At 66.3% G+C, this 55,879-nt stretch carries 55 protein-coding genes (1 of these 55 cut by a window edge); 38 read left to right on the top strand and 17 right to left on the bottom strand.

The window, feature by feature from the left end:
* The 3 genes from Q5064_RS04135 to Q5064_RS04125 all read left to right on the top strand — a co-directional run.
* On the top strand, nt 1–1,168 hold the final stretch of the coding sequence (locus Q5064_RS04135; RefSeq protein WP_302962511.1) for an acetyl-CoA carboxylase carboxyltransferase subunit alpha. Its footprint begins 1,436 nt before the window's first position; the window shows 1,168 of its 2,604 coding nt (coding positions 1,437–2,604); its start codon lies off the left edge, out of view; its stop codon occupies nt 1,166–1,168.
* 99 nt (nt 1,169–1,267) lie between these two features.
* Nucleotides 1,268–2,122 carry an NAD(P)-dependent oxidoreductase gene (locus Q5064_RS04130; RefSeq protein ID WP_302962510.1) on the top strand — a complete coding sequence of 285 codons (855 nt, stop codon included), beginning with the start codon at nt 1,268–1,270 and terminating at the stop codon, nt 2,120–2,122.
* A gap of 6 nt (nt 2,123–2,128) precedes the next feature.
* A complete protein-coding gene (locus Q5064_RS04125; protein WP_302962508.1) occupies nt 2,129–3,505 on the top strand; it encodes a dicarboxylate/amino acid:cation symporter in 1,377 nt (458 codons plus the stop codon).
* Nucleotides 3,506–3,635: 130 nt separating this feature from the next.
* On the opposite strand, the gene Q5064_RS04120 is transcribed toward Q5064_RS04125, so the two are convergent.
* From Q5064_RS04120 to Q5064_RS04110, 3 genes are read right to left on the bottom strand one after another with little or no spacing between them, the layout of a single operon-like run.
* The gene (locus tag Q5064_RS04120; protein WP_302962506.1) at nt 3,636–4,625 is read right to left on the bottom strand and encodes a diaminopimelate dehydrogenase; all 990 of its coding nucleotides are present in this window, start codon (nt 4,623–4,625) and stop codon (nt 3,636–3,638) included.
* Nucleotides 4,622–6,880, bottom strand: a complete 2,259-nt coding sequence (locus Q5064_RS04115) for an ATP-binding protein (RefSeq protein WP_302962504.1) — start codon at nt 6,878–6,880, stop codon at nt 4,622–4,624. The genes Q5064_RS04120 and Q5064_RS04115 overlap by 4 nt, the downstream gene beginning before the upstream one ends.
* Nucleotides 6,870–7,592 (bottom strand): response regulator transcription factor, encoded by a 723-nt coding sequence (locus Q5064_RS04110; protein WP_302962502.1) that lies wholly within the window; start codon nt 7,590–7,592, stop codon nt 6,870–6,872. The genes Q5064_RS04115 and Q5064_RS04110 overlap by 11 nt, the downstream gene beginning before the upstream one ends.
* A 163-nt stretch (nt 7,593–7,755) precedes the next feature.
* Between Q5064_RS04110 and Q5064_RS04105 the strand changes: the two genes are divergently transcribed.
* From Q5064_RS04105 to Q5064_RS04080, 6 genes are all read left to right on the top strand, one after another.
* The gene (locus Q5064_RS04105) at nt 7,756–8,646 is read left to right on the top strand and encodes a C39 family peptidase (protein WP_302962500.1); all 891 of its coding nucleotides are present in this window, start codon (nt 7,756–7,758) and stop codon (nt 8,644–8,646) included.
* Between the two features lie 135 nt (nt 8,647–8,781).
* Nucleotides 8,782–9,534 carry an ABC transporter ATP-binding protein gene (locus Q5064_RS04100; protein WP_302962498.1) on the top strand — a complete coding sequence of 251 codons (753 nt, stop codon included), beginning with the start codon at nt 8,782–8,784 and terminating at the stop codon, nt 9,532–9,534.
* Nucleotides 9,528–10,361 carry a hypothetical protein gene (locus Q5064_RS04095; RefSeq protein ID WP_302962496.1) on the top strand — a complete coding sequence of 278 codons (834 nt, stop codon included), beginning with the start codon at nt 9,528–9,530 and terminating at the stop codon, nt 10,359–10,361. The genes Q5064_RS04100 and Q5064_RS04095 overlap by 7 nt, the downstream gene beginning before the upstream one ends.
* A gap of 229 nt (nt 10,362–10,590) precedes the next feature.
* Nucleotides 10,591–11,307 (top strand): DUF5067 domain-containing protein, encoded by a 717-nt coding sequence (locus tag Q5064_RS04090; protein WP_302962494.1) that lies wholly within the window; start codon nt 10,591–10,593, stop codon nt 11,305–11,307.
* Nucleotides 11,308–11,409: 102 nt separating this feature from the next.
* Entirely contained in the window at nt 11,410–11,829 is a 420-nt protein-coding gene (locus Q5064_RS04085) for a helix-turn-helix transcriptional regulator (protein ID WP_302962492.1), read from the top strand.
* Between the two features lie 73 nt (nt 11,830–11,902).
* Nucleotides 11,903–13,225 (top strand): serine/threonine-protein kinase, encoded by a 1,323-nt coding sequence (locus tag Q5064_RS04080; protein ID WP_302962491.1) that lies wholly within the window; start codon nt 11,903–11,905, stop codon nt 13,223–13,225.
* Here Q5064_RS04080 and Q5064_RS04075 read toward each other — a convergent pair.
* From Q5064_RS04075 to Q5064_RS04065, 3 genes are read right to left on the bottom strand one after another with little or no spacing between them, the layout of a single operon-like run.
* A complete protein-coding gene (locus tag Q5064_RS04075; RefSeq protein ID WP_302962489.1) occupies nt 13,222–14,130 on the bottom strand; it encodes an RNA methyltransferase in 909 nt (302 codons plus the stop codon). The two genes, Q5064_RS04080 and Q5064_RS04075, sit on opposite strands and share 4 nt — an antisense overlap.
* A 1-nt stretch (nt 14,131) precedes the next feature.
* Nucleotides 14,132–15,280, bottom strand: coding sequence for a hypothetical protein (locus Q5064_RS04070; protein ID WP_302962487.1), 1,149 nt, complete (start codon nt 15,278–15,280; stop codon nt 14,132–14,134).
* A 36-nt stretch (nt 15,281–15,316) separates the two neighbouring features.
* Nucleotides 15,317–16,027: a helix-turn-helix transcriptional regulator gene (locus Q5064_RS04065; protein ID WP_302962485.1), complete on the bottom strand. Its 711-nt coding sequence runs from the start codon at nt 16,025–16,027 to the stop codon at nt 15,317–15,319.
* A 413-nt stretch (nt 16,028–16,440) separates the two neighbouring features.
* Between Q5064_RS04065 and Q5064_RS04060 the strand changes: the two genes are divergently transcribed.
* The 21 genes from Q5064_RS04060 (at nt 16,441) to Q5064_RS03965 (ending at nt 34,917) form a co-directional block, all read left to right on the top strand.
* Nucleotides 16,441–17,388: an undecaprenyl-diphosphate phosphatase gene (locus Q5064_RS04060; RefSeq protein WP_302962545.1), complete on the top strand. Its 948-nt coding sequence runs from the start codon at nt 16,441–16,443 to the stop codon at nt 17,386–17,388.
* A gap of 114 nt (nt 17,389–17,502) precedes the next feature.
* Entirely contained in the window at nt 17,503–18,486 is a 984-nt protein-coding gene (nrfD, locus tag Q5064_RS04055) for an NrfD/PsrC family molybdoenzyme membrane anchor subunit (protein ID WP_302962484.1), read from the top strand.
* A 23-nt stretch (nt 18,487–18,509) separates the two neighbouring features.
* Complete coding sequence (locus tag Q5064_RS04050) at nt 18,510–18,971, top strand: GntR family transcriptional regulator (RefSeq protein ID WP_302962482.1); 462 nt, start codon at nt 18,510–18,512, stop codon at nt 18,969–18,971.
* 138 nt (nt 18,972–19,109) lie between these two features.
* Nucleotides 19,110–20,042, top strand: a complete 933-nt coding sequence (locus Q5064_RS04045; protein WP_302962481.1) for a slipin family protein — start codon at nt 19,110–19,112, stop codon at nt 20,040–20,042.
* Nucleotides 20,043–20,167: 125 nt separating this feature from the next.
* Nucleotides 20,168–20,446: a helix-turn-helix transcriptional regulator gene (locus tag Q5064_RS04040; RefSeq protein WP_302962480.1), complete on the top strand. Its 279-nt coding sequence runs from the start codon at nt 20,168–20,170 to the stop codon at nt 20,444–20,446.
* Nucleotides 20,443–21,732: a HipA domain-containing protein gene (locus tag Q5064_RS04035; RefSeq protein ID WP_302962478.1), complete on the top strand. Its 1,290-nt coding sequence runs from the start codon at nt 20,443–20,445 to the stop codon at nt 21,730–21,732. The genes Q5064_RS04040 and Q5064_RS04035 overlap by 4 nt, the downstream gene beginning before the upstream one ends.
* Before the next feature lie 178 nt (nt 21,733–21,910).
* A complete protein-coding gene (locus Q5064_RS04030) occupies nt 21,911–22,231 on the top strand; it encodes a hypothetical protein (protein WP_302962476.1) in 321 nt (106 codons plus the stop codon).
* On the top strand, nt 22,224–22,493 hold the full coding sequence (locus Q5064_RS11365; protein ID WP_368389094.1) for a type II toxin-antitoxin system RelE/ParE family toxin: 270 nt from the start codon (nt 22,224–22,226) through the stop codon (nt 22,491–22,493). Before Q5064_RS04030 ends, Q5064_RS11365 begins: the two co-directional genes overlap by 8 nt.
* 210 nt (nt 22,494–22,703) lie before the next feature.
* Nucleotides 22,704–25,136, top strand: a complete 2,433-nt coding sequence (locus tag Q5064_RS04025; RefSeq protein ID WP_302962474.1) for a molybdopterin-dependent oxidoreductase — start codon at nt 22,704–22,706, stop codon at nt 25,134–25,136.
* A 9-nt stretch (nt 25,137–25,145) separates the two neighbouring features.
* Entirely contained in the window at nt 25,146–25,763 is a 618-nt protein-coding gene (locus Q5064_RS04020; protein WP_302962472.1) for a 4Fe-4S dicluster domain-containing protein, read from the top strand.
* 12 nt (nt 25,764–25,775) lie between these two features.
* Nucleotides 25,776–26,975, top strand: a complete 1,200-nt coding sequence (gene nrfD / locus Q5064_RS04015) for an NrfD/PsrC family molybdoenzyme membrane anchor subunit (RefSeq protein WP_302962470.1) — start codon at nt 25,776–25,778, stop codon at nt 26,973–26,975.
* Between the two features lie 60 nt (nt 26,976–27,035).
* A complete protein-coding gene (locus Q5064_RS04010) occupies nt 27,036–27,740 on the top strand; it encodes a molecular chaperone (RefSeq protein ID WP_302962468.1) in 705 nt (234 codons plus the stop codon).
* Between the two features lie 117 nt (nt 27,741–27,857).
* Nucleotides 27,858–28,508, top strand: coding sequence for a nucleotidyltransferase domain-containing protein (locus Q5064_RS04005; RefSeq protein WP_302962467.1), 651 nt, complete (start codon nt 27,858–27,860; stop codon nt 28,506–28,508).
* Nucleotides 28,489–28,890, top strand: a complete 402-nt coding sequence (locus tag Q5064_RS04000) for a DUF86 domain-containing protein (RefSeq protein WP_302962466.1) — start codon at nt 28,489–28,491, stop codon at nt 28,888–28,890. The genes Q5064_RS04005 and Q5064_RS04000 overlap by 20 nt, the downstream gene beginning before the upstream one ends.
* Nucleotides 28,891–29,168: 278 nt before the next feature.
* Nucleotides 29,169–29,735: an HdeD family acid-resistance protein gene (locus Q5064_RS03995; RefSeq protein ID WP_302962464.1), complete on the top strand. Its 567-nt coding sequence runs from the start codon at nt 29,169–29,171 to the stop codon at nt 29,733–29,735.
* Between the two features lie 410 nt (nt 29,736–30,145).
* Complete coding sequence (locus Q5064_RS03990; RefSeq protein WP_296009895.1) at nt 30,146–30,427, top strand: chorismate mutase; 282 nt, start codon at nt 30,146–30,148, stop codon at nt 30,425–30,427.
* Entirely contained in the window at nt 30,424–31,227 is an 804-nt protein-coding gene (gene aroF / locus Q5064_RS03985; RefSeq protein ID WP_302962462.1) for a 3-deoxy-7-phosphoheptulonate synthase, read from the top strand. Before Q5064_RS03990 ends, aroF begins: the two co-directional genes overlap by 4 nt.
* Before the next feature lie 578 nt (nt 31,228–31,805).
* Nucleotides 31,806–32,420, top strand: a complete 615-nt coding sequence (locus Q5064_RS03980; RefSeq protein WP_302962460.1) for a hypothetical protein — start codon at nt 31,806–31,808, stop codon at nt 32,418–32,420.
* A gap of 24 nt (nt 32,421–32,444) precedes the next feature.
* Entirely contained in the window at nt 32,445–33,284 is an 840-nt protein-coding gene (locus Q5064_RS03975) for an energy-coupling factor ABC transporter ATP-binding protein (protein WP_302962459.1), read from the top strand.
* Complete coding sequence (locus Q5064_RS03970) at nt 33,281–34,135, top strand: energy-coupling factor ABC transporter ATP-binding protein (RefSeq protein WP_302962457.1); 855 nt, start codon at nt 33,281–33,283, stop codon at nt 34,133–34,135. The genes Q5064_RS03975 and Q5064_RS03970 overlap by 4 nt, the downstream gene beginning before the upstream one ends.
* A complete protein-coding gene (locus tag Q5064_RS03965; RefSeq protein WP_302962455.1) occupies nt 34,135–34,917 on the top strand; it encodes an energy-coupling factor transporter transmembrane protein EcfT in 783 nt (260 codons plus the stop codon). Before Q5064_RS03970 ends, Q5064_RS03965 begins: the two co-directional genes overlap by 1 nt.
* Nucleotides 34,918–34,942: 25 nt before the next feature.
* Here the strand turns inward: Q5064_RS03965 and Q5064_RS03960 are convergent, their stop codons facing one another.
* The 4 genes from Q5064_RS03960 to Q5064_RS03945 form a co-directional block, all read right to left on the bottom strand.
* Nucleotides 34,943–35,266, bottom strand: a complete 324-nt coding sequence (locus tag Q5064_RS03960; protein WP_302962454.1) for a hypothetical protein — start codon at nt 35,264–35,266, stop codon at nt 34,943–34,945.
* On the bottom strand, nt 35,263–36,639 hold the full coding sequence (locus Q5064_RS03955) for an alcohol acetyltransferase (protein WP_302962452.1): 1,377 nt from the start codon (nt 36,637–36,639) through the stop codon (nt 35,263–35,265). Before Q5064_RS03955 ends, Q5064_RS03960 begins: the two co-directional genes overlap by 4 nt.
* On the bottom strand, nt 36,612–37,628 hold the full coding sequence (locus Q5064_RS03950; RefSeq protein WP_302962450.1) for an alpha/beta hydrolase: 1,017 nt from the start codon (nt 37,626–37,628) through the stop codon (nt 36,612–36,614). The genes Q5064_RS03955 and Q5064_RS03950 overlap by 28 nt, the downstream gene beginning before the upstream one ends.
* 270 nt (nt 37,629–37,898) lie before the next feature.
* Complete coding sequence (locus Q5064_RS03945; protein WP_302962448.1) at nt 37,899–39,470, bottom strand: C69 family dipeptidase; 1,572 nt, start codon at nt 39,468–39,470, stop codon at nt 37,899–37,901.
* Nucleotides 39,471–40,191: 721 nt separating this feature from the next.
* Here Q5064_RS03945 and Q5064_RS03940 point away from each other — a divergent pair.
* Both Q5064_RS03940 and Q5064_RS03935 read left to right on the top strand, forming a co-directional pair.
* Nucleotides 40,192–41,730 carry an AAA family ATPase gene (locus tag Q5064_RS03940; RefSeq protein WP_302962447.1) on the top strand — a complete coding sequence of 513 codons (1,539 nt, stop codon included), beginning with the start codon at nt 40,192–40,194 and terminating at the stop codon, nt 41,728–41,730.
* Between the two features lie 3 nt (nt 41,731–41,733).
* Complete coding sequence (locus Q5064_RS03935) at nt 41,734–42,291, top strand: ATP-binding domain-containing protein (RefSeq protein ID WP_302962446.1); 558 nt, start codon at nt 41,734–41,736, stop codon at nt 42,289–42,291.
* Nucleotides 42,292–42,323: 32 nt separating this feature from the next.
* Here Q5064_RS03935 and Q5064_RS03930 read toward each other — a convergent pair whose 3' ends face one another.
* A complete protein-coding gene (locus Q5064_RS03930) occupies nt 42,324–42,626 on the bottom strand; it encodes a helix-turn-helix transcriptional regulator (protein ID WP_302962444.1) in 303 nt (100 codons plus the stop codon).
* On the bottom strand, nt 42,613–42,906 hold the full coding sequence (locus Q5064_RS03925) for a type II toxin-antitoxin system RelE/ParE family toxin (RefSeq protein ID WP_302962544.1): 294 nt from the start codon (nt 42,904–42,906) through the stop codon (nt 42,613–42,615). Before Q5064_RS03925 ends, Q5064_RS03930 begins: the two co-directional genes overlap by 14 nt.
* 212 nt (nt 42,907–43,118) lie before the next feature.
* Here Q5064_RS03925 and Q5064_RS03920 point away from each other — a divergent pair, with 212 nt between their 5' ends.
* Complete coding sequence (locus Q5064_RS03920; RefSeq protein WP_302962442.1) at nt 43,119–43,409, top strand: helix-turn-helix domain-containing protein; 291 nt, start codon at nt 43,119–43,121, stop codon at nt 43,407–43,409.
* A 107-nt stretch (nt 43,410–43,516) separates the two neighbouring features.
* Here Q5064_RS03920 and Q5064_RS03915 read toward each other — a convergent pair whose 3' ends face one another.
* The 4 genes from Q5064_RS03915 to Q5064_RS03900 form a co-directional block, all read right to left on the bottom strand.
* Nucleotides 43,517–43,948, bottom strand: coding sequence for a hypothetical protein (locus Q5064_RS03915; RefSeq protein WP_302962440.1), 432 nt, complete (start codon nt 43,946–43,948; stop codon nt 43,517–43,519).
* Nucleotides 43,949–44,021: 73 nt separating this feature from the next.
* Complete coding sequence (locus Q5064_RS03910; protein ID WP_302962438.1) at nt 44,022–44,459, bottom strand: LytTR family DNA-binding domain-containing protein; 438 nt, start codon at nt 44,457–44,459, stop codon at nt 44,022–44,024.
* Between the two features lie 85 nt (nt 44,460–44,544).
* On the bottom strand, nt 44,545–46,011 hold the full coding sequence (locus tag Q5064_RS03905) for an MFS transporter (RefSeq protein ID WP_302962437.1): 1,467 nt from the start codon (nt 46,009–46,011) through the stop codon (nt 44,545–44,547).
* Nucleotides 46,012–46,097: 86 nt separating this feature from the next.
* Entirely contained in the window at nt 46,098–46,913 is an 816-nt protein-coding gene (locus Q5064_RS03900) for a MerR family transcriptional regulator (RefSeq protein ID WP_302962436.1), read from the bottom strand.
* Between the two features lie 293 nt (nt 46,914–47,206).
* On the opposite strand from Q5064_RS03900, the gene Q5064_RS03895 reads away from it, so the two are divergent.
* From Q5064_RS03895 to Q5064_RS03875, 5 genes are all read left to right on the top strand, one after another.
* A complete protein-coding gene (locus Q5064_RS03895; RefSeq protein ID WP_302962434.1) occupies nt 47,207–47,470 on the top strand; it encodes a hypothetical protein in 264 nt (87 codons plus the stop codon).
* Nucleotides 47,470–47,775, top strand: coding sequence for a hypothetical protein (locus tag Q5064_RS03890; protein WP_302962432.1), 306 nt, complete (start codon nt 47,470–47,472; stop codon nt 47,773–47,775). The genes Q5064_RS03895 and Q5064_RS03890 overlap by 1 nt, the downstream gene beginning before the upstream one ends.
* A 29-nt stretch (nt 47,776–47,804) precedes the next feature.
* Nucleotides 47,805–48,002, top strand: a complete 198-nt coding sequence (locus Q5064_RS03885; protein ID WP_302962431.1) for a hypothetical protein — start codon at nt 47,805–47,807, stop codon at nt 48,000–48,002.
* Nucleotides 47,999–53,221 carry a DEAD/DEAH box helicase gene (locus Q5064_RS03880; protein WP_302962429.1) on the top strand — a complete coding sequence of 1,741 codons (5,223 nt, stop codon included), beginning with the start codon at nt 47,999–48,001 and terminating at the stop codon, nt 53,219–53,221. The genes Q5064_RS03885 and Q5064_RS03880 overlap by 4 nt, the downstream gene beginning before the upstream one ends.
* A 583-nt stretch (nt 53,222–53,804) precedes the next feature.
* Nucleotides 53,805–55,406, top strand: a complete 1,602-nt coding sequence (locus Q5064_RS03875; protein ID WP_302962428.1) for a LuxR C-terminal-related transcriptional regulator — start codon at nt 53,805–53,807, stop codon at nt 55,404–55,406.
* A gap of 2 nt (nt 55,407–55,408) precedes the next feature.
* Here the strand turns inward: Q5064_RS03875 and Q5064_RS03870 are convergent.
* Nucleotides 55,409–55,879, bottom strand: a 471-nt coding sequence (locus tag Q5064_RS03870; protein ID WP_302962426.1) for a thioesterase family protein, incomplete at its 5' end; no start/stop codon positions are given.

The following is a 55,879-nucleotide window of genomic DNA, read 5'->3' as shown; positions in this document are numbered from 1 at the left end:
CGCTCTGGAGCACGGGCTCATCGACGCTATCGTGGAGCGCTCGCAGATGCGCGCGGTGCTCGCCCAGCTTCTGGCCCTGCACGCGCCGAGCGGCGCCGAGCGGGTCGTCACCTACCACAGCGTGATGGATGCCCTCAAGGTGGGCGCGGGCGCCTACGGCACCGTGTCGGTGGCGCCCGAGGCCCGCATGGCCGGCGAGCGCCTGCGCGCCGAGGAGGCCGCGAGCGGGTTTTTCCGCAACCTGGCCGAGTCGGTGCCGGTGGTGGGCGGCCTGCTGCGGGGCGGCGAGACCGACCCCGAGGCCGCCGAGGAGGCCGACCGCCGCGAGCTGGACCGCCATGCCCGCCGCGAGGCGCGCCGGGCGGGCATCGAGGGCGAGGCCGCAGCCGGCAGCGCCTGGGAGAGCGTGCAGATCGCCCGCAACGTGCACCGTCCCACGGCGCGCCGCTACATCGACGGCATCGTGGAGGGCTTCATCGAGCTGCACGGCGACCGCGCCTTCGCCGACGACGGGGCCATTCTGGCCGGCGTGGGCTGGATCTCGGGGCACCCGGTGACGGTCATCGCCCAGGAGAAGGGCGTGAATTTGGCCGATCGCGTGGCCCGCAACTTCGGCTGCCCCCAGCCCGAGGGCTACCGCAAGTCGCTGCGCCTCATGCGCGAGGCCGAGAAGTTCGGGCGGCCCATTCTGTGCCTGGTGGACACCCAGGGCGCCTTCTGCGGCACCGAGGCCGAGGAGCGCGGCCAGGGCAACGCCATCGCCGACAACCTGGTGGCCATGGCCGGCCTTCGGGTGCCGGTGGTGAGCGTGCTTCTGGGCGAGGGCGGGTCCGGCGGGGCCTTGGCCCTCGCCGTGAGCAACCGCGTGGCCATGCAGGAGCACGCGGTGTACTCGGTGCTCTCGCCGGAGGGCTTCGCCTCCATTCTGTGGAAGGACGGCAAGCGCGCGCCCGAGGCCGCCGAGGTGATGAAGATGAACGCCCGCGCGGTCTTCGAGGGCGGCATCATCGATGCGGTCATCTCGGAGGGGGAGGGCCCGGCCCACGAGAACCCCGAGGAAGCCGTGGAGGCCGTGCGCGACTACGTGCGCGAGGCCTACAAGGAACTGGCCGACCTGACCCCCGACGAGCTCATCGCCCAGCGCCAGGAGCGCTTTGCGAAGTTCTAGGCCGGTTACCTCCCAGAAACGTATTTGCGGGCCGCTCCCTCGGGGGCGGCCCGCTGTTCTATGCTGGCTTTTCGGCACCGTTCGTCGATGGGAGCAGCTATGCATATGGGACCGCGCAAGGTTATCTGGATCGCCGGCGCCTCGGGGCGGGTGGGGCAGGCCGTGGAGCGCCTGCTCGACCACGGCGACTACCTCATCACCACCACCGACACCGAGCTGGACGTGACCGACCACGAGGCGGTGCTCCAGTACGTGTCCGTCAACCGGCCCAACATCGTCATCAACTGCGCCGCCATGGCCGACGAGGCCGCCTGCGAGCAAGATCCCGTGCAGGCCTACCGCGTGAACGCCATGGGCGCGCGCAACCTGGCGGCCGCCGCCTGGTCGGTCGGCGCTTCCATCGTGCAGCTGACCTGCGACGACGTGTTCGCCGACCAGGGCAGCGAGCGCAACGAGTTCGATGCGACGCTGCCGCGCGAGAGCGTATGCGCCAAGTCGAAGATCGCCGGTGAGAACTTCGTGCGCGAGCTGAACCCCAAACACGTCATCGTGCGCTCCGACTGGATCTACGGCGCCGAGCCCGGCTATTGGCTCGATTCGCTGCTCATGGCCGCCCGCACGAACACGCCCTTCCCCGTGACCACCGACCAGCTCGCCTCGCCCACCTCGGTGACGACGCTCGCCGCCTGCATCGTGGCGCTCATCGAGAGCGAGGAATACGGGCTGTTCCACGCCGCCGATACAGGCGTGACGAGCCGCTACGACTTCGCCCGCGAGGTGCTGCGCCTGACGGGCCTTCCCGAGGGCTGCCTCGTGCCCGAGAGCGACCCGGCGGCCGCGCGCACCGTGCGCCTTGCGAACCTCATGCTCACCATGACGGGCATCTTCGCCATGCCCGCCTGGCAGGACGATGTGCGCGATTACCTGGCCGCCCACGACCTTCTGGCAAGGTAGCGCGCCATGGAGTTCACCAACCACCTGCAACCGGCCGAGGAACCCGACGAGCTCGGGAAGGGCCCGCGCCGCCGGCCGCGCCTCGGGCTTACGAGCCAGATCCTTCTGGCGCTTGTGCTAGGGCTTTTGTGCGGCGTGGCGCTGCACTACGTGGTGCCCGCCGGCGCCGTGCGCGACGATATCCTGGTAGGCGGCGTGTTCTACCTCGTGGGCCAGGGCTTCATCCGGCTCATGCAGATGCTCGTGGTGCCGCTCGTGTTCTGCTCCATCGTGTGCGGCGCGGCGGCCATCGACACGAAGACCTTGGGTTCGGTGGGCGTGAAGACGCTGCTTCTGTACCTGCTCACCACGGCGGTGGCCATCACGCTGGCTTTGGCCGTGGGCAACCTCATCAACCCCGGGGAAGGGGTGGACATGTCGGCCCTCGGCACGCCCGCCCCCGACGCGGCCCCGCTCGACGAGGCGGCCGAGACGAACACCGCCGACACCCTGCTCGGCATCATCCCGAGCAACCCCGTGGCCGCGCTCGCCTCGGGAGATATGCTGCCGCTCATCTTCTTCGCCCTGTTCGTGGGCATCGTGCTCGCGCGCCTCGGGCGGCGCGTGGAGACGGTGCACAGCTTCTTCGTGCAGTTCAACGACATCATGATGGAGATGACCTCGCTCGTGATGAAGGTGGCGCCCCTCGGCGTGTTCTGCCTGCTCGCGCGCACCTTCGCCAACGTGGGCTTCGAGGCCTTCGTGCCCATGCTGAAGTATATGGGCGGGGTGGTTTTGGCCCTCGCGCTGCAGCTGGGCGTGACCTACATGGTGCTCCTTTGGGTGTTCGCCCGCATGAGCCCGCTCATGTTCCTGCGGAAGTTCTTCTCGGTGGCCGCCTTCGGCTTCTCCACGGCCACCTCGAACGCCACCATCCCCTTGAACATCGAGACCCTGGAGAAGAAGATGGGCGTGGACCGGCGCATCTCGTCGTTCACTATTCCGCTCGGCGCCACCATCAACATGGACGGCACCGCCATCATGCAGGGGGTGGCCGTGGTGTTCACCGCCCAGCTGTTCGGCGTGCCCTTGGGGCCGGCGGAGTACGCCACTGTCATCGCCACGGCTACGTTGGCCTCCATCGGCACCGCCGGGGTGCCCTCGGTGGGGCTCATCACGCTGTCCATGGTGTTCAACGCCGTGGGGCTGCCGCTGGAGGGCGTGGCGCTCATCATGGGCATCGACCGCATCCTGGACATGTGCCGCACGGCGGTGAACATCACGGGCGATGCCGTGGTCACTTCCATCGTGGCGGCCCAGGCGGGGCGCGTGGACCGTGCGGTGTTCCGCGACCCCGATGCCGGCAGCGAAGTGGACGACGTGCGCCTTTCCGTGCGCCAGTAGGCGTCGCGCGAAAGAGAAAGCGGGCCGCCTGGAGAGGTGACCCGCTAAGGAGCGTTGGGTTGGTGTCGAAATGGTGCTGGCGCGGGCGCGCGTCCGCGGAGTGCGGGCTGCGTGCCGATCGTGCCGCGGCCTACAGCATCGTCGCGCGCAGCTCCTCGGGCGCGAGGGGCGAGAGCAGCGCCGGGGCGATGTCGAAGATGGTGCGGCAGCCGGTCTCGTCGGCGGCGGCCATGCGGGCGCAGGCGCGGGCGCAGGCCACGAGCACGCTGCCGGTGAACTCGGGGTTGGAATCGAGCTTCAGGGAGTACTCGATCACGTGAGTGTTCTCGCCGTTTTCGCCGGTGGTGCCGGTGCGGATAACCGAGCCGCCGTGGGGGATGCCGGCGTGATCGCGGTCGAGCTCCTCCTGGGTGATGAAGGTGACCGTGGTGTCGTAGTCAGCGAAGTAGTTCGGCATGGTCACGATGGCCTCTTCGATGGCGGCGGTGTCGGCGCCGTCGGCGGCCACGACGAAGCACTCGCGGGTGTGCTTCTGGCGCGTGGTCAGCTCGGGGTTCGCGCCGGAACGCACGGCCTCGAGCGCCGCGGGCACGGGCACGGTGTACTGGCGCGCGTCCACCACGCCGGGGATGCGGCGGATGGCGTCGGAGTGGCCCTGGGACACGCCGCGGCCCCAGAAGGTGTAGTCGGCGCCGTTGGGCATGATGGCGTTCGCGTACACGCGCGACACCGAGAACATGCCCGGATCCCAGCCGACGGAGATGACGGCCACATGCCCCGTCTCGCGGGCGGCCGCGTCCACGGCGGCGAAGTGCTCGGGGATGTTCGCGTGGGTGTCGAAGGAGTCCACCACGTTGTACAGGCGCGCGGCGGCCGGGGTCTGCTCGGGCAGGTCGGTGGCGCTGCCGCCGGCGAGCACGAGCACGTCGATGTCGTCGGTGTGATCAGCCAGCTCGTCGGCGCTCCACACGGCCACGTTCTCGCCGTAGGGGTGCACGTCGGCCGGGTTGCGGCGCGTGAACACGCCGACCAGCTCGGTATCGGGGTTGGCGGCGCAGGCGAGCTCAACGCCGCGTCCGAGGTTGCCGTAGCCGAGGATGCCAATGCGAATGGGGTTCAAGGTTGCCTCCTTGCGTGTCTGCTTCTGGAACGGGGCCTATTATCGTTCATGCGCGAAGCGGTAGGCGCGGAGGGGCCCGCGGTGTAACGAGGTTTTAACGGAGCCGTCCCGCTTCGCCTCGGCACGGCCCGCTCGCCGGAGGTGCGGGCGGGGACGGAAGCGCGCTCGGATGCGGCACGGCTTCCCCTGCCGGCCTGTGCGGCGGAGGTGCGCGGGGAGGCGGTGCGGCCGGCCCGGCGGCCGGTCTCGGGCGCGGCGTTCAGGGGCGGCCGGGAGAGCGCCCCGGTGGCTCCGGAGCCGGTGAGGACGTCGGGCGCGCCCGCCTCGCCGCGGGTGGGGATGCGCAGGGTGAACACGGTGATGCCGTGCTCGCTCGCCGCCTCGATGTCGCCCTGGTGGGCCACGACGATCTCGCGGGCGATGGCCAGGCCGAGCCCCGCCCCGCCCGAGCGCGTGGTGCGGGCCCCGTCGGCGCGGTAGAACTTCTCGAAGATGGACTCCAGGTGGGCCTCGGATATCTCGCGGCCGCGGTTGGCCACGGTGATGGTGGTGAAGTGCGCGTCCTGGCGGGCGGCCAGCGCGATGGTGGAGTTCGCGTCGGCGTAGGCCACGGCGTTGCGCAGCACGTTGCCGAGCGCGCGGGCCAGTTTGTCGGGATCCACGAAGAAGGTGTCGGCGCCGGCCACGTCGATGGAGATGCGGATGTTGCGGGCCGTGGCCTCGGGGAAGAAGGCCTCGGCCACCTGCTGGCAGAACAGGCGCACGCCCACCGTCTCGCGCTCGATGGGGATGGCCGACAGGTTGTAGCGGGTGATCTCGAAGAACTCGTTGATGAGCTGCTCCAAGCGCTCGGCTTTGGTATAGGCGATGTCGGCGTACTTGCGCAGGGTGTCCCGCGGCAGGTCGGTGGTCTCGCGCAGCAGGTCGAGGTATCCCAGCACCGAGGTGAGCGGCGTGCGGATGTCGTGGGCCAGATAGGCCACGAGCTCGTTCTTGCGCTGCTCGGCGGCATGGGCGGCCCGCTCGTCGGCGAGCGACTGGGAGCGGATGACCGTCAGCTCGTTGCGGGCGATGGACAAATCGGGCGGCAGCTCGATGGGGGCCTCCTTGTCGGCGAGCAGGGTGCCCACGGCCCCCGACAGCTCGTCGAAGTAGCGCAGCGATTTGTTCAACGACCGGAAGATGATGAAGAGCCACCCCGCCACGAAGGAGACGGCGACGAGCGGCAGCTTGAACGACTTCACGAAGGTGTAGAACGACACGTCGCGCATGGAGTAGGCGCCGTTTTCGGCCTGGGTGATCTGCCAGACGGGATGCTCGTCGTTGATGCCGAGCATCTTGGCCTCCTCGGCGGGCGTGAGCGGCAGCCATGCGTCGAAGGCCTGCTCCTGGGATTGGCGGTAGGCGTTCTCCAGGATGACGTTCAGATCGGCCTGGCCGTAGCCCATGACGGCGGCCGCCACGAGGATCTTCGTGGCCGTCTGCTCGGTGGTGTCCGGCGGCATGAGCGCGGAGGGCACTGACAGGTGCAGCCCCAGCTCCTGCAGGGAGGCCGACACGCGCAGGGCGGCCCTTGCCTGGGCGGCGCTGGCCTGGGTCGGATCGATGTCCTCGCTGGCGAGGATGGTCTCGTAGCTGACGAGCGGCACGGGCGTATCGCCGATGGGGGAGTCGGCGGTAAAGTCGGCCTCGTTCCCGCCGGTGCCTTCCTCAGCGGTGCCGGCATCGCCGTAGCCCTCGACGTGCACGGCAAGCTCGTCGTTCCCGTCGGCGGGCACTTCGCCGGCCGCCGCGCCGTTGGCGCTCGCGTCGGCCACGTCTTCTACCAGGCCGAGCTCCTCGGCCTTCTTGCGGGCGATCTCGTCGGCCGCCTCGGCGGTCTCGGGGTTGGCGGCCAGGGAGGCGTACTCGGCGATGGCATCTTGCAGCTCGTTCAGCTCGTCTCGGATATTGGCGGCGCTGCCCGCCTCGGTGGAGTAGCCGGCATCGGCGCTCTCGGCCACCCAGATGTCGAACAGGTCGGGGTTCTGCAGGAAGCCCTGGTCGGCCATGATCTGCTGGAACTGCTCGGAGGAGGGCAGGGCGCGCCAGGAGGAGGTGGAGTCGGCCACGTAGTTGGCCACCGCGGGCACGACGAAGGCCTGGGCGGCCGCGCAGAAGAGGGCGAATCCGCCGGTGAACAGGACGAGGTTTCGGATGAGGCCGCCGAGCACGCGGCGGCGCAGCACGCGCGCCTGCTCGCTCTTAAGCGCCATGGGCGTCGGTGCCGGGGCCGCCGCGCAGCTTGTAGCCCACGCCCCAGGCCGTCTCGATGAAGGCGCAGGAGGCGTCGATGTCGGCGAGCTTCTTGCGCAGGCGGCGAATGTGCACCATGACGGTGTTCGCGGCCGCGTCGTCGAAGCGCTCGTGCCAGGCGCCCTCGAACAGGTCGGCCGCGGACACGGGGGAGCCGGCCGACTGGGCGAGCAGGGCCAGGATGGCGAACTCCTTGGGGGTGAGGTGCAGAGGCTCGCCGTGCAGGGTGGCCAGGTGCGTGCGCAGATCCACCTCGATGGCCCCTACCGTGATGAGGGTCGAGTCGGCCGGCGCGGCCGCCGCGGCCCGGCGGCGCAGGCGCGCCTTCACGCGGGCCACGAGCTCGCGGGGGCGGAAGGGCTTGGTCACGTAGTCCTCGGCGCCCAGGGTGAACCCGACCACCTGGTCGGCCTCCTCGTCCTTCGCCGAGAGGAAGATGACGGGAATGTCGCGCATCTGGCGGGCGCGCACGCACAGCTCGAAGCCGTCGATGCCGGGCATCATGATGTCCACGATGGCCAGATCGAACGGGGTGCGGGCGAGCATGTCGAGGGCGGCTTGGCCGCTGTAACAGGCCAGGGCGTCCATGCCCTCGGCCACCAGCAGGTTCACGACCAGATCGGCGATGGCCTGCTCGTCGTCGACCACCAATATGTGCGCTCGTTTCTCCATGGGTCCCATGGTACACGATTCGCCCGCGCCGCGCAGCCCGAGAAGGGGCGGTGGGGCGGCCCTTCAGGAAAAGTTAAGGTCCCGGAACGAAACGTCAGCTTTTGCTATGGGACACGTAAGCGGCCCGGTCGGTAAGGTGGGATCACGATACGAAGGAGACGCCATGAACGCCACTATCTACCCAGCCGATGGCCCCTGTTCCGCCGCCCCCTCCGAGGGGACGTGCGCTTCCAACCCCTACCGCCGCGATGCTTGGAGCCAGCCGTCCGCGTCGCGCCGGGTCGCCCGCTCCGTGCCGAGCCGCCGGACGGCGACCTCGCCGGGTCGCGCATCCGCCCCGGCGCGCTCCGCGGGGCGCATCGGCGGCATGCGGGCCGTGCGCCTCGTGGCGGCCACGGGCTTCGCGGTGTTCGCGCTCATCGCCGCCTTCCAGCTGGCGGGCATGTACGCCGAGGGCCTGGGAGCAGCACCGGTGGTGGCGGCCACCGGAGCCGCCGTGCCCGCGCCGACGGCCGCGGGCGACGGCGCCGAGGCGGTGAGCACGCCGCGCGACCAGTGGCGCGCTGGGGAGATTCCCTTCCTCTACCAGATAGACCCCCACTACAGCGCCGCTCCCTACGCCGGGGCCGATGTGGAGGAGTCGGGCTGCGGGCCGACGAGTCTGGCCATGGTGTACATCGCCCTGACGGGCAAGACCGACCTTGATCCGGCCGCCATGGCCGCCTTCAGCGAGGAGGGCGGCTACGTGGAAGGCGGCCTGACGGCCTGGCGCCTCATGACCGAGGGAGCCGCCGATCTGGGCCTTTCCTCCCACGAGGTGCCCGCCGACGCGAGCCGGCTCGTGGCCGAGCTTCAGGCGGGGCGCCCCGTCATCTGCAGCGTGCGCCCCGGCGACTTCACCGACACCGGCCACTTCCTCGTGGTGGCGGGGGTGGCCGACAACGGCGAGCTGGTCATCCACGATCCCAACAGCCCGGCCAACAGCGCGCGCACCTGGGACGTGCAGCGCGTGCTGTCCCAGTGCGCCAACCTGTGGGCCTTCGAGCGCGCCTAACCGCCGGCGCGTTTTCGCGCAAAACTGCGGCCCCGCCTTGCATGGGCGATTCGCTCATTCGATGGTATTCCGCCGCTGCCGGACGCGCCGATGCTAGGATGGCCTCAGCAAACCCGACGGATGAGGAGGTCTCCTGTGGTTGCCCTTGAGCCCCAAGCCGCTGCGCCGCAGCCCACGGCCGCCGCCGGCCCGGCGCCGGCGCTGTGGTGCCAGAATCTGACCAAGGCCTACGGCGGCCGGGCGGCGCTCGACCGCTTCAGCATATCGGTGCCCCCGGGCCGCATCGTGGGCTTGCTCGGCCCCAACGGCTCGGGCAAGACCACCCTGCTGAAGATGGTCGCCGGCGTGAGCCATCCCACCTCGGGCGATATCCGCGTGGCCGGCCTGCCCGTCGGCCCCGAGAGCAAGGCGGTCGTCTCGTTTTTGCCTGAGCGCCCCTATTTCCCGCGCTCCATGCGGGTGCGCGAGATGCTCGCCTACTTCGCCGACTTCTACGCCGACTTCGACCGGCCCATGGCCCACGATATGCTGGCGCGCCTGGGGGTCGATCCCGCCGCCGCGTGCTCGACGCTTTCCAAGGGCACGGTGGAGAAGGTGCAGCTGACTCTCGTGATGGCGCGCCATGCAGCCCTCTACCTGCTCGACGAGCCCATCGGCGGGGTTGATCCGGCGGCCCGCGACTACATCCTCTCGACCATCATCCGCGGCTACCGCCCCGCCTCCACCGTCATTCTCTCCACGCATCTGGTGCGCGACGTGGAGTCGGTGCTCGACGACTTCATCCTGCTGCGCTACGGCACCATGCTGCTGCACGCCCCGGTGCCCTACGTGACCCAGGAGAAGGGCACGACGCTGGATGCGTACTTCCGAGAGGAGTTCCGATGCTAGGCAAGCTGTTCGCGCACGAGATGCGCTCGTTGTGGAAGCCCGCGGCCATCATGCTCGCCGTGATGGTGGCGGCCGGCATCGCGGGCATCGCCGCCTTCGGTTCGGCCATGGCCGTGAGCGACGCGGCCGGCTACGGCAGCGGGTACGTGACCGGGGCCGCGCTCGCCGCGAACGCCACGGTGGTGCTGTTCCTGGGCGCGCTATTCTGCGGCTTCCTCGTCTGGGCCGCCATCGCGGCGCTCTACCTCTTCGTGGTCATGCGCTTCTACCGCACCATGTTCACCGACGAGGGCTACCTCACGCTCACGCTGCCGGTGCGCGCCGGCACGCTCGTCATGGCGAAGTTCTGGGCGGCCTACCTGCTGCTGACCGTGTTCGCCTTCACGGCCATGGGCCTGTACGCCGCCATGGTGGCCGTCGTCGGCGGAGGAGATATGGAGGCGGTGGCCGGGGTGCTCTCGCTGACGGCCGGCTGGTTCGCCTTCACGCTGGACGGCGGCGCGGCCGGGCTTTTGCTCGCCTTCGTGAACACGCTGATCACCTGCGCCTACGCCCTGGGACTCGCCTTCGCCTCCCTCACCTTGGGAGCCTGGTGGGCGCACCGTCACAAGGTGGCCGCCGCCGTGGGCATCTACCTGGGCTTCAGCTGGGTGGTGTCGTTTCTGTTCTCGGCGGCCAGCGTACTCGCCATGACCGGGAACACCGGCTCGTGGAATGCGATGCTCGGCGCCGTCTCCCTCGTCCAGCTGATGGTGAACATCGGCGTCATCGTGGGCTCGCTGGCCCTGTCCGCCCATCTCGTGCGCACGAAGGTGGACCTGAGCTAGCCGCGCCGCACGTCCGCTCCTCCCTGTGGGCCGCACCATGCCCGCGGGGCCCGCGCATTCCGCCTGGCCGCGTCCGGCCTTCCCCCCTTCGACCAGTCCCGAGCGCTCCGCCCGCGCTCGGGATTTTTTATGCCCGACCTTAGCTGGCAGCTAATGAAACCGCGCGCGAGAACCGATACCCTCACTTCCTGTCCCTTTAGGAGAAACTTTCTGAGAGAAGGAGCGAAATATGGAGAAGCTGCCCCGTTCGGGTATGGCGGTGGCCTCGCTGGTGCTGGGCATCGTGGGAATCGCGACCTCGGTTCTGCCGATCGTCAACAACCTGTCGTTCGTGATGGCCGTCCTCGGCATCGTGTTCGGCATCATCGGCATCGTGGGGGTTACCCGCGGCAAGAAGAGCGGCAAGGGCCTCGCCATTGCGGGTGTGGTGCTGTCGGTGATCACCGTCGTCTTGGTGCTGGTCATGCAGGCTGCCTTCAGCGCGGCGCTCGACCAGGCGCTCGAGGAGTCGGGCTATGATGCCGGTGCGGCGCAGGCCGGCCAGCAGGCCGATGCGCAATCCGGCGATGCCGAGCCGGCAGCCGCCCAGCAGGCCGAGGCCGCATCCGACTACGCGGTGACCATTGACGGCTGCCGGGTGACCGAGGACTACGAGGGCGAGCCGGTGGCGGTTGTCACCTACACCTTCACGAACAACTCCGACGAGGCCCAAAGCTTCATGGTGGCCCTGCACCCCCAGGTGTTCCAGAACGGTGTCGAGCTGAGCACGGCCATCGGGTCGGACTGGGATTCCGAGAAGTACCTGAGCGATGTGAAGCCCGGCTCGTCGGCGACGGTGGAGATCGGCTACGAGCTGGAGGATGCGAGCGATGTAACCGTGGAGGTCACTGAGCTCATCAGCTTCGACGACACGGTTCTGGCCGAGGCCACGTTCTCGGTGGCCTAAGGGCTGCTTCGGCGGAGTTTTTCGGCGCCCCGCATCGCGGTAGATGCGGGGCGCCGCTAGAATACGGCTACGACAATGGCGCGACGGAGAAGGAAGAGACGGGTGGAAGAGCCGCTGACCGAGGACATGCTGGCCGAGCTGCTGGAGGCGCCCGATCCGTGCGCCTTCATCGGGAGGCACGAGGTGGGCTCCCGCGATTTGTCGGGATACCTGAACCAGCTGCTGGAGGAGCGCGGGCTCAAGCGCGCCGCCGTGGTGCGGGAGGCGGGCCTGAACGAGACCTTCGGCTACCAGATATTCACCGGAGCGCGCCGGGCTTCGCGGGACAACCTGCTGAAGATCGCCTTCGCGCTCGGGCTCACGCTACGCGAGGCCAACCGGCTTCTGCAGGCGGGCGGGGCGAACGAGCTGTACTGCAAGAACCGCCGCGACGCCATCATCATCTTCGCGATCACCCATGGCTACACGCTGCAGAAAACCGAGGAGGAGCTCTACCGCTTCGGGGAGGCGACGATCGGGTAGGGGCTACGCGGCGCGCCTTTCGCGCCTGCGGCTGGCCGCCTGCCTGCGCAAGGCGATGGGGCGCGGCGGCGCGATGGCCTGGAACGGCGGCATGTCGGACGAGGCGTGGGAGGCCGTGGCGCGATCGTCTGCTACCATGGGCCTTATGGAACACGACCCGCTTGCCGCATATCTGGACGCTCTCGCCCGCGACGACTGCTACCGCGTCGCCGAGGTGCTGAAGACATCGCCTCACGAGGCGACCGAGGTCGTCTACTTCGTGGGCGCCAATGCCGCCGAGCTCGGGCCCTTCGTGCGCAAGCGCATCGGTGCCGAGGCCTCGCTGGGGGACGCCTACCGCCACCTGCTCGCGGCCCAGCGCGACGGGCGGCGCTTCCGGCACCTTCCGCGCATCTACGACGTGCACGTGGCCGACGGCGAGGTGGTCGTGGTCATGGAGTACGTCGCCGGGCGCACCTTGCGCGACGAGGTGTACGAGCGCGATCCCTCCCTCGATCTGGCGCGCCGGTGGTTCCCGCCTCTGTGCGACGGCGTGGCCGAGCTGCACGAGCAGTTTCCCGCCCCGATCATCCACCGTGACCTGAAGCCCTCCAACGTGATCGTGGGCGGGGAGGGCCTCACGATCATCGATTTCGGCATCGCGCGGGCCTTCCGCGACGGCGCCCCGCGCGACACGACCCATTTCGGAACCCGCTCCTACGCGCCGCCCGAGCAGTTCGGCTACGGGCAGACCGACGTGCGCAGCGACGTGTACGCGCTCGGCATGCTGCTGTACTACCTGGTGTGCGAGCGCGATCCCGACCCGTCGGTGGCATCTGCGGGATTTTCGGGCCCCGAGGTGCCTGTGTGCCTGCGCCCCGTGCTCGTCCGCGCTTGCGCCTTCGACCCACGGGCGCGCTTCCAGAGCGTGCGCGAGCTGAAGGCGGCGTTTCTGGCGGCGGTCGCGGTGCCGATGGCGGCAGCGGCACCGGCTTCCGGCGACGCGGCCCCGCCCCGTCCTCCTCAGGGACGGTTCGCCTCGTGCGTGAGGCGCGGCTTCGCCACCATGGCGCCCCACGAGACCGCGGGCCTTGTCTGGGATGCCGCGCTCCTCGTCCTGTGGCTGCTGTTCGCCCTGGTGCTCGCGATGATGCCCTTCGTCCCCGAGGGCCCTTACGTCGCGTGGCCCCTATGGCTGCTCATGTTCCAATACTGGATGTTCGGCTACCCGTTCTTCACGGGCCTGTTCCTCCTGCTCGCCGACGTGCGCGTGATGCGCCGCATGGCCCCGGGCGCGTGGCTGCTGCGCGGATGGCGGCCGAGGGTGGCCGGCATTGCGCTCGTGGCCGTCGGCGTGGCGGCGGTGGGGGTTGCGGCCGCGCTCGCCGGCGCGCTCGGATTGCCGGGCGGCTTCTAGCCCCGCCAGCGGGTTTCCCAGAAGGCCACGGCGCTCGCGGCGGCCACGTTCAGGGAGTCGACGCCGTGGGCCATGGGGATGCGCGCGGTCCAGTCGCAGGCGGCGATGGTGTGCTCTGCGAGTCCGTCGCCCTCGGTGCCCAGCACGAGCGCCAGCTTCTCGGCGCGGGCGAGCCGCGCGTCGTCGATGGGGATGGAGTCGTCGGACAGCGCCAGGGCCGCCGTGGCGAACCCGTGCTCGCGCAAGAGGCGCACCCCCGTCTCCGCCCAGTCGCGGCCGTCTCCGATGCGGGCCCAGGGCACCTGGAACACCGCACCCATGGACACGCGCGAGGCGCGGCGGAAGAGCGGGTCGTGGCAGGCGGGCGTGAGCAGTACCGCGTCCACTCCGAGCGCCGCGGCGCTGCGGAAGATGGCGCCGATGTTCGTGTAGTTGGTGATGTCCTCCAGCACGGCCACGCGACGGGCGCCGGCCAGAAGCTCCTCCAGCGGCGGCTCGGGCCTGCGCAGGAAGGCGGCGAGGGGGCCGCGGGTCTCCCGGTAGCCGGTGATGGCGCAGATCTCGGCGGTCGGGGCCACGAGGACGGGCGCGGCCGGCGCGACCTCGGCGATGCGCGCGAGAAGGGGCGCGGCGGCGCGCTCCCAGCGCCGGTCGGTGAGTACGGCGAAGGGGGTGCAGCCCGCATCCAGGGCCCGCTCGATTACGTTGGCCGACTCGGCGATGAACAGGCCGCCGGCGAGCCGGTTCGCGTCGGCGTCGGCATCGCAGGCCCGGGCGAGGCCCACGAGCTGCTTGGGGTCGCGCAGCTCGCCGTCGGTCATGGAGCGGAAGGGATTGAAGTGGGGGTCATCGGCGCTTACGGCCTGAGAGAGCGCCGGCGAGCCGGGCGCGGCGGATGTGCCCATGCTAGCGCACGCCCTTGCGCTCGATGAGGACGGGTGCGGGCGGCAGGTAGCGCGCGGGGTATACGATAAAGCCCAGCTTCCCGATGCGCTCGAGGGCGGCCATGATGAGCACGGGAGCGCCGAAGCCGGCGAGAATGCCCGCGCCCAGGCAGATCGCCGGTGCGCCGGTGGCCGTGAGGCCCGCGGCCGTCAGCCCGGCGACGAGCAGCTTCAGCACGACGGGGGCCACAAGCCACAGGGCCATGGTATAGCGCGAGACGAAGCCGAAGAAGGCGTTTTGGGCTCCCGAGCGGAAGGCCGAGGAGAACAGCGATGTGAGCCATGCGATGCCGATGGCGTCCAGGATGGCGTGGGAGGCCTCGCCGAGCCAGCCGGCCTGGAAGGTGATGACGCTGGCGGCCGCCCACAGCGCGCCGAGCGCCCAGGCCTTCTCGCGGCTGCGCAGCAGTGGCAACACCTGGAAGAGCGACGCGCCCACGCCGCAGGCGAACCAGATCCAGCTCTCGGCCACGGCCTTCACGATCCAGGGGAGCTGCCCGGCGGCCGGGGCGGTGGCGGGCGCCGACAGGAGCACGACGATGGCCGCCTTCAGGGCGAGCGCCCCCAGCAGGAGGCGCGAGGCGTTGCGGCGGCTGGCCGCGGTGGGCGTGATGGCGATGAGGATGAGGCACACGGGGAAGTACCCGAGCGGGGCTACCGGCCTCACGAAGAGCGCGTCGAGGAGGTTTCCGGGGGTGAGCGGGCGGCCGTCGCCCGCGAGGCCGTTGGCGGCCAGGCTCAGCACGGTGAACACCGCGAAGGGCACGAGCAGCACCACGGCCTCCCGCCGCAGGTTCGCCGCCCAGGCCTGGGGCGTGCGCACGCTGCGGTAGCGCTGGTAGAGGTACCCGCTCGCGAAGTAGAGCACGGGAAAGGGTAGCGTGAGCAGGCAGTCCTGGATCCAGTGCACCGCGGGCGCGCCATTCAGGCACCCGGCAGCCGTGGCGAAGGAGATGAGGCAGCCGAAGGCGATGAGCAGCGCGCAGGCCGCCTCTAGGTTGTGCACCCAGGTGTCGCCCGGGACATCCCGGCCGCGCCCGTGCTGCTCGTGGATAGCCGCAGCGCGCCCGGCGGGGGCGGCGGAACGGTTCGTGGGGGCAGATGGGGTCACGGCGGCACTTCCTCGGGACGCGGGTGCTAGACGGCGTTATGATACCCCTTCGCCGCCTTTCCCCTCCCGTCGAATGCGACGGATATGCTCGTAGGGCGCGCCATCGGCGTCTCGGGGCTCCTCCTCGGCGAGGACGAGCCGCTCGAAATCATGGCGCCGCGCGACCGACGCCTTGTGGAATATGTTCGAGGCGTGGAACTGCACGGTGCGCGGGGAGAGCCCGAGGGCGCAGGCGATGTCCTGGTAGCAGCAGTGATCCAGGATGAGCTCGGCCACCTCGGCCTCGCGCGGGGTGAGCCCGAAGCGGCCCAGCTCGCGCCGGATGCGCGCACTGCGCAGACGACGGCGCTCCTCGTCGGCGCGCAGCCCGCGGGCGCGCAGGACGAGGATGGCCCCGATGCCCACGAGCCCGAGCGCACCGGCAGCGCCCCCGATGGCGACGGCCGTGTGCGCAAGACCGAGAGGCGATGGCGCGCCGAGGGCGATGCAGCCCGCGGCCCCGGCGAGCAGGCAGCTGGCGGCGAGGCAGGCGAGGGCTCCTCCGAGGACGGCGCGGCTTCGGGGGCGAGGTGCGGGCGAGGTACCGGTGCGAGCCGGGGCGGGCTCGGTGCCATCGGCGCCGCCCTCGGCGGCGGGGATGTCGGCGACGCGCTGGGCGCTGTGCCGGCGGTGGGTCGGCGAGGGAAGGCGGCGGTCGGCCGTGGGTAGGTTGTTGGCGAGCGAGGCGGTTCTGGCGTGGGTTTGCATGGCGTGCTCCTTATCGACGGCGGTGGCCCTTCGCGGGCGAAGCTCGCGAGGGCGCGTTTCAGCGCGGGGAGGAGCCCCGGGGCGTGGGGGATTTGGGCTGCGTCTGCCAAGGAGCGACGGCTCTTCGCGTCTTGTGCGGGCCATCGATCATAGCACTGCCCGCGTTCGTGTGTTCCGATATATATGAAATAAAAAGCAATGATTTATAATAGGAATTGAAACGTTAGAAGCGCGTTGCCAATGGTCGCAATCCGCCGCCCCCGCTGTTCCAAACGTGGACTTTCTTGGGAAGTGGGGGAGCGCTCGGGCGCCCGTGGTACGATTTCAGCTCCATCTGCGCGGCCGGCCTCGAGGATCCTCTCGCTTGCCGCCGCGATATTCCGACGAGAAGAGGTGCGGGCGTTCCCATGGATATGTTCATCGAGATTCTGAAGGCGCTGTTCATCGGCATCGTGGAGGGCATCACCGAGTGGCTGCCCATTTCCTCCACGGGCCACATGATCCTGGTGGACGAGTTCGTGAAGCTGGACGTGTCGGCGGAGTTCCTCGAGCTGTTCCTCGTGGTCATCCAGCTTGGCGCCATCATGGCCGTGCTCATCCTGTACTTCCACAAGCTGAATCCCTTCTCGCCGAGAAAGACCGTCGCCGAGCGCCGGGGTACGTGGCGGCTGTGGGGTATGGTGGCCATCGGGTGCATTCCGGCGGCGGCCATCGGCCTTACCCTGGACGACTTCTTCAACGAGTACTTCTACAACGCCTGGACGGTGGCCGTGGCCCTTATCGTGTACGGCGTGGTGTTCATCCTGCTGGAGCGGCGCAACCGCAGGCGCGAGGCGGCCTGGCTGGCATCGCGCGAGCCCCGCGCTCCCCGCGGTGCCCACGCGCGGCCCGTGCCGGCCGTGGGGCCGGGCGAGGACGGCGACGATGCCGAGATGGCCCTGTTCCGTGTGCGCACCGTGGACGAGATCGATTGGAAGACGGCGCTGAAGATCGGCTGCTTCCAGATGCTCGCCATCATCCCGGGCACGAGCCGCTCGGGCTCCACCATCATCGGCGGCATGCTCTGCGGCTGCTCGCGCACCGCGGCGGCCGAGTTCACGTTCTTTCTGGCCATTCCCGTCATGTTCGGCTGGGGCGTGCTGAAGCTCATCAAGTACCTGCTGGCCGTGGGCCTGGCCATGACGGCCACCGAGATCGCCGTGCTCGCGGTGGGCATCGTGACCGCGTTCGTGGTGTCGGTCGTCTCCATCAAGTTCCTCATGGGCTATATCAAGAAGAACGACTTCACCGCGTTTGGCGTCTACCGCATCATCGTGGGCATCGTGGTGCTCGCCTACTTCGGCGTGAAGGTGCTGCTGTAGGGCGCATGCGACGTCGCGGATTCCGCTTCATCCGTAGTCAATTGAATTGTCTTATGATAATCTGACCTCCAAGGAATGGTTCCGCATGGGCGGGTGCCGAGAAAGGGGAGGTCTGTGTTCAGCGAGCTGGTCGTGGCCTACCTGTTTCTCGGGGGCACCGGTGCCGGCGCTTGCGCGGTTATGGCCGTCGCATCGCTGCTCGTCGATGGCGATCGACTGCGCTTGTGCGCTGCGTCGCGTTTTCTTGACGAGTGCGGGCGGCCCTTCGGGCGCTTTTTCGGAACGGGGTTTACCGCGGGTGTTGTGGTGCTCGCATTGGGAATGATCTGCCTTTTGGCCGATGTGGGGCGTCCCGATCGGCTGGTGCTGCTCGTGGTTTCCGATCTGACGAACTATCTTGTTTTGGGGGCGTGGTCCCTTGCCGCCTGCTTCGGGCTTGGGGTTCTGGCTGCTCTGGCGTGGCGCGGGATGGTGCCGGCCGCCCCGATGGCCCTTCGCGTGCTGGGCGTATTGCTGGCCGTCGTCTCGTTGGTGGTCATGGCCTACACGGGGCTGTTGCTCTCGAGCATGGCCTCGGTGCCTCTGTGGAACAACTTGTGGCTGCCGGTGATGTTCGTGCTCTCGAGTCTCTCGTGCGGCATCGCGCTGGTGCTGGCGAGCACGTTGCTGGGAAGGGGCGCTCGCGCTTTCGCCAGCGTGCTGCGCATGCTCGTTCGCATCGACGGCTTGATTATCGTTGCCGAGGTGCTGGTGCTGGTGGCATGGTTGGTTGCAGTATGGGCCACGGCGACCGCCGGGTCGGCCGATGCGGCCCCCACGTCCACCGATGCCGCCGCCCTCGTCTCGGTGCGCCTGTTGCTCGCAGGGCCAGATGCGCTGGCGTTCTGGGCGGGCTTGGTGGCTGTCGGGCTCGTTGTGCCGCTGACCATCAACGGAATCGCCTCGGTTGCCTCAAGCTCGTCCCGGGCCGCCCCCATGACGTTGGGCAGGCGGGCCGCGTTTCTGGCGTCGGCAGCGGGTGTCCTTATCGGGGGCGTCTGCTTGCGCGCAACGGTCGTGTCCGCTGCTCTTGTGCCCGCTGCTGTGGGCTTGCTTTAGCCTCCTGCGAGAGAAAGGCTCCCATGTTTCCCTTCGAAATCGACGAATCCAGCGACCTACCCCTGTGGGTGCAGCTGCGAAACCGTATCGCCTACCTCATCAATGACGGCTATTTCAGACCGGGTGACAAGCTGCCCACGGTGCGCGGGCTGGCCTCCGAGATATCCATCAACTACAACACGGTGAACAAGGCGTATTTGAGTCTGGTGTCCGATGGCTATTTGGAATCGACTCGCGGCCGCGGCGTGTTCGTGACCGATATGGCCGCCGAGGAGGGCGGTGAGGGCCGCGCCGAGGTGGACGCGGTGCTTAGCGAGTGCATCGCCTCATGCCGTGAGATGGGCATGGGCTACGACGACATCGAACACGCGATGAGCCGCAAGATCAAGCGCTTGAAGTACGACGAGGCGAAGGGCCGCGGCGAGGTGGCCGCGCATATCATCGACTTTGAGAAACCGGCGGGGCGTGAAGTGAGGGGAGCTTAGTCGCCCTGCTGCCGCGCCCTTTGCGTCCTGGTTGCCGCGGGCTGGAGCGCTTTGCGCTGCTTGGCTGCCGAGGAGCGGGGCGGGTGCAACGGAGCCTTTCTGAAGTAGCGCCATGGCGAGGAAGCTAAAGGAGTGAACATGCCTTTCAAGAACAGATCGAAAGAAGAGGACCGGTTCCGCGTCGCGCCCGATGGGGTCACCGAGGTGGTGGGGGAGCGCGCCTCGTCAGCTGGCGTGCTGCTGTTCTCGGCGGTGCTGTTCGCGCTCGTTCTGGCCGCCGTGCTCGGCATCGGGCTGCTGGTCGTCGGGCGCGTCACGCTCGGGGCGATCGTGGCTGCGGCTCTGGCGGCGCTTGTGGCCATTAGCTGCTGCCATGTGGCCCAGCAGTGGGAGCGCGTGGTGGTGCTGCGTCTCGGTCGTTTCAACCGCGTGTCAGGGCCGGGCCTGTTCTGGACGTGGCCCGTCATCGAGTCGAACACCATGCGGGTGGACACGCGCACGCGGGTGACCACCTTCTACGCCGAGGAGACGCTCACGGCCGATCTTGTGCCCATGAACGTGGATGCGGTGCTGTTCTGGCACGTGTGGGACGCAGCTGCGGCCTGTACCGAGGTGAGCGACTTCACCCGTGCCGTGGAGATGGCGGCCCAGACCGCCCTGCGCGATGCCCTCGGGCGTGCGAGTGCGGCCGAGGTGGCCATTCGCCGCGAGCAGCTCGACCGCGAGCTCAAGCGCGTACTGGAGGAGAAGGTGGCCCCATGGGGCATAACGGTGCTCTCGGTGGAGGTGCGCGATATCCTGCTGCCCAAGGACCTGCAGAAGGCTATGAGCCTGGAGGCCCAGGCTGAGCAGCGCAAGAAGGCCCGCATCATCCTCATGGAGGCCGAGCGCGACATCTACGAGATTCTGGACGAGATGGAGGCACTCATCGGCGACCACGAGGCTGTGGCGCGCCTGCGCACCATGCACCTGCTGAACGAGTCGCTGCGCGAAGGCAAGGGCACCGTCGTCATCCCCAGCGCCTTCGCCGAGGGCTTCAACGAGGGTGTGGGCGACCTGCTCAAGGGGTAGGTATCAAAAATAATTGACAACCATGCTATTCTTCCATTTCATCAAGAATATTTGACATTTCTGAAATATGAGATAATATCAAGAAAACTTGATGAATTCGGAGGTTCGCGATGAATTGGACTAATGTGTACGGCCTCGATCAGCTGGGATCGTTTCTCCAGAAGGCGCGCAAGGAAAAAGGGTACACCCAAGATGAGTTCGCGGAGATCATCGGCGCCTCCCACGCCACGCTTTCGGCTCTTGAGAACGGGAAAAGCGTCAGCTCCCAAACACTCATGCGCGCTGTGAGCGATTTGGGGCTAAAGCTTGTGGTTCTTCCTAAGGGCGCGCGGGCGGAAGTGCATGAGGACGCCGCTTTTGCAGCGGCGTTTCCGCGTTCGCACGAAGAGGGGAGTCGGGTATGAATTCTGAATCCCTTGAAGTGCGCCTCGCTGGCGAGAAAGTCGGCGAATTGGTCCGCACGAAAAACGGTGCTCGCTTCACGTTTTCAGAAGAGGTCGCTTCGACTCACCCCTTCTCGCCCTTGCTCTCAACGGCGCTCTGCGTGCAAGAGCGGCCCTTCGATGCCCTGCGAACCTTTTCCTGGTTCTCAGGACTGCTGCCCGAAGACGCGAGACTCGATGAGCTGCGGCGGTTCTACGGCATCGCTGAAGGCGATTATTTCGGATTGCTTGCCCAAATAGGCTGGGAGTGCGCCGGTGCTGTTGAGGTGATGCCTCGGGAAGATTGGGCGCTGGCTCGTGCGAGCCAGGAGCTTTCTCGCGAAAAGAGGCTGACGCCTGAGGAGCTGGCGATCCGCTTGGCTGCCTTGCCGTCGCACCCCTACGACGACGCCTCTTCCTTGCGCGTATCCCTTGGCGGTTTCCAGGAGAAGCTCTGCGTAATTATCGGATCGGAGGATTGGGCCGAGATCGAAGCGGGCCACCGGACCCTGAGCTCGGCAGCGCTCCCTTTGGACGGAGCTCCTTCGACGCATATCTTGAAGCCCCAGCCCCAAGGACGACTCGCGGGGCTGGTGGAAGGGGAAGCGTGGGGGATGGAGGTTGCTCGCCACGTGACGGAAACGGCTGGCTCAGCTCTTCTCGACCTGCCTGAAGCGCCCCTCACGTTGCTCGTAGAGCGTTTCGATCGGATTGAAATCGAGGGAGGCCTCGTGCGGCTGCACCAAGAAGACTGCGCACAGGCCCTTGGCATAGAGCCGGGACGCAAGTACGCAGCTACAGCGTCGCCGACGAAAAGCGATCCGACCTACAAGGGCATTGCCGATTTGCTGTCCCGCTACGCAGTCGATCCGCTGGAAGAGCGAAAGCGGCTCCTGCGGCACCTCTTCGTGAATGTAGTTCTCGGGAATACCGACGCCCATGCCAAGAACTATGCGCTGCTCCACGACGGCGACACGATTCGTCTCGCACCGCTCTACGACGTTGTGCCGGCCCTAGAAATCACGCCGAATGTGCTGTTCATGGGCTTGCGTATCGACGGGCGCATCCGCATCGACCGAATTGAGCGAGAAAATATTGAGGCTGAGGCGCGCTCGTGGGGTCTGCCTTCTCGTGTTGCGAGCGAGGTTCTCGATGGGGCGGTGGAGGATATTCAGGAGGGCATCGCGATTGCCTCCGAGCTTTATCCCGAGGCTGGCAGCAGGCATGCGGCTCCAGCGCTGGAACGTCTGAAAGCGTTTTGCCGGTAGGCCCTCCCTCATCCCCAGCGCCTTCGCCGAGGGCTTCAACGAGGGTGTGGGCGACCTGCTCAAGGGGTAGCTGACGTGCTAGCTCTGAGTTTTTGATGTGATATCGTGATTGAATATGGAAGCTAATTCGGATACTATATAGGTGCCGATTTAAGTATCTAATTTGGAAGGATCTACTATGCCTCTTCCTGCCTACGAAACTCCTAAGCCCACTCCCATCTATTCATTCGCCGCACTGAAGACCAAGCAGAGGGAGATCAAGGACAGAGCTGCCGAAGAGGTAGTTCACATTACCGAGAACGGCAATGCCGCGTATGTGTTCTGCTCCGAGGAGGTGCTGGCCCAAGAAAAAGCCAGGGCCATAGAGGCTGCTCTCTTTGAGAGAGAATTGCAAGAAATCATCGAGGAGGGTCGTGAAGATATTGTTGCGGGGCGTTACACGGTTGGTTCGGAGAGTGCCATTGCCCGCATGCGCGAGGCTTGGGGCGTAAATGACTGAGCTGCGAGTAACCGACCGGTACATCAGGAGTGTTCGCCAGATTACATCTGCTCGACTTCAGAAGCGTCTGGAAGAGTTAGTCGTCCTTATTGAGCAAGTGCCCACCGTTGGATCGACTTTGAATCGCCCATGGCTTAAGAGCGAATTTGGCAGCAGGTGCTTGACCCTCGATCTCAAGCCTTTTCTCTTGGTATACGAGTACGATGAAGAGAATGATGTGGCAGCGCTCTACGGAATTGTGCATCACGGTCAGGTGAAGTAGCCAAATATTTATCCTCAAGAAAGATAATCTGCTCTGAAAATTGTCCTATGATAACTCTTGTATTGTCATAGGACAATTTGCTATAGTGCCGCCAGAGGAATTTGGCCAATTCTCGGGAATACCAGTTTGAGGGGACGGTAAAGACCGCTGCATGGAGAAGAGGCGGTGCCACTCGCGCAAAGCGAGGTCCCCGGGAATGAAGGAGGAGAGATGTCCGAAGCGAAATGCTCCACGGGCGGCCTCACTCGTCGAAGCTTCTTGAAGACGACCGGTGCCGCAGCCGCGGGCCTCGGTGTCGCAGGTGCGACCGGCCTGGCGCTCGGCACGGCAACGCTGGCGCCGACCTCGGCCCATGCGGAGGGGGAGGAGCGCACGGCTCATTTGTGCCACCAGTTCCATTGCCTGACGGGATGCACTTTGAAATGCGTAATTCGCGATGAAAAGGTTGCCATTATAGAGCCGAGTGATTTGGTGGACAAGCGGCACTCCACTATTTGCCTGCGTGGTATCAACGAAGTGAACCACATCTATTCCCAGGATCGACTGAAGGTGCCGCTAAAGCGTGTGGGCGAGCGCGGTGAAGGTAAGTTCGAGGAGATTTCCTGGGACGAAGCTATTAAGACGATTGCTGATAATTTGAAGGCAGCTCAACAAAAATACGGCGAAGATTCCGTTTTTATCAGAAAGGCAACCGAGGCCAGCATTGGTTTGGATTTTATCGGGAAACTTTTAAAAGCGGATTCCGGCGGATTGCATGGTATAGATAACGGTTGGGCTAATGGTATCGCTCCAGCATTTGGTCCGGATTTGGCTGCAGCGTCGCCGCGTTCTCATTGGGAATTCAAGGACGCATCTACGATTATCGAGCTTAGTCACAACCCTCTAGAAAGCGCCATAATATGGTCTGCCCCGTTGATGGACGCCAAGGAGGCTGGTGTTTATATAGTATGCATCGACCCCCGTTTTACTCCCACGGCGGCAAAGGCGGACGAATGGCTGCCAGTTCGTCCAGGCACAGATGCCGCTATTATCCAGGCAATGATCAAGGCAATCGTTGAAAACAACTGGTATGACGAAGAGTTTGTTATGGCCCATACCTCTTGTCCGTATTTGGTGGATCGCGATACCGGTAAGAGCTTCCGCAGCGCTGAGGTTGTGACTCCCAATCCGACGGTGGTGGGGGAGGAAGTGGTGGGGGCTCCCTTTGTGTGGGATACCATCACTGACGGACCGACGCTCTATGATGACCCGGCGGCTGTGCCCGCATTAGAAGGCGAATGGGAGTTCGAGGGCAAGAAACTGGTAACGGAATTCACGCTTATTAAAGAGTGGGTTAGTACGATCTCCTATGATTGGGCTGAAAAAACATCTGGAATTGAAGCTCAGACTATCGTAAACCTGGCAGACCGTTACGCCAATAACGGTCCGGCCATCATAGATTACGGTCTGGGAGGCGTAGATAAGTATACAAATTCAGATGTAACGGGTCATGCAGCTGCGATATTGGTGGCCCTAACAGGGAATTACGGGAAAAGGGGAGCAGGATTTGCCTCGTACGTTGGTTTTGGCTCCAGCGATCCTTTTGCAACGCTGAATAGCTGGGAGCTTCCTGAGGAATACCAAGAAGTTGAGAGCCCCATAGCCATGTACGATATGCCTTACCAGGAAAACAAAATTCGTGCTGCCCTAACCTTCGGAGACGCCTTCACACTCCAGGCGGCATCTGCTAACGACATGCTGAATTGGGTGAAGTCGCTCGATTTTTACGCAATCGTTGACATCTATCACTCGTCTGCCGTTGACTATGCCGACATCGTGTTGCCTGCCTGTACTAAGTTTGAGTGCGAGGAAAGTGTAAAGCAGTTGCGTGATAGCCGAGGTTATGTAACTTTGGCGAACGGGATGGTAAAACCCATGTTCGAGTCAAAAAGCGACTTGCAAATTGAGCGTTTGCTGGCGGCTCAGTGGGGCTTGGAAGATCTGCTGCCCAAGACTTATGAAGAGTTGGCACGCCGTTGTCTTGAGGGGGTTGCGGATTTGGATCCCCGTATGGAAGGCTTTACTTACGAAGCGTTGCTATCCAACGGCGGGGTGATGAAGCTGCCAGAAACAGGGGATGACTACATGCCCGATGGCGGAGTGGAACAAATTTACCCTACGCCTACTACGCGTATTGAGCTGTATTACGAGTATCTGACCGAGTTTGGTCAAGCGCTGCCGGTGTACGAGGACGCTAACGAGGCCTATGAGAGCAATCCCAAGAAGGAGCAGTTCCCGCTGTATTTCACCCAGGGAAAGAGCCGCTATCGCATTCATGCCTACTACTCCGCTTCCGAATGGTTCCAGGAGGACTTCGGCCCCCGCATCAACATTGCACCGGAAGATGCAGAAGCGCGCGGAATTGTCACTGGCGACGACGTGCGCGTGTATAACGACCGTGGTTCGTTTGTGGCCACCGCTTTGGTGAATCGCTCGCTGCAGCCAGGTGTGCTCTTTATGGCGGAAACCACTTACACGCGTTATTACAAAGACGGTTTCCTGCAAAACGTTACCAACTCGGTGCGGCCTGAAAGGGGATATGCACTCTTCCATGGTCCGCAGATTCCTTACAACGATACTTTGGTGCAAGTGGAAAAGGCATAGGTGAGACAAATGACTAAGTATGGAATGGCTATCAACAAAACCCGCTGCATTGGGTGCCAGACCTGCGCCTATGCTTGCAAGATGCAGAACGGTGTGGCCAAAGGCATCCGGTGGAATCGAGTGCTGACGGAGGGCTGCAGCGTGGAGGATGACGCTTTGGGCCAGTATCCCGCGCTTTCCCGCACCTACCTGCCCCTGGCATGCCAGCACTGCGAGAACCCGGCCTGCGAGCGGGTGTGCCCCACCGGCGCCACCTACAAGGACGAGATGGGCCGCGTGGAGATCGACTACGACAAGTGCATCGGCTGCCGCATGTGCATGGCCGCCTGCCCTTACAACGCGCGTTCCTTCAATTGGGACGAGCCGGTCTACGTGCCCGACTTCGCCTACGGCGACGACGAGGTTGCCAAGCGAGCGCGGGGCGTGGCCGAGAAGTGCACCTTGTGCCGGGAGCGCACCGATGGCGGCGAGGAGCCGCGCTGCGTGCAGTGCTGCCCGATGAGCGCGCGCATCTTCGGCGATCTGGACGACCCGGATTCCGAGGTGTCGCAGGTTATTCGCCAGCGTGGCGCCGGGGTGCTTCTCGAGGAGCAGGGTACCCGACCGCAGGTCTATTACTTCGACTAGGGGAGTGGCATTATGGAACTTCTGACTAAGAACAAACCGCTCACCGCCGTGCTCGCGGTGCTGGCGGTGGCCGGCGTGGGCGCCTACCTCTTCCAGCTTATGGGCGGCCTGGCCGTGACCGGCATGTCCAACGGCGTGTCGTGGGGCCTCTACATCACCATGTTCATGTTCTTCGTGGGCCTGTCGGCCGGTGGCCTTATCGTGGCGTCCTCGGCGAGCGTCTTCCACATCAAGCGCTTCAAGGCGGTGGCCATGCCGGCTATCATCTTGTCGACGGTGTGCATCTGCTTGGCCGGCGCGTTCATTCTCATCGACCTGGGCGGTATCCAGCGCATTTGGCGTCTGTTCACGGGGCCGAATCCCACTTCGCCGCTTATTTGGGACGTATGCGTTATCACGTTGTACCTGGTGATCAACGTGCTGTATTTGGTGAACATGCGCCGGGGCAACGACCGGGCGGTGTCCGTCATCTCGCGCTTCGCTTTGCCCTGCGCCATTCTGGTGCACTCGGTGACGGCCTGGATCTTCGGTCTGCAGATGGCCAAGGAGGGCTGGTACTCGGCCATCATGGCTCCCATCTTCGTGGCCTCGGCCATGGACTCGGGTCTGGCGTTGCTGCTGTGCGTGCTGGCGGCGCTCAAGAAGGCGCGCCTGTTCGACACCTCTCGCGAGCTTGTAGCCTCACTGGCCGGTCTGCTTGCCACCTGCATTGCGGTGGATGCTTTCTTCATCTTCTGCGAGGTGCTCACCATGGCCTATCCCGGAGCTGCTGGTGCCGAGACGCTGGCGCTCATGACCAGCGGTCCGACCGCACCGTTCTTCTGGTTCGAGATTGTCGGCGGCCTCGTCGTTCCGTTCCTCGTGCTGGTATTCGCGAAGAACCGCGAGCGCACGGGGCTTGTGGTGGGGGCGAGCGTGCTCGTGATCGCCGGTGTGCTCTGCAAGCGCCTGTGGCTTCTGCTCACGTCGTTTCTCGTGCCGAACGTGGAGGGCGCGCCGGGCATCCTTTCCAGCGGCGGCTGGGCCTTGGCCGGCGCCTATGCGCCCACCGTGCCCGAGGTGCTCATCGTCGTGGGCATGCCGTGTCTGGGAGCACTGGCCTTCATGGTGCTGGGCTCCAAGCTGCTGGTGCCGGCCTCGGAGTCGGAGCGTGTCGAGGGACGCGCCTCCGCGACGGCTGCCGACCTTGACTTCGATCCGCTGACAGCATAACGGCGACACGTGCGGCGGGGCTTCCGGCAATGGGGCCCCGCATTTTCGAAAGGGGGAACGGTGAGCTATCTTAATGCGGCCAGCTGGCATGCGCTGGCAGATGCCTACGCCTTTTTGGGCAACTCACTGCTGCGGCCCATGTCGCAAACGGCCGATGTGGGGCTCGATCCGGAGTTCTGGGGTGCGTTCCCCGACTTCGGCGACGAGCATGTGGCCGAAGCTGCCGACGCTCTGGGCCTGTGGGCCGGATCTCTTGGCGTCGGTCGCGAGAAGAATGTGACCAATGTATCGGTGGAGTACACGGCGCTGTTCGTCGGGCCGCCCTCGCCGGCCGCTCCTCCCTGGGAGACGATGAATCGTCGCGAGGGCGCCTCGGTGGGCTTCGGTGAGGCAACCTTCCAGATGCGCGAGGTGCTGCGGTCCCTCGGCCTCGAGGCGGCTGGTCCCTCCAACCAGTACGAGGATCATCTGGGCATCGAGCTTCTGTGCCTGTCGGAGATGTGCCGTCGGCGCGCCTGGGCGTACGATATGGCGACCGTTGCGAGTGAGGTGGCGGCGCGGGAAGCCGATGCCGCTCCCGACAAGGGGGCCTTGGTGCGCGAGCTTTCCGATGAGGAGGTGGCGGCCTTTATCGACGACCATCCGCTCGGGTGGATTGAAGCACTGGAGGCAAAGGTGCAGGCAGCCTATCCTGACGGCTATTTTGCTCACGTGCTCATCCTCGCCCGTGCCCTGCTCGCCTACCATCGCTCTCAACTTGGCTAGGACCCCCGTGTCGTATCGTCCCTTCCGTTGAAGCCCCTTGCCGCTTAGCCGGCAGGGGCACTTTCGTGCTATACTCTCCTTGCAACTTGGTACCAAGCGCTTGGTAAGGAGGGTGCCATGGCCGATACGGCACGTGCGATGCCGCAGCGGATTAAAGTGTCCAGCAAGCGGCAGATCACCATTCCCGCGAAAGCTTACAAAGACATGGGCTTCACCGATTATGCTCTCATCGAGCAAACGGATGAGGGGCTACTCATCAAACCGCTGAAGGTGGAGGATGAAGGCGTCTCTCTTGACGTGCTGCGTCGCCTTATCGCCGAAGGGTACGAAGGGGAAGAGCTGGTTGAGCGCTATGCCGCCCTGTGTCCCCGCGTCATCCGCTTTAGCGATCTGCGGGATTCTGCGCCAGCTTCTATTCCAGTGCTGCAGGAGGCGACCTCCGAGGAGTCTCGTGAAGGGGAGGAACGCGAGCGGGTGTTGGCTGCTGTTGCGCAGGAATGCGGGAAGTACGAGGCCATAACCTGCGGCTATGTGTTCGGCTCGTTCGCGCGCGGCGATTTTGCCGCCGAGAGCGATGTGGACGTGCGGCTGGAATACGACAAGGCCGCCCCCTTCAGCCTGTTCGAAGTCGCGCAATTCCAGAAGCATGTGGAGCGCGTGACAGGGCGCGATGTAGATGTGGTCACAGCGCGGAAGGTGAAAAACCCCAACCTCGCCGCAGCCATCGAGAGGGAGAAGGTGCTGGTGTATGAGCGCAAAGGCCACTGATCTCGCGCGTGTGCAGGAGATATTCAATCTCATCATGGAGACGCGGGGTCAAATGGCGCGGCTCGGGATTACCGAGCAGCGCTTCAAAAGCCCCGAATCCGATGCCGACCAGCTGTTCGCTGAGGCTATCATGAATCGGGTGCTGCGCATCACCGAGGAAGCGGGTTCGCTCAGCGATAGCGCGCTGGCCCATTACGATTTCGAGCGTCGGGCGATCAAGGGCGTTCGCAATCGCCTGGCCCACGCCTACGGGGATGTGAATGCAGACATTATCTGGCAGGTTATCGAAGAAGATTTCCCCGTTCTGCTCGAAGGGTGCCAGGGCTATTGCGATGAGCTGGGATTGGAACTAGAATTCGGGCCAGCCAGCATGGAGGGCTGATGTATTCCGGAAACAGAGAATCCGAGCCCTGGAGCTGACAAACAGGTAACAAATCCATTGCGGGTTGTTGCCATTAGTTACGGGTGGGTGTCAGCAAAGGTGACTGTTTAACTGATTGTTTTCAACAGGTGCGCCCGTGCGGTCGATTTTGTGCAGGCGCTTTAACATATCGCCAATAAGAGAAGTTCCGATTGATCGTGGCCGCAAGGGAGGGCGGCTGGCGTGATCTTATCGGGCGGGAGCAAAGGCGCTTTGGGCGCCGGGCGATAGGAGCAGCCATGGAGAAGTTTCTGAACGTTGTGCGGTCGAACAACTTGGTGCAGGCGGTGCTGTGCATCGGTTTCGGCTTGTTTCTCATGGTGTATCCGTCCATTACCATCCAGGGCATCATCATGTTGTTCGGCGTGGCGCTCGCGCTCATGGGCATAGCGGGCACGGCGTCCTATTTTCGCCAGCGCAGCGTGCGCTACCGCGACCCCAGTGCTCTTATGAGCGGCGTGTTCTACCTGATCATCGCCGTTATCGCCTTCGCATTTCCGAAGGTGATCGCCGGCTTCTTCTCGGTGGTACTCGGCGTGGTGCTCATCCTGTGCGCCATCGTGAACGTGGTGCGCGCCTTCGCCTTGCGCAACTTCGGCAGTAGCATCTGGATTGCGGTGCTGGCGGCGGCCGTCATCGTGGGTATCGGCGGCGTGCTCATTGTGGTGAACCCGTGGGGTGCGTCCATGACCTTCGTGCTGGTGCTCGGCGCCGCGTTCATCGCCAACGGTGCGATCGATCTGTTCATCGAGTGGTATCAGCGCGACTCCGAGAGCCACGGACCGCTGGCCAGCCATTCACACTAGACGCCCGGCAGGACGTTCTGCTTGCGCGGTTGATGTCGTGGGGGGGCGGGTGTTGGTTGGCGCAGATATGCCGACATGGGTGATATGTGGGGGTCGGGGGTTTGGGGCGGCTGAAGCCGCCCCCTACGGGGACGGTCGAAGCTGACCCTCCTACGGGGATGGTCGAAGTGGCCCCTTGCGACGATGGCTGAATCCCTTCCCTATGGCGATGGCCGAAGCGGCCGCATTGAATTGCGGTGCTCGCTCGCTTTTGCCGATGGCTGTTCATTGGGGGCTTCTATGCATAATTTTCCCTTCGACCCCTGCTCGTGCGGGGGTCTTTGCTATTATGGTGCGCACACGAGGGCCGTTTGCCTGCAGGGGGATGCGGCCACGCTCGTTAAAGCTTTTGGTTCAGGAAAGGAATTGCGATGTCAGACGAAACCAGCGCCCTGGCGGAGATCGAGAAGCATCGCGAGAAGATCGACGAGATCGATCGTCAGCTCGTGGCGCTTCTGAACAAGCGCGCCAGCCATTCTCTGGTCATTCGCGGGCTTAAGCCCGATGCCCACATGGGTCTTTATGACGCCCGCCGCGAGGAGGAGATCTTCGCCAAGATCGCCTCTTACAACGAAGGTCCGCTCTACAACGAGTACCTTCGCGCCATTTACGAGACCATCCTTCGAGTGAGTAAGGAGACGCCGTCCGTATGAGCGAAGAAGTGAAAATCGCCCCTCTTCCCGATCTGGGGCAGCGCACCGACGAGATCACCATCTACGCCGGCCCCTGCTCGGTGGAATCTGCCGAGCAGTTCAACGAGGTGGCTGAGTGCATCGCCGATCTGGGGCTCACCTGGATTCGCGGCGGCGCGTTCAAGCCCCGCACCAACCCGCATTCCTTCCAGGGTCTCGGTGAAGAGGCGCTGAAGATCATGAAGAATGCCGGCGACACCTACGGTTTAAAGACGCTGACCGAGGTAATGGACTCGGCCCACTGCCAGCTGGTGGCCGACTACGTGGACGGCCTGCAGGTGGGCGCCCGCAACTTCCAGAACTTCAGCCTGCTGAAGAAGATCGGCGAGGTGACCGCCGACACGCACCAGATGGTGCTGTACAAGCGCGGTTTCGCGGGCACCATTGCCGAGTGGCTGGCCGCTACCGACTACATCACCGACCATGGCAACACCAACGTGGTGCTGTGCGAGCGCGGCATCCGCACCTTCGAGACGGCCACGCGCTTCACGCTGGACATCGCGGCGGTGCCGGTCATCCACAAGCAGTCGCTGTACCCGGTGTGCATCGATGTATCGCATCCGGCCGGCCAGCGCGATTTGGTGCCGAGCCTGGCCAAGGCGGCGGTGGCCGCCGGTGCCGACTCGCTCATGATCGAGGTGCACCCGAACCCGCCGGTGGCCCTTTCCGATGGCCCCCAGCAGTTGACGCCGGCCCAGTTCCGCGAGCTCATCGCCGAGCTGCGCGACCTGGCCGCCGTCCTGGGAAAGAAGATCGTGTAGCAGCTTTCCGCTGTTGCGCATTGCTGCCTGGAAGCCCATCTCGCTTTGCGCGAGGTGGGCTTTTCGCTTTCCCGAAAGGGTGGTGATGTGGGTGGGCCGTTGGCGGATGGTGGGGAAATTGAGGGGTTGCGCGCTCAGATTTCTGTGCTAAAGTACGACCCAGCAATTGAATATACCTTAAACCGATGAGGCGAAGATCAAGCCATCCGGGCACTCACAGAGAGCGGGCGCAGCTGAGATTCCCGCAGAACGCCAGAGGGTAAATGGATCGCCGAGGGAAAGGGGAAAGGCCCACCGCCGTTTGTTCCGGCGAGGCCGAGTATCTGGACCGTGAGCCTGCGTTAAAGGCAGAGCGGGTGATGGCCCGTTCGTGAGAGGGTTCGCTTCGGCGGATCAATTAAAGGTGGCACCGCAGATCAAGGGATCTGTCCTTTAAGCAAAGGACAGATCCCTTTTTGTTGGGGAAAGCCGGGAACCTCTCAAGGCGTCGGATACGGGGCAATTGCTGACACAGGAAACGCTCGCAGGCGCGAGCACGAGGGGCGGTAAGGAAGCCGCCCGAGAAAGGACTGATTGACATGGCAGAACTCCGTATGACCGCCGACGCTGAGAATGCTCCCGTCCAGGCCGCCGGCGCCAAGCGCACCGTTGCCGCGACCGAGAAGAAGGGACTGCAGGTGCAGGACCTCATCCTGGTGGCCGTGCTTCTGGCCGCCGGTGCCGTGCTGAAGCTGACCGTGGGCAGCCTGCTCGCCTCCTTCGGCATGAAGCCGAACTTCATCATCGCCGCCTACTGCCTGGCCATCATCATCATTCGCCCGAACGTGGCCCAGTCGCTTGCCATCGGCCTTATCGCCGGTCTGGTGTGCCAGATCCCGATGCTGAACGCCACGCCGCTGCTCAACATCCCCTCGGAGCTTCTGGGTGCGCTCGCCTGCGGCCTGCTCATCCACGTGCCCATGAAGATCGGTGGCAAGCTGGACATCAATCCGCTCGTGAACACCTTCATCTCCACCTGCGTGTCTGGCTTCACGTTCGCGGCGCTGTCCGTCTACATCAACGTGGTGTCCGTGGGCGGCGACTTCGCCGTGGCCATGGCGGCCTACGTGGCCATCGTGCTGGGCACTGCCACGTTCAACTGCATCTTCGTTCAGGTGCTCGCCGTGCCCCTGAAGAAGGTCCTGAAGAAGTAAGTAAGCTATTGAGGAAGAGCAGCTATGATCCAGTTCGATGAGTTCAGCTTTCGGTATCGGGAGGGGGAGGCGCCGGTGGTGCGCGACATCACGCTCTCCATTCCCGATGGGTGCTTCGTGGGCATCACCGGGGCCGCGGGCAGCGGGAAGTCTACCCTCACCTACGCCATCAACGGCATCATCCCGCACTGCTACCCGGGCGACTTCTACGGGTCGGTGACCGTGGAAGGACTCGATACCGTGGAGGCGTCGCTCACCGACATCTCGCGGGTGGTGGGGAGCGTCTGCCAGGACATCGACTCGCAGATGGTGTCCACGGTGGTGGAAGACGAGATCCTCTACGGCCTTGAGAACTTCGCGGTACCCAAGGACGAGATTCCCACGCGAGTGGACGAGGCGCTTGCCGCCATGGGCATCGCTGACTTGCGCGACCGTACCATCGACAGCTTGTCGGGCGGCCAGAAGCAGAAGGTGGCCGTGGCCTCGGTCATCGCCCTGCAGCCGCGCGTGCTCGTGCTGGACGAGCCCACCGCCGAACTGGACCCGGCCTCGTCGGTGGCCGTGTTCGACCTGCTTGCCCGCTATGCTCGCGAACACGGTACCACCGTCGTGGTGGTGGAGCAGAAGATCGCGCTTCTGTCCGATTATGCCGACATGCTCGTCATTGTGGACGAGGGGCGCATCCGCTTCGCCGATACGCCCGATGCGGTGCTGGCCCATTCCGACGAACTGCTGGCCCTCGGCGTGAACGTGCCGCGGGCCACCACGCTCATGAACGCCCTGGGCGCCCAGGGGCTCTACGACGGCCCGACGGTGCGCAACGTGGCCGGGGCCGCCGCAGCGCTGAAGGAGGTGCTCGCATGATCGAGTTCAAGAACGTGTCAGCCTCCTACGACGGGGAGCTCGCCGTGCTGAACGACGTGAGCTTCACGGTGAACGACGGCGACTTCGTGGCCTTCGTGGGCACCAACGGCGCGGGGAAGTCGACCACCATGCGCTTGGCCAATGGGCTTCTGAAGCCCACGGCTGGCGAGGTGCTCGTGGACGGCGTGCCCACCACCGCGTTGAAGACGAGCGAGCTGGCGCGGCGCATCGGCTTCCTCTTCCAGAACCCCGATCGGCAGATCTGCTGCAATACCGTGCGCGAGGAGCTGCTCTTCGGCTTCAAGGCGCTCGGCGAAGAGGGGCCGGAAGCCGAGAAGCGCGTGGACGCGATCATCGAGCGCTTCGGCTTCGACGCCGATGCCGAGCCTTACCTGCTGAATCGCGGCACGCGGCAGCTTCTGGCGCTCGCCTCCATCATCGTGCTCGCGCCGCCGACCATCATTCTGGACGAGCCGACCACCGGCCTCGACTTCCGCGAGTGCGTGAAGGTGATGGACGTGGTGCGCGAGCTGAACGAGAGCGGCACGACCGTCATCATGGTGTGCCACGACATGGAAGTGGTGGGCGACTTCGCGCGCCGCGTGATCGCCATGACTGCCGGGCAGGTGGTGGCCGACGGCGCCACCTTCGACGTGCTGCGCGACGGGCGCGTGCTGAAGGAGGCCCACATCCTGCCGCCGCAGGTGACCGAGGTGTCCATGATCCTCGGGCGCGATGAGGGCTGCTCCAAGGCCGTGGCCAAGGCCGACACGGTGCCCCAGATGGTGGAGGCTGTGGCCGCGGCGCGCGGTGTGGAAGCGACGGCGGTGGAAGTGGAGGCGATCGGATAATGGCGAAGTTTCTGGAATACGTGCCGGGGGACAGCTTTCTGCACCGCATGAACCCCTGCGCGAAGCTCATCGGTGCCGTGCTGTTCGCCATCGCCTGCTTCGTGACGAGCAACCTGGTGTTCCTGCTCGTGCTGTTGGCAGCAGCGCTTGCCATGGCCGTCTCTTGCGGGCTCGGCCGCGAGACAGCGGGGCTGTGCAAGGCGGTGTTCGCGTTCTCGCTCATCCTGGCGGTGGTCATCCTGCTCACCACACCCCACGGTACGCCGCTCGTGCCCCTGCCCTGGGGCTATGTCGGCACGGGCAGCCTGCTGGCGGCCCTCACGGTGATCGTGCGGCTCATGGCGGCGGCCATTCCCCTGTTCCTCGTGTTCTACGTGACGAAGATGAACGACATCACGAATTCGGCGGTGAAGCAGCTGCACGTGCCCTACAAGTACGCCTTCACCTTCACGAGCACGGTGCACTTCATCCCCGTGTTCATGAACGACATGGCCGGCATCATGGAGGCCCAGACGGCCCGGGGTGTGGAATTCGACGGGTCGCTCGTGAAGAAGGTGCGGCTCATGATTCCGCTGTGCGTGCCGCTGCTGGTGAGCTCGGTGCGCAAGACGAACTCGGCCGCCATCGCCGCCGAGGTGCGCGGCTTCAACCTGCGCACCCGCGAGAGCGGCTACAAGGACTACCCGCTGCGTGCCGGCGACTGGGGCGCGCTGGCCGTGTGCGCGCTCGTGCTGGCGGCCGCCGTCGTGCTGGCCGTGCTGGGAACGCCCACGCTGGGGTAGGGTTGCGGGGCCGCCTGGCGTTCTCTCAGCGAATGGAGAAGAACTTCGCGAGCTTGGTGCCCAAGGGCCCTTGGGTGAGCAAAAGCTTCACGACGATGAAGGCGGCAATGCCCGCGGCGAGCGCGATGAGGAGGCCCGGCAGACCGAAGGCGGCGCACACGATGGCCGCCACGACGAGCGAGGCGAGAATCACCAGGATAAGCGCCCGGTGCACGGTGCGATGGAAGCGCTGCCACGCCGCCACGGGGAAGGGCGATGGGGTAGCCTCGCCCCGAAGCGGAGCGCCGCACAGGGCGCAGCGGGCCAGGTCGCCGGCGTAGTCCAGGTTGCAGCGGTCGCAGTGCCTCATGAGCGGCCTCCCTTCGCGCGCACTTCCACCCGTCCCTGATCGCGGGCGGGGGCACGGCCTGCGTGATCACGCCAAGTGGCGCCGATGGCGGCGAGGCGGTCCTCCAGCGCCGATTCCCGCAGAGCCGCATCTACCTGCGCGTCGTCCTTGTTGAGGGCCGCCCAGCCGTGCAGGCCTTCGGCGGCTAGCACATCCACCAGGTGGCGTGCCGTCCGCAGGCTCACGAAGCGGCTCGATATGCCGATGCACAGGTCGTTTCCGCAGGTGCACAGGATGAAGTTCAGCCCGGCCGGCGAGGTGAGCGCGCTGATGCCCTCCACGTAGGGGGCCACCGCGTCGTCCAGCTGCACGCGGCCCAGGCTGGATACGGTGCAGGTCACCTCGCGGGTGGCCCGCCAGGCGGCGAATCCCAGCGCCGCATCCTTCACGATGAGCGGCACCGCGCGCACGAGCGGGTTCTTCTCCAGCTTCACCATGCGCATCACCCGGCGCTTGAGCGACGCCGGCTGGGTGCCGGCAGCCAGCTGCTGCTGCACCTCGGCGGCTATGACGGCCACAGGCTCGTCGGCATCTCCCGGTACGTAGGTGACGTAGGCCAGGCCGAAGAAGTTGCGCAGGGTGGTGGACCCGAAGAGCGCGCGCAGGTCCACGGGCACGTCCATATGGATGGCGCGCTCGCGCTCGGCGCCGTGCATCTCGCGGCGCAGGGCGCAGATGACCGCCGCGATGAGGTAGCTCGTCACCGTGGCGCCCGCGGCCTTGGCAGCGGCGTGCACGGCATCGGCGGGGTAGTGCAGCTCCAGGTAGACGGGGTCGTCGGCGTTCTTCCATCCCGTGAGGTGGAACACCTGAGGCTGCGCGTCGGTGCCGGCGGCCGCGCGGTCGTAGTGGGCCGAGAAGCTGTCCTCGGTCTTCGACGCCTCGGTGCCGGCATAAGGCGCAGGTGCTGCGGGCGCCCCGTATCGCGCTTCCACGTAGGCCGCGAGCAGCGCCTTCACGAACTCCAAGGTACCGCGGCCGTCGGAGATGATATGGGACACCTCCACGTTGATGCGCCGGGCGTGGTAGGTGACGCGGAAGAGCACGCTCGAGGGGTCGGCGTGCAGGTTGTAGCACACCGGCAGCACCTCGGGCTCGACGCGCGGCGGGTTGGGCGCGGGCACCAGGTAGTGCCAGAACAGGCCGTTTCTCAGGCACACGTTGAAGCCGGGGAAGAGCGCCACGGCCGCGTCGAGTGCCCGCTGCAGGGCGTCGGCATCCACCTCGTCGGCCATGGTGGCGGCGATGCGGAAGATGGTTTGGGTGTTCCCACCGGCCTGGGCGGCGTAGAACTTCCCGACGTTGTCTAGTCGGTACCAAGAAGCGTCAGCCATGGGAGCTTGCCTTCAGTGGGAATGGGGTCGCCGTCGAGGAAGTGCGCGATGAGGCGGTAGGTGTCGCGTACGAGCGAGAGCACCGAGGGGTACAGGAAGTAGCCGTGCACCCCGTCGGTCATGCGGAAGCAGGCCACCTCGTTGCCCTCGGCGTCGAGCCGGGCCGCGAAGGCCTCGCCCTCGTCGCGCAAGGGGTCGTACTCGGCGGTGATGACGAGAGTGCGGGGCATGTTGGCCAAAGACGAGGCGATGAGCGGCGCGAAGCGGGAATCGTGGAAGTCCTCGGGCGTGCGCAGGTACAGCTCGATGTAGTCCACGATGGCCCGGCGGGTGAGGATGTAGTCCTCGCCGTTGTCGCGCACCGAGTCGAACAAGGTGTTCTCGCTGTGGTCGTTGTAGGTGAGCGGGTACAGCAGAATCTGCGTGTGGGGCGTGAAGTCGCCGCGCTCGCGGGCCAGAAGGCTCACCCCAGCCGTGAGGTTGCCGCCGGCCGAGTCGCCCATGAGCACGATATGCTCGGGGTCGGCATCGGGAATGAGCGCGCCGGCGAACAGCTGGCGGGCCACGGCGTAGCAGTCCTCCAGCGGCACGGGGAAGCGGCACTCGGGGCTGCGGCGATAGTCCACGGCGATGACGCGCCGCTCCAGCTTCAGCGCCGTGCGCATGCAGGCGTCGCTGTAGAAGTCCACGTCGCCATTGGCCCAGCCGCCGCCGTGCATATACAGGATGGTGCCGCGATGATCCTCGTTCACGTGCAGACCCGACTTCAGCGAGAAGTCGATGTCGAGCGGGGTGAACACGCGCAGGGGTATCTCGTAGCCGTCGTCGGCGGTGGCAGTGATCTCGTCGATGCGGCAGCGCGGGTCGGCGATGGTGAGCTTGCCAGCGGCATCTTCCACCTTGCGCTGGGCGTCCCACGAGGAAGCCACGTCGGGCTGCACGAGCGTGATGGCCTTGATAACGGCCTGAACCACGGGATTCATGGGCATGGCTGCTCCTTTGCTCGTTGACGGTGCGTAAATGATGAGGCCCATGCTAAGCGATAAGGCCCTCTGGCAGCTACCCGCCGGAGGGCCTTGGCATCAAACGGTTAACGGGGCGACACACGGACGGCCGTGCGCGTCGCGGCTACGAGCCGATTGCGCGATGCGAGCCCGGCGCCTGCGGTGGGCGCCCGGTGCCTGCGGCATGTGGCCGGTGGGCGGCGTCTGCGGCGGCCGCCCGCGCGCTGGCGCCTGGTGCCTGCGATGCGCGCGGGCTCAGTGGTCGTTCATGTTGAAGGCGTTCTTCATGGTCACCGTGCGTTGGTCGAGCACGGCGCCGAGCAGGGCGCGGGTCTGGGGCTGCACCTTCGCGATCAGCGCCTCGTTGGCCGCGGCCAGCTCGGCGAGCACGGTGGCGTCGTCCATGTCGTCCAGGTTCGCCTTGCCCTCTTTTGCCATTTGGACGAGCTTGGCGTCGGTCTCATGCAGCGACTGGTAGCCCTGGGCCATGGTGTTCAGCCGATAGCCCTGGATGGCCTCGTAGCTCTCGAAGAACTGCGGGTCGGCAAGGCCTGCCACCAGGCGGTTGTTCCAGTACAGGCTGTCGGTGGTCACCTCGGTCGGCGTGTCCAGGTAGGCGGGCATGGCCTTCACGTTCGCGTACAGGGCCACGGCGGTGTTGAAGGGGCCCGACGCCGGCGCGAACCAGTGCACGCCGCGCAGGGCCGCCGGTACGTTCGGGCGGATGCAGAGCACCGAGCACTCGGAAGTGCGGTCGATGCCGACGTAGCGGTACTGGTGGCGCGTCTCGGGCGTGCCTTTGGTGCCGTAGGGGTCGAACTCGGTGCCGTCGTAGGTGGTGCCGAGCAGATCCTTCACATCCGATGCCGACAGCTTCTTATCGGGGCGCATGGCCCAGGGAATATCGAGGCTCTCGGGGCCGAACTCGGGCGCGGGGCCCTGGAAGCGCGCATCGGAAGGCGTCAGGCGGCGGCAGAGGTACCACTTGCGCGGGGCGTTGTACAGCTCGTCGAGCCAGGTGTAGGTGGAAAACGCGATGCGGGCGTTGAAGTAGCGGGGCAGCCCCTGCACCATCTCGCCGGTATCGCCTTCGTGGGCGGGCATGTCCATGAGCAGGTCGTTGGCCTTGATCCACTCGGCCAGATCGGCGCTGCACATGTAGTCGTGCTGGTCGCCCAGCGCGTCTGCCAGATCGAAGTGGTCGATGCCCTGGCGGTTCGGCTGCACCACGTAGCAGTCGTCGGGTACGCGGCGGGCGATCCAGTGATGGCCGCCGATGTTCTCCCAGTACCACACGTCGTTCGCATCGCCGAAGGCCACGCCGTTGGTCTCGTAGGTGCCGTACTGCTCCACGAGCGCGCCGAGGCGCTTCACGCCCTCGCGGGCGCTCGTGATGTAGGGCAGCGTGATGGTGGGCAGGTTCTCCTCGCCGATGCCGCCGGGCACTTCGGGCTGGTAGCCGGGGGTGCCGGGCGTGCCCTGGGCGGGCTGGTAGGTGACGAGCGGGTCGGCGCCGAGCACCCGCGCGTTGGCGGAGATGGTCTCGGTGGCCGACATGGACACGTTCGCCGCGTTGATGCCGGTCTCGGCCCACACGCCGTTTGCGGGGTCGGCGTTGGGGGTGCAGGTGTAGCGCAGCGGGTTGTCGGGCAGCTCGATGGTGAGGTGGCTGGCCACGCCGGTGTAGGTGCGCGGCTGGTCTTCCGGGTTCACGACGATGAGCTTCTTCGGATCGAAGGAGAAGTCCTCGCCATCCTCGTTGCGGGCGACGATGGTGGAGCCGTCGTTGGTCGCCTTGCGGCCGACGAGCAGGGTGGTGCATGCCATGGGGTGCCTCCTGTCTGATGGGCCCGGGTGCGGGGACGTCGCGGCATCGCCGTGTCGACTGTCGAGCCGGTGCGGCGGTACGGCGCTTCCGCACCGGGGCGTGTGAATGCACAATGCTCGGTATACGCTGGTGAAAGTCGTAGATGAGCGCCGCTCCGCCTTCTGTTGGCAAACCGATGCGCGCAGGTGGGGAAACGGGGAGGTGTTTGCAGCAGTGCATGCTGCGGCAGATACGCTCGCAGGCCGCCACGGAGTGTCGAGGTGGCTCTGCGGCAGCTGGAGGTGGCTGGTGGCGGCCAGAGGTGGCTTGGAATCGACGGTTTTGTTACCGAGTCCTGGGTCTGCGAGGAAAAAATGCGTGAATTGGCTCGGAAAGGACGGTTTTGTTACCGGATTCCGCCGAAAAGGGCATTGCTGTAATACATGGGAGGTCGTTTCCCCAGGTGATGTATTACGATTTGCGTCTCGGAAGGGGGTTTCGGTAACAAAACCGTGGTTTTCAAGCCAGAAAACGGCTCAGCGCCCTTCTCGATGGGTTTCGTGAACATCTTGTGGAGGTCGGTGTGCCGCGGCTCTTTCGGGCGCGGGGGTGCCGCTAGCATAGCCTCCCCACCTTGACGTCGGTGTTTCTCACGCCTCCGACCTCTCAGGTTTCCCGAACGGGGCCGCCACGGCCGAGCCGTTCGTTTCAACGGAGCCGCAGAAGAGGAAGGAGAGGGCGATGGAGGCGCAGCCGACGTGCGATCGGGCCGGCAATCACCTGCAAGAGGATATCGAGAACGAGGAGCGCTCCCATTTGGAAGAGGTGCTCGCGGCGGTTCATGCCTCGGTCGGCCGCGCCCGCGATCTGGCCGAGCGCGCCGAGGCGAGCCATCGGGAGGCGGGGGCGCAGCTGGCGGCTGACCGCGGCGAGCTGGCGCCGGAGGAGGCGCACCTGTCGGCTTTCGAGCTGAACCGCATGGATGCCCAGGCCGCGCTGGCCCACCGATCCCGCCGCCGCTTGGAGAAGCTGCTCGACTCGCCCTACTTCGCCCGGGTGGATTTCCTCGATGGAGATGTCTCCGAGGCAACCACCTATATCGGGCGTTTCGCCTTCACCTGGCAGAACCACGCCCTCGTGTCCGACTGGCGCAGTCCCGTGGCCACGCTGTTCTACGACTTCGAATGCGGCCCGGCTGCCTTCGATGCGCCGGGTGGGCGCCGCGCGGGAACCCTCGCGCTCAAGCGGCAGATCGCCGTGGAAGGCGGGCGGCTGCGCTATGCCGTCGACTCGAATTCCAGCGTGCGCGACGAGGTGCTGGCCCAGGCGCTCTCTCGCTCATCGGATGCGAAGATGCACGACATCGTGGCCTCCATCCAGCGCGAGCAGAACGCCGTCATCCGCGACGAGGCACCGGGCACGCTCATCATCCAGGGCGTGGCGGGCTCGGGCAAGACCTCCATCGCCCTGCACCGGGTGGCCTACCTGCTGTACCGCCAGAAGGAGCGGCTCTCCTCGCAGTCGGTGGCCATCCTGTCGCCGAGCCGGGTGTTCTCCGACTACATCTCGGGCGTGCTCCCGGAGCTCGGCGAGGAACCGGTGCGCTCGTGGAGCCTGCACGATTTGGCGAGCCTGCTTCTGAAGGGCATCGCGAAGGTGGCGCCTGCCCGATCGTTCGCCGACGAGGCCGACGTCGCCCGGGCCGAGCGCGCCCGCGCGAAGGGCACCGAGCAGTTCGCGCAATCGCTCGCTGCGTGGCTTGATAGACAGCTGGGGGCGGCCGGAACGCTGTTCGAGCCGCACGACCTGGCCGTCGGCGGGGACGTGGCCCGTGCCGGATGGCTTGCCGAGCGCTTCTCGGCCTATGCGCCCGTGCCCTTCGAGGAGCGGCTCGACCTCATAGCAGGTGATGCCCTGGAGCTCGCTCACGGCAAGACCTTCGGCCGCTACGCCCATGCGATGCCGACCCGCCGCGAGCTGCGGTCGCGTCTGCTGCGCATGATGCGCGCGAAGAGCCCGCTCGCCCTGTACCGGCGCTTTTTGGCCGACACGGGCGAAAGCGCCCTTCTCAAGATGGCGTCGAAGGGCGTGGTGGAATGGGAGGACGCCTTCCCGCTGGCGCTGTGCGCCTGGGCCTTCGCCGGCCCCGACGGGTTTGCCGCCACGGCCGCCGTGCGCCATTTGGTCATCGACGAGATGCAGGATCTGCCGCCAGTGGCCCACGAGGCGGTGGTGCGCCTGTTCCGCTGCGACAAGACCATCTTGGGCGACGTGAACTAGCTGGTGGACGGGCGACCCGTGGTGGCTCCCGAGGCGGTGGCGGCCCGCTATCCGGGTGCCCGCGTGGTGCGGCTCATGACGAGCTATCGCTCCACCTGCGAGATTGCCGAGCTGGCCTCCCGCGTGCTGCCGGTGGCCGGCCTCACTCCCGTGCAGCGCCACGGCGCGCCGCCGCGGTTCGTGCGCTGCGGCGATACCGCGGGCGTGCTTGCGGCCGTGGAGGAGGCGGTGGCGCGGTGGGAGGCATCGGGGCACCGCACCCTCGGCATCATCGCGAAGTCGGACTTCCTCGCCGCCCGCTACGCCGAGCTCATCGGCCGCGTCCACGAGGCGGCCCTCATTACCGACGAGACCGACACCTACCCGGGCGGCATTGTGGTGACCTCGGTGCGCCTGGCGAAGGGCCTGGAATTCGACGAGGCAGTGCTGCTGGATGCCGACGGATGCCAGTACGCCGACGAGGCCGACCGCCACCTGCTGTACGTGGCCGTCACCCGCGCCATGCACGGGCTGACCGTCCTCTACCGCGACGAGCCGAGCCCGTTTCTGCGAGGGGAATAGCGGCGCCGGAACCGGATATGCGGTTATGGAGGCTAGGCGAGGCTCACTTGCCCCGTCGGCAGATCGGCTACAAGGGTTACGGTTCCACCCACGGCCTCGATGTAGCGTCGGATGGTATCGAAGCTCATGGAGCCGATGTCGCCGTTTTCCATACGTGATATCCGGTTTTGCGAGACGCCCATGGTGCGGGCGAGCTCGGCTTGGGTCATATGCTGGGCTCTGCGCGCTTCCCGCAGATTGTAGGCATCGATATGAGCCTGGACGTTGCGCCGGGCTTCCTCCATCTGATCGGGGGAGATGTTTCGTTTTTTCATATACGCTTCAAGGCTGCTCATGATGCTCTCCCTGGTTCTCAAGGTGTTCCCGATATACCTTCTCTGCTCGCGGAATGGCTTGGCGATACCATCCGATCCATTTGTCGCGGACGCTTTTGCCCTTTGCCTTATCGCCGGCGAGGAGCAGTATGGCTCGCCGCCATGGATCGAAGGCGAAGAGGATGCGAACCTCCGTCCGCCCCGGAGTGGGAGGGCGAAGCTCCTTGAGATGCTTCAACGAGGAACCTTCCAGGCTGTCGACGAGAGGTCGTCCCAGAGCTGGTTCTTCCCGTTGGAGCATTTCGAGGGCGGCGAATATATGGGCTACGGTCGTCGTATCCTGATCATCGAGCCAGGATTCGATGTATCGAGTTTCGACTTCCCACATAGGCTGCCTCCTATAATATAGCCTATAAGCTATATTTTCAAGAGATGATTTCAAACGATATAATTTGCACTATAATGCAAATTATCATAGCATGGATTGAACAAAAGTGCAAAGAAAAGAGAGCTATGGCGAAAGAGAACAGCGTCATCGATTGGGAGGCCTACGGGGTGTTGCTGAAGGCCGCGCGTTTAGCGAATGGCTACACGCGCGGCCGTGCGCTTGCGGAAGCAGTAGCGGAGCAAACGGGGATGGCCGTTTCGGAGCGCACGATATACGCTTTGGAAGATGCCAGCCGTGCACCGTCGGCCGATATCTTTCTCGCTCTTCAGCAGGTGCTGCCCGAGCTGCGAGATCCCGAGTACCTCAAACCTGTCTTCAAGAACGAGAGCATCAAAGTCGTCATCGTCGAGCTGTAGCGGCGGCTGAGCGTGCGGTGTCGCGGCCAGGAGAGTTCGCGGACGCTGCCTCCTGCACGCTGGCTGGGGCAAGGGCGGGGTTTGCGCTCGACTTGCCCCGCCCGGTGCTATTCCCCTCTTGCCTTACGGTAGCGGGCGAGGGCGGCGTCGAAGCTGCCGGCGGTACGGCGGTAGTAGATGGTGTAGCCGGCGGTGATGGCGGCGAGGGTGACCAGGTAGATGACGAGGAAGGTGACCCAGGCGCCAGCGTTGTCGGCGGGAAACCAGCCACCGAGCGCCGCCGCGGCCGCGAGGGCCGGGAGTGCTGTCAGGCCGAAGCCCGCGATGCGCATCGGGTAGCTCGGCCGGGTGAGCACGGTCTCGGTGAACCAGAGGACCTGCAGGGCGACGAGCAGCAGGCAGGCCGCCAGAAGCGAGAGCGTGATGACGACGCCCTCCACGGGTCCGGCGAAGATGAGACCGAGCACGCACCACAGGGCCATGGCGGCGGTGAAGGTGACGCAGGCGCGCACGAGAGCGCTTTTCAGAATGCGGTTCATAGAGCTTCCTTTCCACGGGGCGAAGCCGGTGCAGCGGGGGGGGGCGGCCGAGATGCGGCTGCCGGGCGATGGGCTACAGGCCGATCTTACGTTTGATGGCGGGCGCGTACTGGCGCGAGGCTATGACGTGCTCGCCGTTTTCCAAGATGAGTTCGAGCCGTGCGTTCAGATAGGGGCGCAGGCCCCGCACGTGGTCGAAGTTCACGAGCAGCGACTTCGACGCCCGGATGAACTCGCTGCCGGCCAGATCCGCCTCCAGTTCGTAGAGCCGCAGCGGGCTTTCCAGCACGCGGTCGCGCCCGTAGAGGAAGGTGCGCCCGTCTACCGATTCCGCGTAGAGCACCTGGGCCGGATCCAGGATGAACGTGCCGTGCTCGTCGGTGCCGATCAGGCGGCGCTCGGCGGCGTTCGCCGCAGCCACGATGGCCTCCACGCGCCGGTCGACGGCGGGGCAGCGGATATCCACCTCGATGTCGGGCAGGCTGGGGTGCTCTTCAACGGTCAGCTTCATAGGCTTCCTTCGGTATCGCTCAGACATGATGTTCGAACGATGCCAGTGTGCCCGCTTCACGTTTTCGGTGCAAGGTCTGCACTCCTCAGTTGCACGGGGCGGCCTCTGTGTTGCAGGAGGCGGTGGGTGAAAGGGAGGGCGCCGGCCGGCTGGCGGCTGCGGCGTAGGCGGCGGGACGCTCGGCGATGGAGGGCGCGGGCTTTTCGCCATCGGCAGCCGCTCGGGCGTCTTCCGGCGCGGGCGTACTCTCGTCCTCGGCGAGATCGCGCAGGGTGGGAGTGGTGAGCGCCCACACCGTGGCTGCGCCCCAGCAGACGGCAAGGGCGATGGCCGCCGCGCCCGTGCCCCAGGCCTCCACGATCAGCGAGGTGGCGAACACGGCCACCGGCGCCGCGGCCAAGGTGAGCGAGTTCTGGGTGCCCAGCGCGCTGCCGCGGTTTCCCTCGGGAATACGATCGAAGATGTAGAAGCCGAGCAGGGCCGACAGCGGGCCGGCGAACAGGCCGAGCAGCAATGCCCCGCCGAGAAGCAAGGGGAAGGAGGGCAGCAGCCCCAAGGCGAGCACCCCGGCCGCCATGCCGGCGAGCGAGATGACAAACCAGGTGCGCCGGCGCAGCTTGGGGGCGAGCGCCGTGTAGGCCAGCGAGCTTACCAGCATGCCCGCCGACATGGCTGACAGCACGTAGCCCAACAGCTCGGGCGTGCCGGCGGCGGTGAAGTGCACGGGCAGCACGAGGCCCTGAAGCGAGCCTAAGATCATGACGATGCCGAAGCTTACGAGCATGCACGAGCGCAGAAGCTCGTCGCGCACGAACAGCACCTCGACCCCCGACCTCAGCGAGCTCCATGCCTCGGCGGCAAGGCCCGTGCGCGGAGCGGCGCCCGTTGCGGACCCGGCTGGGTTGGTGGCGGTTCTGCGGTGCTCGTTGCCGGTGCGCCCGATGGCCCGGGGCAGCGTGAGCGTGACGAGCGCCGCCGCGGCCGACATGGCGGCGGTGAACCACAGGGCATTCACTGCTCCGGCAAGGCCCATGAGAAAGGCGGCGAGAGCCGGCCCCACGATGACCACAAGGGAATCGATGGACTGGGTCAGCCCCATGAACTTCTGCAGGCTGCGCCCATCGCGCTCGCACACGGCGGGCGCGAGCGCGTCGCGAGCTGTCATACCGGGGATGTCGCCCACGGCCCCCAGAAGGCCGAGCGCCACGAACCAGCCGAAGGACAGCCCCCACACGGCGTCCACCACCGGCAGAAGCGCCACGCTTGTAGCGGACAGCGCATCGGAGAAGACCGAGACGTTGCGGCGGTTGAGGCGGTCGATGAGCGCGCCGCCGACCAGTCCGATGAGGAACTGGGGCGCCGCGCAGATGAGGGCGAGGGTGCCGGCGGCCAGGGCGTCGCCGGTGGTGGCGAGCAGCACGAGCGGCAGCACGACGCCGGCCACCGAGTTACCGAGCAGCGAGAGCGCGCAGGAGAGCAGGTAGCGCGGCGCCACGGTGCGCTGGCGGCGGGGCAGTCGGGGCCGTCGGGCCCGGGGAGCGGCGAGGGACATGGGCGTGCCTTTCTCGAAAGTGCGGAACTTCGGGAAGGCAGTTAAAACTATGACGTTGCGTCGGGGTCAAATGCGCCGTGAAGGAGTTATGAAGGAGGCGCTCCCGCCGTTTCGGCTTGCTGCTCGGCTTCCACGCGGGCTCGCATGGCGCTCTCGATGCCTGCCTCGATGCGGTGGTAGACGTCCTGTTGGGCGGTGTTGTGGCCCTCGAAGGCGATGCGGTCGAGGAACTGATCGCGGTCGGTCGAGGGGCGCAGCCAGTTCGCCGTATCGAAGCAGGCGACAATGGGCTCGAGGGCGTCCAGGGCGTCGGCGGCTAACGCGGCGCGCGCGGCCTCGGGAGCGTCGGGGGGCAGGGCGGCCAGCCTCCGGTCGAGCCGCTGCATGGTCTCGGTGAGGTCGCCGCCGGCGATGCGCTTGACGACGCGCTCCAGCTCGCCGAGCTCCTCGTCGTCGTAGAGGTGGCCCGCCACGATGAGGGCGGTGCGGTCGGCGGGATCGGCGTCGGCCAGGGTGTCCACGCCGGGCAGCATGCGCAGGATGCGCGCGAAGCGCACGGGAAGATCGGGATCGAGGTTCTCGGCGCGCAGCGCGGCGATGGTGCGGCGCTGCTCTTCCAGGCGCTCTATCTCCAGGGCGAGCTCGCGGTCGAGCTCCTCTAGGGCGCTCGCCGGCGACGGGTCGGGCGCGTCCAGCTCGTCCAAGATGGCGCCGATGCGCGCGAGGGGGAAGCCGAGCGCGGCCAGCCGTTTCACCCGCAGCACGCGGGCCACGTCGGCCGCCGTGTAGTCGCGGTAACCGTTGGCCGACCGCGGCGGTTCGGGCAGAAGCCCCAGTTGATGGTAGTGCCGCAGGGTGCGCACGGTCACTCCTGCCAGCTTCGCCACCTCGTTGCTGCGCATCGTCCGTCCTTTCGTCAGTGAGTCGCCTTCATGCTAACACGGGGCGTCCTTTTAAAATACCCCTTGAAAAAGAACATATGTTTGGTTATGATAAGGGAAACAGATGTTCTAAAGGCTGGGCACGTTCCCTAACTTCCATCCCATGAAGGACAGCCGTCCGAAGTAAAGGAGGCTGTCGTGGATCGTTATCCCTCGCATTTTCTCAGACGGTTTCAGCGGGGCAACGCTTGCTGAGGGCTGTTGCGCCGCTTCTCGCCCTGCATTATAATTTCGTTTAACGAAAGTAGGACGCTATGATCGAAATCGTGGTGCACGACCATGCCCTGAAGCATGGGTTGACAAGGGAAGAAATCGGATTCGCCTGGAGAGGTTTTATCTGCCAGAGACACCGCCGCACTCCTCACAGCGATCAAGTGGTGACGGTGGGAGTTACGCAAGAAGGGGTCATCGTTGAAATGGTCGCAGTTGAGAGGGGGAATGAGCTCTTGATATACCATGCTCTCACGCCACCCACGAAAAGCGTTCTTCGGGAACTTGGACTTGTAAGGAGGCAGTAATGGCCCGGAAGGATTTCGAAAAAATGTCCCAAAAGGAACTAGAAGACTATTTCGGCGTCACCCATGAGCAGATTGAGGAATGGGACGATATGCTCGTTCGGGGGGAGATTCCGGGAGTGCCTGTCGGCGAGGTCATCGTTGGCCGGCCGCTGAAGTTCGGCGAGCATTTGAAGCTCGTGGGCTTCAAAGAAACTGAGCAGAAGATTGAGCGCATGGACAAGCGGGCGGATAGTTTGGGTATGAAGCGCTCCGACTATTTGAGATGGCTCGTTGACAGGGATCTCGCCGCCGCTGGCGTTGCCTAGCCTTTTCGGGCAAAGGAAAGAAGGTCGTAATGAACGATGGCGAGCGGTTGGCGCGGTTCGAGGCGGCGCTGGGGCGTTTGGCGGCGGAGCGGGAGTCGGTGACGGCGACTCTTGAGGCGCTGCGGGCTCAGAACAAGACACGGACGGCCACCTACCAGCAGCTGACGGCGCGCAAGCTCACGCTGAAGGCGGCTCTGGCTCCCTTCGAGGAAGAGGGGCTTCTGTGAGCGCGGTACAGACATCGGATTCGCTCAGGGCGTTCTCCGAGGCGACGAGGGCGTGGTTCTCTGATGCGCTAGGTGAGCCCACCGAGGTGCAGGCGCGGGCGTGGGAGGCAATCGCCCGGGGAGAGAACGCGCTCGTGATCGCGCCGACGGGATCGGGCAAGACCTTGGCGGCGTTTCTCTGGGCCATCGACACGCTCATGGCGAAGAAGGCCCGTGCGGCCGCAGCGGGGGAGAAGTGGGCCCGGGGTGTGCGGGTGCTGTACGTGTCGCCCTTGAAGGCCCTCGGCGCCGATGTGGACCGCAACCTCCAGGGGCCGCTTGCGGCCATAGCGGAGTTGGCCGGAGCACGGGCGCGGCAGGCGGGTGCGAAGCCCCCTGAGATACGCACGGCCATGCGCACCGGCGACACGACGCCCGACGAGCGCCGCAAGATCGTGCGCAACCCGCCGGATATTCTCATCACCACGCCCGAGTCGCTCTACCTCATGCTCACCTCGGCCGCGCGAGACGTGCTGCGAAGCGTGGAGACGATCATCGTGGACGAGGTGCACGCGCTCGCCGGCGACAAGCGCGGGGCGCACCTGTCGCTGTCGCTGGAGCGGCTGGATGATCTGTTGGACGCGCCTGCTCAGCGTATCGGGCTTTCGGCCACGGTGCGCCCGCGCGATGCCGTGGCCCGCTTCCTCGGCGGCGCGCATCCGGTGACGGTGGTGGCCACCGAGGCGCCTCCGGCCCTGGATTTGTCTGTGCGCGTGCCCGTGCACGACATGACGGCGGTTCCCGCATTCGGAGGGTTCCGCGGCGCGGGGGACGGCACGCTTGTTCTCGGCGGCGGCCCGCGGCGGGCGGCCGCTGAGAACGCATGGAAGTCGGATCGGGCAATGCGGGCTGTCATGGCCGCCGAATCGGGGACGGGGACCCAGGCGGCTCCGCATCCCGACAGCCGCCTGGGCACTGCGTCCATCTGGCCGCATATCGAGGCGGCTATCTTGGACGAGGTGCTGGCGCACACTTCCACCATCGTGTTCGTGAACTCGCGCGGTTTGTGCGAGAAGCTGACGGCGCGCCTGAACGAGCTGTACGCGAAGCGGCTCGGCTTGGAGGGGCCCCGCGCGGAGCCGGCGGGCTACTGGACGGCTGCGGGCAGCGCCGGCGGGAGCGACGAGGCGACCGGCATGCGCGGCGTGCGTTCGAGCGTGGGCGAGGCGGCTTCGGCCCCAGGTGCGGCCTTCCGTTCCGACATCGGCTCTACCACGGCACTCGTGACCGAGCCGGCAGTGCTCATCGCGAAGGCCCACCACGGATCGGTCTCCAAGGAGAAGCGCCTGCAGGTGGAACGCGAGCTGAAGGCCGGCGAGCTGCCCTGCGTGGTGGCCACGTCCAGCCTGGAGCTGGGCATCGACATGGGCTCCATCGACCTGGTGCTGCAGGTGGCCGCGCCGCCCTCCGTGGCGAGCGGGCTTCAGCGGGTGGGCCGTGCGAACCATCAGGTGGGCGGTCGATCCCAAGGTGTCATCTTCCCGCGCACGCGGGTGGAGGTGATCGACGCGGCCGTCATGGCCGAGGGCATGGAGGCTGGTGCCATCGAGAGTACGCGCCTCGTGGAAAACGCGCTCGACGTGCTCGCCCAGCAGACAGTGGCAGCGGTGTCCATGGCCCCCGACGGCCTTCCCGCCGACGCGTGGCTTTCCACCGTGCGCCGCTCGGCCTGCTACGCCGATCTGGGGGCGCGCTCCTTCGAGGGGGTGCTCGATATGCTCGCCGGTCGCTATGCTTCCGGCGAGGTGACCGAGTTCGCCCCACGTATTCTCTGGGATCGCGAGACGGGGCTCTTGAAGCCGCGCTCCGCCTCTCAGCGCCTGGCCGTCACGGCGGCGGGTACCATTCCCGACCGCGGCATGTTCTCGGTGGTGCTGCCCGAAGGCGACGCGAAGCAGGGGCGCCGGCGCGTGGGCGAGCTCGACGAGGAGATGGTGATGGAGTCCCGCGTGGGCGATATCATCGCGCTCGGCACGAGCACCTGGCGCATCAAGGAGATCGGCGCCGACCGCGTCATCGTTGAGGCGGCCCCGGGCCGTGCGGCCCGGTTGCCCTTCTGGCACGGCGAGGCGGTGGGCCGCCCCTTCGAGGCCGGCTGTGCCCGCGGTGCCTTCGTGCGGGCGCTCGACGGCGGCGTGGCGCGTGGCGCTTCAGAAGATGACGCGGGCGGGAGAGCCGAAGGACTCGCGGGTCCCGCGGAGTGCGACGGCGCCGCGGAGCCCCTCCTGTCCCGGGCCCTGCGCGAGCGGTTGCGCGCTGACGGGCTGGACGAGAGCGCCCGGCGCAACCTCACCGCCCTCGTCGTGGCTCAGCGCGAGAGCACGGGTGCGGTGCCCACGGACAAGCGGCTTGTCGTGGAACGCTGCGAGGATGAGACGGGCGACTGGCGCGTCATTCTGCACTCGCCCTTCGGCCGGCGAGTCCACGAGCCGTGGGCGCTGGCGGTGTCTCATCGCATCGCGACGACGCTGGGGTTCGACCCGCAAGCGTCGGCGGCCGACGACGGCATCGTGCTGCGCGTGCCCCTTACCGAGGATGCCCTTCCCGGCATCGAGCCATTCCTGTTCGATGCCGACGAGATCGAGGCCATCGTGCGCGAGCAGGTGGCATCGACGGCCCTGTTCGCGGCGCGCTTCCGCGAGTGCGCGGCCCGCGCGCTGCTCATGTCGCCCACGGCTCCGGGCAAGCGGGCGCCGCTGTGGCAGCAGCGCCTGAAGGGCGGCCAGCTTCTGGAAGCCGCGCGGCGCGAGGAGGATTTCCCCATCATCTTGGAGGCCCTGCGGGAGTGTCTGCAAGACGTGTTCGACCTGCCGGCATTGCGAAAGGTGATGGACGGCCTGCAATCGGGCGCCATCAAGGTGAGCGAGGCGCGCACCAGCGTGCCGTCGCCCTTCGCGGCGCCGCTCGTGTTCGGGTATCTGGGCGAGCACCTCTACGAGGGGGATCTGCCCCACGCCGAGCGGCAGGCATCGCTGCTCGCGGTGGACCCTGCGCTGCTTGCCGAGCTCGTGGGCGCGCCAGCGGTGGAGGAGGTGCTGGATGCGGAGGCAACGGCCCAGGTGCTGGCCGAGCTGCAGCGCACCGCCGCGGGCTGGCAGGTGCGCGGAGCCGAGGGCACGGCCGATCTGCTGCGCGAGTTGGGCCCGCTGACCGTGGAAGAGGTGGCTGCGCGCACGACCGCCGGAGCCGGGATAGACGCCTGTGCCGATAGCGGGGAAGACGGCGCACGCGGCGCTGCAGACGATGGCGGGGCGGACGCCGCCGATGCGGTGCGCCCTGATACCATAGCGAAGCTGCTCGCAGGGCTGAATGCCGAGCGACGGGCTTTCCCGCTTACCCTCGGCGGCGTGGAGAAGTGGGCGGCGGCCGATGACGGGCCGCACCTGCAGGCAGTGCTCGGCGTGCCGGTGCCGTCTTGGGCTCTTGCCCCCGGAGACGAGCTGCGGAACGGAGCGGTGCGGAAGGATGCCAGCGACAAGCTCCTCGATGGTCTCATTGCACGTTTTGCGCGCACTCATACGCTGTTCGGCACCGAGGAGGCTGCCGCCGCGCTGGGCCTCGGCCCTGCTTTGGTGACGGAAGCCCTCGAACGTCTTACGGCAGCGGGGCGGCTTATGCGGCTGGGAGCCGACCGTTGGGTCGATGGCGGGGTGCTGCGGCGTTTGCGGTCGCGATCGCTGGCCCATGCTCGCGAGGCGGTGCAGCCGGTTGATGCGAGCGCCTACGTGCGCTTCCTGCTGGAGCGTCAGGAGGTGGCCCGACCCGCCGAGCCTTCGCTTTCCGGCATCGACGGTGTGGCTCAGGTGATCGCCCAGTTCGAGGGTGCCGCACTTCCCATGACCCAGTGGGAGTCCGACGTATTTCCCGCGCGCGTGCCCGACTACCGCCCGGCCATGCTGGATGAGCTCGTGGCCGCGGGCGAGGTGCTGTGGGCGGCCTCCACCGTGGGTGGCTCGCGCGTCGTCGCGTTCTACCCGACCGATTCTCCCTTGGCGCCGCTGCCGGTGGATGGGGAGGCAGGGCTGGCGTCGCCCATGGCATCCGAGCCGGGACGCTCCGAAGGAGACGCGCCCTCCCTTGATGCGGCCGTGCGGCGCGTGTTGGCGGATGCCGGTCCTGTGCCCTTCCGCTTGCTTGCTGAGCGGGTAGCGCGCACCGCGGGCATATCGGCTCCGACCGACCGGGAGGTGGCCGAGGCGCTCGAACGGCTCGTCTGGGCGGGGGAGGCGGCCAGCGATGCCCTCGGCTTCCCGCGGGCCGGCGGTTTGGCAAGCGAGAGCGGTTTCTCATCTTTACCAGCAGGCCAGGTGCCCCCGCCCTCCCGGCGCCGGGCGAGCAGCCGCCGAGGCCGCTCGCTGTACCGCGAGGCGCGGTCCCAAGCCCGGGCGGCGGTGGTGGCGCGGCAGGGAGCGGCCTCGGCCTTCGATGCCGCACTGGCCGGCCGCTGGTTCGCGCTCGCCCCCTCGGGGCAGAGTTCCACGGCGCAGGCGGTGGGGCTCGTGGAGTCGCTCCTCGATCGCTACGGGGTCGTCACGCGCGACATCGCCCTTGCGGCCGGCGTGCCAGGAGGGCTTTCGCCGCTCTATCCCGTGCTGCGGGCTATGGAGGATGCCGGCGAGCTGACGCGCGGCATGTTCGTGGAGGGCATGGGCCCGGCGCAGTTCGCCACACGGGAGACCGTGGAGGCGCTGCGAGCGTGCGCCGCGGAGCCGGAAGACGCTCGGGGCACCCCCGCGGCGGTCGGTTCCTGCACGGTGCTGCCCGCCGACGACCCGGCGTGCCTCTTCGGCGCGGGCATCCCGTGGCCGGAAGTGGCCTGGGAGGCTGCCGGCGCGAGTCCGGCCGTGGACGCCGCCCTCGTAGCAGCCAAGCCGGCCCGCCGGGAAGGGGCGCTCGTCGTCGTTGTCGGGGGCCGCGCGGTGCTGTGGGCTGCACCGCGGTTGAAATCGCTGCTCGCCTTTACCGCCGATGAGACGCTGCTGGCGGCTGCGGTAGGGGCCTTGGCGGCGTTCGTTCGCGGTCAGCTGAAGCGGGAGGGGCCAGCCGTCGCCCGGCGCAAGATCATCGTCGAGCACTTCAACGGCCGCGACGTGCTGGCCACGCCGATGGCCGATCTGCTCCAGAAGGAGGGCTTCGCGCGCCTGCCCGACGGCATGCGCTGGTACGCGAGCCCGTTTTAGCGCGGCTGCGTTTGCCTCGGGGAGGATCCTGAAGCGACTTCCAAGCAACGCAGCGCGGTTCCGCGGCGCAAAAAAGAGGGGCGCCGCGTCTCTCTCACGACGCAGCGCCCCGTTCATGTGCGACCGCGCGCTCCCCTGAAGCGCACGGCCAATCCGAGTTAGCGGAAGGAAGCGGGCGGCGGCCAGAAAGGAGAACCGCCGCCCTCGGGCATCCGGCGCATGCCGCGCGGGTGCCCGCAAAGCCCTTGACGGAGGCGGAACGACTCGGCCTCAATGGCCCCAAAAAAGCCGTGCCGTTGGGAGTCCGCCTCCAAAGAGGAACAACGACACTATAGGCCGCCCTTCCGCGTCCCGCCATCGCCGCTCTTAGGTAACCGTATCGCACTTTTTGGGTATTGCCCGTTCAAGACCTATGTTGTCGGGTTGTCCACGGGTGACGCGGGGCGCGTCGGATTCGCAGGTCGGGTGCTAGAATCGAGTCATTGCGAGCTGCGGCGCGCGTCGGCAGACGGCACGCGCTAACGCGCTATTCCATGCCAGCGCGAGACCGTGCGGCTGAGACGACGGAGAGGGGGGCAGACCGATGGACGCCGAGGGCAGAAACGCTGTGCCGGCGCAGTCGTCCGTCCGGCTTGCGGGGCTGCGGCCGCGCCATGCGGCCCTGTGCGCTTTCGTGACGACGCTGCTCGCGTGCGTGCCCGTCATCGTCATCTTTAACGGCGCGCCGCGCTATGCCGCCCTGGGCGACTTGTTCCTCCTCTGCCTGCTTTTGGGGGCGATGGCGTCGGGCGTCTTCCAGTGCGCCCGCGTGCTCCGCGGCACCTTCCGCGACAGCAGACGCGCATCGAGGACCGCGGTCGTCGCCTACCTGGCGGCGATCCTCGTATTCATCGTCTCGCTGGCGGCACCCGACCCCTGGCCGCTCGGGGCCTCCGCCGCTGGCATCGTAGCCGGATGCGCCCTGCCGCCGGTGTTGTGCGCATGGGCCCGCGCCGTGGCGGCTCCCATGGATCGGGCGCTTGCTCTGTGCGCGCTCGTGGGCGGCGCCGCGGCTCTTTTGGGATGGGTTCTCCTCCTGCTTCCCCCGCAGCTGCTCCTGCCCGTGTTTTGCGTGCTGGCGGTTGCGGGCACGGCGCCCCTTCTGCTCATGGAGCCGACCGTGTCCCCTGAAGAGGGGACGGCCCTACAGATCTCGTCGGCCGATGGCGGCAAGGGCGCGCTCGGGCGGCTGCTCTCAGTCACGTGGCTTCCGCTGCTGGGTTTGGCGGCCTACGTGTTCATGACGGGCCTTGTGTCCCACAGCGCCTTCGGCACGCTGCCCGCGACCTATCTGGGGGCGCTTCCCGAGGCGGCCCTCATTCTCCTCATCTGCGCCCGCTGGGCGCGTCGGCCCCTTTTGCCGTGGTGCTACCGCGTGCTCGTGCCCCTTTTGGCCGCCGCGTTCGTGGTGCTGGGCACGTTTCCCGAGGGCACCTTCCCCCAGGAGGCGTCGGTGGCGGTGCTCTACGGGTTCTACCTCGTGCTGGCCATGCTCGGCTGCGCGCTCTTCCTGGCCGTGACGCACAGCCGCGAGGTCGCTCCCGAGCTGACGTGCTCGTTCGCCGTGGCGGTGGTGGCCGCTGCGGCCCTGGCGGCGTATGTCCTCTCGTCGGTGGTGATGCCCGGTGCCGATTTCTCTCCATGGCTCCCGGTGGTCACGGGGCTGTTCGTGGCGGTGCTGCTGCTCTTCCTCGGGCGCACGGCTTGGGATGAGCTCGTCACTCCTCACGACGACGCTGTGGAAGGGGAAGGGGAGGAGGCTGGGATCGTCCTCGGCGACAGGGGGATTCGGGCCGCCCGCCCGCCCGTGCTGGCGGCCGACGGCGCGCTCGCGTCCTCGACGAAGTCGACGGATGCTGCTGAATCGAAGACGGCGCAGAGTGCTTCCCCGTCAACGCCGGCTATCCCCGAACCCTCGGTGCGCGACACGCTGGAGGCCCGCTGCGCCGAGGTGTCGGCGGCGCGGAGCCTCTCGCCCCGCGAGGCCGAGGTGCTCGTGTACCTGGCCCGCGGCTTCACCCCGGCCTATATCGCGAAGTCGCTTGTGTTATCCATTAGCACCGTGCGCACCCACGTGCGCAACATCTACCGCAAGCTCAACGTCAACAAGCGCGAGGAGCTTTTACACCTCATCGACGAGGAGTAGCCTTACGCCTCTTCCGCGATCTTCTCGTAGAGGGCGTGCAGATCGGGGAAGAGGCGGCGCAGGCTGACGGGCTTGAAGGTGTCGCGCTCCACGACGCACACGGTGACGAGCGCGTCCACGAGCGGGGTGGCGCCCTCGCGCAAAAGCGGCTCGCCGGCTTCATCGGTGCCCGCGGCATCGGCGGCGCGGAAGACCTGCTGGCGGTAGACGGTGCGCATGGGCAGGTTCTTCGCCACCGAGGTGCGCACGAAGCCGGCCTCGCCGTAGCGCAACGGCGCGCGGTAGTGCATCTCCACGTCGTGGATGGGGCTCATGTAGCCCTGCTGCTCGATGCGCTCGTTGTAGGAGAACCCCACCGCGTCAAGGAAGTCGATGCGCGCGTCCTCGAAGTACAGCAGGTAGTTCGCGTGGTAGACCACCCCCATCATGTCCGTCTCGCCGTACCGCACGGTAATGGGGGTGTGCACATGCAT

It is taken from the genome of uncultured Adlercreutzia sp., assembly GCF_958431955.1.
Lineage (GTDB): Bacteria > Actinomycetota > Coriobacteriia > Coriobacteriales > Eggerthellaceae > Adlercreutzia.
The sequence above is the reverse complement of the archived record's forward strand: the minus strand, read 5'-3'. Positions and strand labels throughout refer to the sequence as shown.

Bases quoted from the DNA above. Each gene is read 5' to 3' on its own strand.
- Q5064_RS04130 (WP_302962510.1), top strand. From the start codon at position 1,268: ATGCATATGGGACCGCGCAAGGTTATCTGGATCGCCGGCGCCTCGGGG.
- Q5064_RS04125 (WP_302962508.1), top strand. From the start codon at position 2,129: ATGGAGTTCACCAACCACCTGCAACCGGCCGAGGAACCCGACGAGCTC.
- Q5064_RS04115 (WP_302962504.1), bottom strand. From the start codon at position 6,880: ATGGCGCTTAAGAGCGAGCAGGCGCGCGTGCTGCGCCGCCGCGTGCTC.
- Q5064_RS04110 (WP_302962502.1), bottom strand. From the start codon at position 7,592: ATGGAGAAACGAGCGCACATATTGGTGGTCGACGACGAGCAGGCCATC.
- Q5064_RS04105 (WP_302962500.1), top strand. From the start codon at position 7,756: ATGAACGCCACTATCTACCCAGCCGATGGCCCCTGTTCCGCCGCCCCC.
- Q5064_RS04095 (WP_302962496.1), top strand. From the start codon at position 9,528: ATGCTAGGCAAGCTGTTCGCGCACGAGATGCGCTCGTTGTGGAAGCCC.
- Q5064_RS04090 (WP_302962494.1), top strand. From the start codon at position 10,591: ATGGAGAAGCTGCCCCGTTCGGGTATGGCGGTGGCCTCGCTGGTGCTG.
- Q5064_RS04080 (WP_302962491.1), top strand. From the start codon at position 11,903: ATGGCCTGGAACGGCGGCATGTCGGACGAGGCGTGGGAGGCCGTGGCG.
- Q5064_RS04075 (WP_302962489.1), bottom strand. From the start codon at position 14,130: ATGGGCACATCCGCCGCGCCCGGCTCGCCGGCGCTCTCTCAGGCCGTA.
- Q5064_RS04065 (WP_302962485.1), bottom strand. From the start codon at position 16,027: ATGCAAACCCACGCCAGAACCGCCTCGCTCGCCAACAACCTACCCACG.
- Q5064_RS04060 (WP_302962545.1), top strand. From the start codon at position 16,441: ATGTTCATCGAGATTCTGAAGGCGCTGTTCATCGGCATCGTGGAGGGC.
- Q5064_RS04050 (WP_302962482.1), top strand. From the start codon at position 18,510: ATGTTTCCCTTCGAAATCGACGAATCCAGCGACCTACCCCTGTGGGTG.
- Q5064_RS04045 (WP_302962481.1), top strand. From the start codon at position 19,110: ATGCCTTTCAAGAACAGATCGAAAGAAGAGGACCGGTTCCGCGTCGCG.
- Q5064_RS04035 (WP_302962478.1), top strand. From the start codon at position 20,443: ATGAATTCTGAATCCCTTGAAGTGCGCCTCGCTGGCGAGAAAGTCGGC.
- Q5064_RS04030 (WP_302962476.1), top strand. From the start codon at position 21,911: ATGCCTCTTCCTGCCTACGAAACTCCTAAGCCCACTCCCATCTATTCA.
- Q5064_RS11365 (WP_368389094.1), top strand. From the start codon at position 22,224: ATGACTGAGCTGCGAGTAACCGACCGGTACATCAGGAGTGTTCGCCAG.
- Q5064_RS04025 (WP_302962474.1), top strand. From the start codon at position 22,704: ATGTCCGAAGCGAAATGCTCCACGGGCGGCCTCACTCGTCGAAGCTTC.
- Q5064_RS04020 (WP_302962472.1), top strand. From the start codon at position 25,146: ATGACTAAGTATGGAATGGCTATCAACAAAACCCGCTGCATTGGGTGC.
- nrfD (WP_302962470.1), top strand. From the start codon at position 25,776: ATGGAACTTCTGACTAAGAACAAACCGCTCACCGCCGTGCTCGCGGTG.
- Q5064_RS04005 (WP_302962467.1), top strand. From the start codon at position 27,858: ATGGCCGATACGGCACGTGCGATGCCGCAGCGGATTAAAGTGTCCAGC.
- Q5064_RS04000 (WP_302962466.1), top strand. From the start codon at position 28,489: ATGAGCGCAAAGGCCACTGATCTCGCGCGTGTGCAGGAGATATTCAAT.
- Q5064_RS03995 (WP_302962464.1), top strand. From the start codon at position 29,169: ATGGAGAAGTTTCTGAACGTTGTGCGGTCGAACAACTTGGTGCAGGCG.
- Q5064_RS03990 (WP_296009895.1), top strand. From the start codon at position 30,146: ATGTCAGACGAAACCAGCGCCCTGGCGGAGATCGAGAAGCATCGCGAG.
- aroF (WP_302962462.1), top strand. From the start codon at position 30,424: ATGAGCGAAGAAGTGAAAATCGCCCCTCTTCCCGATCTGGGGCAGCGC.
- Q5064_RS03980 (WP_302962460.1), top strand. From the start codon at position 31,806: ATGGCAGAACTCCGTATGACCGCCGACGCTGAGAATGCTCCCGTCCAG.
- Q5064_RS03975 (WP_302962459.1), top strand. From the start codon at position 32,445: ATGATCCAGTTCGATGAGTTCAGCTTTCGGTATCGGGAGGGGGAGGCG.
- Q5064_RS03970 (WP_302962457.1), top strand. From the start codon at position 33,281: ATGATCGAGTTCAAGAACGTGTCAGCCTCCTACGACGGGGAGCTCGCC.
- Q5064_RS03965 (WP_302962455.1), top strand. From the start codon at position 34,135: ATGGCGAAGTTTCTGGAATACGTGCCGGGGGACAGCTTTCTGCACCGC.
- Q5064_RS03960 (WP_302962454.1), bottom strand. From the start codon at position 35,266: ATGAGGCACTGCGACCGCTGCAACCTGGACTACGCCGGCGACCTGGCC.
- Q5064_RS03955 (WP_302962452.1), bottom strand. From the start codon at position 36,639: ATGGCTGACGCTTCTTGGTACCGACTAGACAACGTCGGGAAGTTCTAC.
- Q5064_RS03950 (WP_302962450.1), bottom strand. From the start codon at position 37,628: ATGCCCATGAATCCCGTGGTTCAGGCCGTTATCAAGGCCATCACGCTC.
- Q5064_RS03945 (WP_302962448.1), bottom strand. From the start codon at position 39,470: ATGGCATGCACCACCCTGCTCGTCGGCCGCAAGGCGACCAACGACGGC.
- Q5064_RS03940 (WP_302962447.1), top strand. From the start codon at position 40,192: ATGGAGGCGCAGCCGACGTGCGATCGGGCCGGCAATCACCTGCAAGAG.
- Q5064_RS03930 (WP_302962444.1), bottom strand. From the start codon at position 42,626: ATGAGCAGCCTTGAAGCGTATATGAAAAAACGAAACATCTCCCCCGAT.
- Q5064_RS03925 (WP_302962544.1), bottom strand. From the start codon at position 42,906: ATGCTCCAACGGGAAGAACCAGCTCTGGGACGACCTCTCGTCGACAGC.
- Q5064_RS03920 (WP_302962442.1), top strand. From the start codon at position 43,119: ATGGCGAAAGAGAACAGCGTCATCGATTGGGAGGCCTACGGGGTGTTG.
- Q5064_RS03915 (WP_302962440.1), bottom strand. From the start codon at position 43,948: ATGAACCGCATTCTGAAAAGCGCTCTCGTGCGCGCCTGCGTCACCTTC.
- Q5064_RS03910 (WP_302962438.1), bottom strand. From the start codon at position 44,459: ATGAAGCTGACCGTTGAAGAGCACCCCAGCCTGCCCGACATCGAGGTG.
- Q5064_RS03905 (WP_302962437.1), bottom strand. From the start codon at position 46,011: ATGTCCCTCGCCGCTCCCCGGGCCCGACGGCCCCGACTGCCCCGCCGC.
- Q5064_RS03900 (WP_302962436.1), bottom strand. From the start codon at position 46,913: ATGCGCAGCAACGAGGTGGCGAAGCTGGCAGGAGTGACCGTGCGCACC.
- Q5064_RS03895 (WP_302962434.1), top strand. From the start codon at position 47,207: ATGATCGAAATCGTGGTGCACGACCATGCCCTGAAGCATGGGTTGACA.
- Q5064_RS03890 (WP_302962432.1), top strand. From the start codon at position 47,470: ATGGCCCGGAAGGATTTCGAAAAAATGTCCCAAAAGGAACTAGAAGAC.
- Q5064_RS03885 (WP_302962431.1), top strand. From the start codon at position 47,805: ATGAACGATGGCGAGCGGTTGGCGCGGTTCGAGGCGGCGCTGGGGCGT.
- Q5064_RS03875 (WP_302962428.1), top strand. From the start codon at position 53,805: ATGGACGCCGAGGGCAGAAACGCTGTGCCGGCGCAGTCGTCCGTCCGG.